General features: G+C 70.5%; 58 protein-coding genes, 4 tRNA genes and 1 pseudogene (1 of these 63 only partly in view). 14 read left to right on the top strand and 49 right to left on the bottom strand.

Annotation, left to right across the window (positions count from 1 at the left end; all coding sequences use genetic code 11):
- Together Air01nite_RS01935 and Air01nite_RS01930 are read right to left on the bottom strand one after the other, a co-directional pair.
- On the bottom strand, positions 1 to 321 hold the 5' portion of the coding sequence (locus tag Air01nite_RS01935; protein ID WP_239090425.1) for a hypothetical protein. It extends 132 nt beyond the left edge of the window; the window shows 321 of its 453 coding nt (coding positions 1–321); its start codon is at positions 319 to 321; the stop codon falls past the left edge of the window.
- Between the two features lie 96 nt (positions 322 to 417).
- Positions 418 to 762, bottom strand: a complete 345-nt coding sequence (locus Air01nite_RS01930) for a hypothetical protein (protein ID WP_203700021.1) — start codon at positions 760 to 762, stop codon at positions 418 to 420.
- Between the two features lie 31 nt (positions 763 to 793).
- On the opposite strand from Air01nite_RS01930, the gene Air01nite_RS01925 reads away from it, so the two are divergent.
- Positions 794 to 1,474: an APH(3') family aminoglycoside O-phosphotransferase gene (locus Air01nite_RS01925; protein WP_203700020.1), complete on the top strand. Its 681-nt coding sequence runs from the start codon at positions 794 to 796 to the stop codon at positions 1,472 to 1,474.
- Here the strand turns inward: Air01nite_RS01925 and Air01nite_RS01920 are convergent.
- Positions 1,447 to 2,034 carry a P-loop nucleotide/nucleoside kinase family protein gene (locus Air01nite_RS01920; RefSeq protein ID WP_203700019.1) on the bottom strand — a complete coding sequence of 196 codons (588 nt, stop codon included), beginning with the start codon at positions 2,032 to 2,034 and terminating at the stop codon, positions 1,447 to 1,449. The genes Air01nite_RS01925 and Air01nite_RS01920 overlap by 28 nt on opposite strands.
- Before the next feature lie 11 nt (positions 2,035 to 2,045).
- On the opposite strand from Air01nite_RS01920, the gene Air01nite_RS01915 reads away from it, so the two are divergent.
- A complete protein-coding gene (locus Air01nite_RS01915; protein WP_203700018.1) occupies positions 2,046 to 2,597 on the top strand; it encodes a dihydrofolate reductase family protein in 552 nt (183 codons plus the stop codon).
- A gap of 103 nt (positions 2,598 to 2,700) precedes the next feature.
- Here the strand turns inward: Air01nite_RS01915 and Air01nite_RS01910 are convergent, their stop codons facing one another.
- The 6 genes from Air01nite_RS01910 to Air01nite_RS01885 form a co-directional block, all read right to left on the bottom strand.
- On the bottom strand, positions 2,701 to 6,591 hold the full coding sequence (locus Air01nite_RS01910) for a DNA-directed RNA polymerase subunit beta' (RefSeq protein WP_203700017.1): 3,891 nt from the start codon (positions 6,589 to 6,591) through the stop codon (positions 2,701 to 2,703).
- 82 nt (positions 6,592 to 6,673) lie between these two features.
- Positions 6,674 to 10,105 carry a DNA-directed RNA polymerase subunit beta gene (rpoB, locus tag Air01nite_RS01905; protein ID WP_203700016.1) on the bottom strand — a complete coding sequence of 1,144 codons (3,432 nt, stop codon included), beginning with the start codon at positions 10,103 to 10,105 and terminating at the stop codon, positions 6,674 to 6,676.
- 453 nt (positions 10,106 to 10,558) lie between these two features.
- Positions 10,559 to 10,945, bottom strand: coding sequence for a 50S ribosomal protein L7/L12 (gene rplL / locus Air01nite_RS01900; RefSeq protein ID WP_203700015.1), 387 nt, complete (start codon positions 10,943 to 10,945; stop codon positions 10,559 to 10,561).
- Between the two features lie 42 nt (positions 10,946 to 10,987).
- Entirely contained in the window at positions 10,988 to 11,542 is a 555-nt protein-coding gene (gene rplJ, locus Air01nite_RS01895; protein ID WP_203700014.1) for a 50S ribosomal protein L10, read from the bottom strand.
- Positions 11,543 to 11,833: 291 nt separating this feature from the next.
- Positions 11,834 to 12,496, bottom strand: a complete 663-nt coding sequence (locus Air01nite_RS01890) for a hypothetical protein (RefSeq protein WP_203700013.1) — start codon at positions 12,494 to 12,496, stop codon at positions 11,834 to 11,836.
- A 1-nt stretch (position 12,497) separates the two neighbouring features.
- The gene (locus tag Air01nite_RS01885) at positions 12,498 to 13,226 is read right to left on the bottom strand and encodes an ABC transporter ATP-binding protein (protein ID WP_203700012.1); all 729 of its coding nucleotides are present in this window, start codon (positions 13,224 to 13,226) and stop codon (positions 12,498 to 12,500) included.
- 107 nt (positions 13,227 to 13,333) lie between these two features.
- Between Air01nite_RS01885 and Air01nite_RS01880 the strand changes: the two genes are divergently transcribed.
- From Air01nite_RS01880 to Air01nite_RS01865, 4 genes are all read left to right on the top strand, one after another.
- A complete protein-coding gene (locus tag Air01nite_RS01880; protein ID WP_203700011.1) occupies positions 13,334 to 14,116 on the top strand; it encodes a hypothetical protein in 783 nt (260 codons plus the stop codon).
- A complete protein-coding gene (locus Air01nite_RS01875) occupies positions 14,113 to 14,532 on the top strand; it encodes a GntR family transcriptional regulator (protein ID WP_203700010.1) in 420 nt (139 codons plus the stop codon). Before Air01nite_RS01880 ends, Air01nite_RS01875 begins: the two co-directional genes overlap by 4 nt.
- 77 nt (positions 14,533 to 14,609) lie before the next feature.
- Entirely contained in the window at positions 14,610 to 15,029 is a 420-nt protein-coding gene (locus Air01nite_RS01870) for a hypothetical protein (RefSeq protein WP_203700009.1), read from the top strand.
- The gene (locus Air01nite_RS01865; protein WP_203700008.1) at positions 15,013 to 15,714 is read left to right on the top strand and encodes a class F sortase; all 702 of its coding nucleotides are present in this window, start codon (positions 15,013 to 15,015) and stop codon (positions 15,712 to 15,714) included. Before Air01nite_RS01870 ends, Air01nite_RS01865 begins: the two co-directional genes overlap by 17 nt.
- Positions 15,715 to 15,768: 54 nt before the next feature.
- Here the strand turns inward: Air01nite_RS01865 and rplA are convergent, their stop codons facing one another.
- The 14 genes from rplA to Air01nite_RS01795 all read right to left on the bottom strand — a co-directional run bounded on the left by rplA (position 15,769) and on the right by Air01nite_RS01795 (position 23,951).
- Positions 15,769 to 16,479 carry a 50S ribosomal protein L1 gene (gene rplA / locus Air01nite_RS01860; protein WP_203700007.1) on the bottom strand — a complete coding sequence of 237 codons (711 nt, stop codon included), beginning with the start codon at positions 16,477 to 16,479 and terminating at the stop codon, positions 15,769 to 15,771.
- A gap of 61 nt (positions 16,480 to 16,540) precedes the next feature.
- On the bottom strand, positions 16,541 to 16,972 hold the full coding sequence (gene rplK, locus Air01nite_RS01855) for a 50S ribosomal protein L11 (RefSeq protein WP_203700006.1): 432 nt from the start codon (positions 16,970 to 16,972) through the stop codon (positions 16,541 to 16,543).
- 105 nt (positions 16,973 to 17,077) lie between these two features.
- Positions 17,078 to 17,815: a transcription termination/antitermination protein NusG gene (gene nusG, locus Air01nite_RS01850; protein WP_203700230.1), complete on the bottom strand. Its 738-nt coding sequence runs from the start codon at positions 17,813 to 17,815 to the stop codon at positions 17,078 to 17,080.
- A gap of 56 nt (positions 17,816 to 17,871) precedes the next feature.
- Positions 17,872 to 18,249 carry a preprotein translocase subunit SecE gene (secE, locus tag Air01nite_RS01845; RefSeq protein WP_203700005.1) on the bottom strand — a complete coding sequence of 126 codons (378 nt, stop codon included), beginning with the start codon at positions 18,247 to 18,249 and terminating at the stop codon, positions 17,872 to 17,874.
- 124 nt (positions 18,250 to 18,373) lie between these two features.
- A tRNA-Trp gene (locus Air01nite_RS01840) sits at positions 18,374 to 18,446 on the bottom strand.
- Positions 18,447 to 18,527: 81 nt separating this feature from the next.
- Complete coding sequence (locus Air01nite_RS01835) at positions 18,528 to 18,929, bottom strand: MaoC family dehydratase (RefSeq protein WP_203700004.1); 402 nt, start codon at positions 18,927 to 18,929, stop codon at positions 18,528 to 18,530.
- A gap of 3 nt (positions 18,930 to 18,932) precedes the next feature.
- Positions 18,933 to 19,379, bottom strand: coding sequence for a MaoC family dehydratase N-terminal domain-containing protein (locus tag Air01nite_RS01830; protein WP_203700003.1), 447 nt, complete (start codon positions 19,377 to 19,379; stop codon positions 18,933 to 18,935).
- Positions 19,380 to 19,496: 117 nt separating this feature from the next.
- Positions 19,497 to 19,664 carry a 50S ribosomal protein L33 gene (gene rpmG / locus Air01nite_RS01825; RefSeq protein ID WP_030436491.1) on the bottom strand — a complete coding sequence of 56 codons (168 nt, stop codon included), beginning with the start codon at positions 19,662 to 19,664 and terminating at the stop codon, positions 19,497 to 19,499.
- A gap of 110 nt (positions 19,665 to 19,774) precedes the next feature.
- Positions 19,775 to 19,847: transfer RNA gene (locus Air01nite_RS01820), tRNA-Met, on the bottom strand.
- 13 nt (positions 19,848 to 19,860) lie between these two features.
- Positions 19,861 to 19,933 (bottom strand) — tRNA-Thr (locus Air01nite_RS01815).
- Positions 19,934 to 20,015: 82 nt separating this feature from the next.
- Positions 20,016 to 22,556, bottom strand: coding sequence for a putative bifunctional diguanylate cyclase/phosphodiesterase (locus tag Air01nite_RS01810; RefSeq protein ID WP_203700002.1), 2,541 nt, complete (start codon positions 22,554 to 22,556; stop codon positions 20,016 to 20,018).
- A gap of 43 nt (positions 22,557 to 22,599) precedes the next feature.
- On the bottom strand, positions 22,600 to 22,797 hold the full coding sequence (locus Air01nite_RS01805; protein ID WP_203700001.1) for a hypothetical protein: 198 nt from the start codon (positions 22,795 to 22,797) through the stop codon (positions 22,600 to 22,602).
- A 521-nt stretch (positions 22,798 to 23,318) separates the two neighbouring features.
- Positions 23,319 to 23,744 (bottom strand): VOC family protein, encoded by a 426-nt coding sequence (locus tag Air01nite_RS01800; RefSeq protein ID WP_203700000.1) that lies wholly within the window; start codon positions 23,742 to 23,744, stop codon positions 23,319 to 23,321.
- 126 nt (positions 23,745 to 23,870) lie between these two features.
- Positions 23,871 to 23,951 (bottom strand) — tRNA-Tyr (locus Air01nite_RS01795).
- Positions 23,952 to 24,099: 148 nt separating this feature from the next.
- On the opposite strand from Air01nite_RS01795, the gene Air01nite_RS01790 reads away from it, so the two are divergent.
- Positions 24,100 to 24,597, top strand: a complete 498-nt coding sequence (locus tag Air01nite_RS01790) for a YajQ family cyclic di-GMP-binding protein (RefSeq protein WP_203699999.1) — start codon at positions 24,100 to 24,102, stop codon at positions 24,595 to 24,597.
- A gap of 150 nt (positions 24,598 to 24,747) precedes the next feature.
- On the opposite strand, the gene Air01nite_RS01785 is transcribed toward Air01nite_RS01790, so the two are convergent.
- The 15 genes from Air01nite_RS01785 to Air01nite_RS01715 form a co-directional block, all read right to left on the bottom strand.
- Positions 24,748 to 26,007, bottom strand: coding sequence for an MFS transporter (locus Air01nite_RS01785; protein ID WP_203699998.1), 1,260 nt, complete (start codon positions 26,005 to 26,007; stop codon positions 24,748 to 24,750).
- Between the two features lie 87 nt (positions 26,008 to 26,094).
- On the bottom strand, positions 26,095 to 26,982 hold the full coding sequence (gene htpX / locus Air01nite_RS01780; protein WP_203699997.1) for a zinc metalloprotease HtpX: 888 nt from the start codon (positions 26,980 to 26,982) through the stop codon (positions 26,095 to 26,097).
- A 274-nt stretch (positions 26,983 to 27,256) separates the two neighbouring features.
- A complete protein-coding gene (locus Air01nite_RS01775) occupies positions 27,257 to 28,744 on the bottom strand; it encodes an NADH-quinone oxidoreductase subunit N (protein WP_203699996.1) in 1,488 nt (495 codons plus the stop codon).
- A complete protein-coding gene (locus Air01nite_RS01770; protein ID WP_203699995.1) occupies positions 28,741 to 30,264 on the bottom strand; it encodes a complex I subunit 4 family protein in 1,524 nt (507 codons plus the stop codon). The genes Air01nite_RS01775 and Air01nite_RS01770 overlap by 4 nt, the downstream gene beginning before the upstream one ends.
- The gene (locus tag Air01nite_RS01765; RefSeq protein WP_203699994.1) at positions 30,261 to 32,114 is read right to left on the bottom strand and encodes an NADH-quinone oxidoreductase subunit 5 family protein; all 1,854 of its coding nucleotides are present in this window, start codon (positions 32,112 to 32,114) and stop codon (positions 30,261 to 30,263) included. The genes Air01nite_RS01770 and Air01nite_RS01765 overlap by 4 nt, the downstream gene beginning before the upstream one ends.
- Positions 32,111 to 32,455 (bottom strand): NADH-quinone oxidoreductase subunit NuoK, encoded by a 345-nt coding sequence (gene nuoK / locus Air01nite_RS01760; protein WP_203699993.1) that lies wholly within the window; start codon positions 32,453 to 32,455, stop codon positions 32,111 to 32,113. The genes Air01nite_RS01765 and nuoK overlap by 4 nt, the downstream gene beginning before the upstream one ends.
- Positions 32,452 to 32,955 carry an NADH-quinone oxidoreductase subunit J family protein gene (locus Air01nite_RS01755; protein ID WP_203699992.1) on the bottom strand — a complete coding sequence of 168 codons (504 nt, stop codon included), beginning with the start codon at positions 32,953 to 32,955 and terminating at the stop codon, positions 32,452 to 32,454. The genes nuoK and Air01nite_RS01755 overlap by 4 nt, the downstream gene beginning before the upstream one ends.
- Entirely contained in the window at positions 32,952 to 33,503 is a 552-nt protein-coding gene (locus Air01nite_RS01750) for a NuoI/complex I 23 kDa subunit family protein (RefSeq protein WP_203699991.1), read from the bottom strand. Before Air01nite_RS01750 ends, Air01nite_RS01755 begins: the two co-directional genes overlap by 4 nt.
- A gap of 110 nt (positions 33,504 to 33,613) precedes the next feature.
- Entirely contained in the window at positions 33,614 to 34,375 is a 762-nt protein-coding gene (locus tag Air01nite_RS01745) for a hypothetical protein (RefSeq protein ID WP_203699990.1), read from the bottom strand.
- A gap of 96 nt (positions 34,376 to 34,471) precedes the next feature.
- Positions 34,472 to 35,194 carry a response regulator gene (locus tag Air01nite_RS01740; RefSeq protein WP_203699989.1) on the bottom strand — a complete coding sequence of 241 codons (723 nt, stop codon included), beginning with the start codon at positions 35,192 to 35,194 and terminating at the stop codon, positions 34,472 to 34,474.
- Positions 35,164 to 36,294: a hypothetical protein gene (locus Air01nite_RS01735; RefSeq protein WP_203699988.1), complete on the bottom strand. Its 1,131-nt coding sequence runs from the start codon at positions 36,292 to 36,294 to the stop codon at positions 35,164 to 35,166. The genes Air01nite_RS01740 and Air01nite_RS01735 overlap by 31 nt, the downstream gene beginning before the upstream one ends.
- Positions 36,284 to 37,534: a sensor histidine kinase gene (locus Air01nite_RS01730; protein WP_239090424.1), complete on the bottom strand. Its 1,251-nt coding sequence runs from the start codon at positions 37,532 to 37,534 to the stop codon at positions 36,284 to 36,286. Before Air01nite_RS01730 ends, Air01nite_RS01735 begins: the two co-directional genes overlap by 11 nt.
- A 68-nt stretch (positions 37,535 to 37,602) precedes the next feature.
- Positions 37,603 to 38,013: an ester cyclase gene (locus tag Air01nite_RS01725; protein ID WP_203699987.1), complete on the bottom strand. Its 411-nt coding sequence runs from the start codon at positions 38,011 to 38,013 to the stop codon at positions 37,603 to 37,605.
- On the bottom strand, positions 38,010 to 38,969 hold the full coding sequence (locus Air01nite_RS01720) for a complex I subunit 1/NuoH family protein (RefSeq protein ID WP_203699986.1): 960 nt from the start codon (positions 38,967 to 38,969) through the stop codon (positions 38,010 to 38,012). Before Air01nite_RS01720 ends, Air01nite_RS01725 begins: the two co-directional genes overlap by 4 nt.
- Positions 38,969 to 39,538: an NADH-quinone oxidoreductase subunit C gene (locus Air01nite_RS01715; protein ID WP_203699985.1), complete on the bottom strand. Its 570-nt coding sequence runs from the start codon at positions 39,536 to 39,538 to the stop codon at positions 38,969 to 38,971. Before Air01nite_RS01715 ends, Air01nite_RS01720 begins: the two co-directional genes overlap by 1 nt.
- A gap of 22 nt (positions 39,539 to 39,560) precedes the next feature.
- Here Air01nite_RS01715 and Air01nite_RS01710 point away from each other — a divergent pair, with 22 nt between their 5' ends.
- The gene (locus tag Air01nite_RS01710; RefSeq protein ID WP_203699984.1) at positions 39,561 to 40,538 is read left to right on the top strand and encodes an isopenicillin N synthase family dioxygenase; all 978 of its coding nucleotides are present in this window, start codon (positions 39,561 to 39,563) and stop codon (positions 40,536 to 40,538) included.
- On the opposite strand, the gene Air01nite_RS01705 is transcribed toward Air01nite_RS01710, so the two are convergent.
- A complete protein-coding gene (locus Air01nite_RS01705) occupies positions 40,535 to 40,711 on the bottom strand; it encodes a hypothetical protein (protein ID WP_203699983.1) in 177 nt (58 codons plus the stop codon). The two genes, Air01nite_RS01710 and Air01nite_RS01705, sit on opposite strands and share 4 nt — an antisense overlap.
- A gap of 108 nt (positions 40,712 to 40,819) precedes the next feature.
- Here Air01nite_RS01705 and Air01nite_RS01700 point away from each other — a divergent pair, with 108 nt between their 5' ends.
- The 3 genes from Air01nite_RS01700 to Air01nite_RS01690 are packed head-to-tail and all read left to right on the top strand — an operon-like array spanning position 40,820 to position 43,144.
- Positions 40,820 to 41,317, top strand: a complete 498-nt coding sequence (locus Air01nite_RS01700) for a SigE family RNA polymerase sigma factor (protein WP_203699982.1) — start codon at positions 40,820 to 40,822, stop codon at positions 41,315 to 41,317.
- Positions 41,310 to 42,044: a hypothetical protein gene (locus Air01nite_RS01695; RefSeq protein WP_203699981.1), complete on the top strand. Its 735-nt coding sequence runs from the start codon at positions 41,310 to 41,312 to the stop codon at positions 42,042 to 42,044. Before Air01nite_RS01700 ends, Air01nite_RS01695 begins: the two co-directional genes overlap by 8 nt.
- 47 nt (positions 42,045 to 42,091) lie before the next feature.
- A complete protein-coding gene (locus Air01nite_RS01690; RefSeq protein WP_203699980.1) occupies positions 42,092 to 43,144 on the top strand; it encodes a glucose 1-dehydrogenase in 1,053 nt (350 codons plus the stop codon).
- On the opposite strand, the gene Air01nite_RS01685 is transcribed toward Air01nite_RS01690, so the two are convergent.
- A complete protein-coding gene (locus Air01nite_RS01685; RefSeq protein ID WP_203699979.1) occupies positions 43,141 to 44,385 on the bottom strand; it encodes a glutamate-5-semialdehyde dehydrogenase in 1,245 nt (414 codons plus the stop codon). The genes Air01nite_RS01690 and Air01nite_RS01685 overlap by 4 nt on opposite strands.
- 71 nt (positions 44,386 to 44,456) lie before the next feature.
- The gene (gene proB / locus Air01nite_RS01680; RefSeq protein ID WP_203699978.1) at positions 44,457 to 45,566 is read right to left on the bottom strand and encodes a glutamate 5-kinase; all 1,110 of its coding nucleotides are present in this window, start codon (positions 45,564 to 45,566) and stop codon (positions 44,457 to 44,459) included.
- A 61-nt stretch (positions 45,567 to 45,627) separates the two neighbouring features.
- On the opposite strand from proB, the gene Air01nite_RS01675 reads away from it, so the two are divergent.
- A complete protein-coding gene (locus Air01nite_RS01675; protein WP_203699977.1) occupies positions 45,628 to 45,939 on the top strand; it encodes an MGMT family protein in 312 nt (103 codons plus the stop codon).
- A 134-nt stretch (positions 45,940 to 46,073) separates the two neighbouring features.
- Here the strand turns inward: Air01nite_RS01675 and Air01nite_RS01670 are convergent, their stop codons facing one another.
- Genes Air01nite_RS01670 through Air01nite_RS01640 form a run of 7 tightly spaced genes read right to left on the bottom strand, consistent with a single transcriptional unit; the run spans position 46,074 to position 53,109 of the window.
- Positions 46,074 to 47,249 carry a PIN-like domain-containing protein gene (locus Air01nite_RS01670; RefSeq protein WP_203699976.1) on the bottom strand — a complete coding sequence of 392 codons (1,176 nt, stop codon included), beginning with the start codon at positions 47,247 to 47,249 and terminating at the stop codon, positions 46,074 to 46,076.
- A 50-nt stretch (positions 47,250 to 47,299) separates the two neighbouring features.
- Positions 47,300 to 48,613, bottom strand: a complete 1,314-nt coding sequence (locus Air01nite_RS01665; RefSeq protein WP_203699975.1) for a DUF2252 domain-containing protein — start codon at positions 48,611 to 48,613, stop codon at positions 47,300 to 47,302.
- A 38-nt stretch (positions 48,614 to 48,651) separates the two neighbouring features.
- Positions 48,652 to 49,440, bottom strand: coding sequence for an SDR family NAD(P)-dependent oxidoreductase (locus Air01nite_RS01660; protein ID WP_203699974.1), 789 nt, complete (start codon positions 49,438 to 49,440; stop codon positions 48,652 to 48,654).
- Positions 49,440 to 49,973: an NADH-quinone oxidoreductase subunit B gene (locus Air01nite_RS01655; RefSeq protein ID WP_203699973.1), complete on the bottom strand. Its 534-nt coding sequence runs from the start codon at positions 49,971 to 49,973 to the stop codon at positions 49,440 to 49,442. The genes Air01nite_RS01660 and Air01nite_RS01655 overlap by 1 nt, the downstream gene beginning before the upstream one ends.
- A gap of 10 nt (positions 49,974 to 49,983) precedes the next feature.
- Positions 49,984 to 51,438 (bottom strand): pyridoxal phosphate-dependent decarboxylase family protein, encoded by a 1,455-nt coding sequence (locus tag Air01nite_RS01650; protein WP_203699972.1) that lies wholly within the window; start codon positions 51,436 to 51,438, stop codon positions 49,984 to 49,986.
- An 11-nt stretch (positions 51,439 to 51,449) separates the two neighbouring features.
- Positions 51,450 to 52,832 (bottom strand): MFS transporter, encoded by a 1,383-nt coding sequence (locus Air01nite_RS01645; RefSeq protein WP_203699971.1) that lies wholly within the window; start codon positions 52,830 to 52,832, stop codon positions 51,450 to 51,452.
- A 37-nt stretch (positions 52,833 to 52,869) separates the two neighbouring features.
- A complete protein-coding gene (locus Air01nite_RS01640) occupies positions 52,870 to 53,109 on the bottom strand; it encodes a GntR family transcriptional regulator (RefSeq protein WP_203699970.1) in 240 nt (79 codons plus the stop codon).
- A 162-nt stretch (positions 53,110 to 53,271) separates the two neighbouring features.
- Between Air01nite_RS01640 and Air01nite_RS01635 the strand changes: the two genes are divergently transcribed.
- Both Air01nite_RS01635 and Air01nite_RS01630 read left to right on the top strand, forming a co-directional pair.
- Positions 53,272 to 53,586 carry a hypothetical protein gene (locus Air01nite_RS01635; RefSeq protein WP_203699969.1) on the top strand — a complete coding sequence of 105 codons (315 nt, stop codon included), beginning with the start codon at positions 53,272 to 53,274 and terminating at the stop codon, positions 53,584 to 53,586.
- On the top strand, positions 53,583 to 53,873 hold the full coding sequence (locus tag Air01nite_RS01630; RefSeq protein WP_203699968.1) for a hypothetical protein: 291 nt from the start codon (positions 53,583 to 53,585) through the stop codon (positions 53,871 to 53,873). The genes Air01nite_RS01635 and Air01nite_RS01630 overlap by 4 nt, the downstream gene beginning before the upstream one ends.
- Positions 53,874 to 53,968: 95 nt before the next feature.
- Here Air01nite_RS01630 and Air01nite_RS01625 read toward each other — a convergent pair.
- Positions 53,969 to 55,089, bottom strand: a pseudogene (locus Air01nite_RS01625) (hypothetical protein); the annotation flags it as partial.

Below are 55,089 nucleotides of genomic sequence, written 5' to 3'. Positions count from 1 at the left end.
CTGCCGGATCTGCCGCCGCGCGAGCACACCGAGGGCCACTCCCGCCACACCCGCGGCCAGCGCCAACACGGCGAACGCCCCGGCCGCCCAGGCACCCCAGCCGCTCTCCGCGCCGACCAGCCCGAAGCAGAGCACGACCAGGGAGACGACGATCGAGGCGATGCCGGAGATCAGCCCGCCGATGGCCAGACCGGAGGTCGCCGGCGGCACCTCGAGATGCACGATGCCGAACGCCGTGCCGGCGACCGGATCGACCCGCCGGGCCCGTTGCTGACCGTCCGACGGAGGCGGCGGCACGGAAAGGGGTCTCGGTTGATTCACCGGGTACGAGGGTCCGCCCTGCTGCGCCACGCACACGAGCATGCCATGCCCAGTCACCCACCCCGGCACAGAGTTCGCCGAGGTTTCACACGGCGGTCAGTCGACCCCGGGCCCGAAGTCCTGCACACCGCCCGGATTGGTCGAGCCGAGGATGCCGATGACCGTGAGGATCACGATGGTGGCGATCGCGAGCATGATCCCGATCCAGGCCATCCGCTCGCCGCGGTGCAACCAGACGCTGCCGGTCAGATAACCCCGCGAGGCGTACGCCTCCCGCCGCGCCTGCCGGGCGAGCAGCAAGGCGACGGTGGCGGGCACGATCCCACCGACGAACACTCCGGTAACGGCGGCAAGGAGCCCGAGCCCGAAGACGGCGCCGGCCTTGGTGGCCCGCACCGGATCAGGATCAAGCGGATGCCGCAGCGCCTCCGTGGGTTGCACGCTCCCGACCCTATCCGCCCATCATGACCGTGTGACCGAATGGCTCCCGGTACGCACGGGCAAATCCGGCGCCCAGGTCTGGCGCAGCACCGACGCCTACCGCAAACACGGCGACCCGACCGAGATCGCCGCCGAAGCGGCCCGCCTGACCTGGCTCGCCGCCCAGGGCTTCCCCTGCCCGGAAGTCCTGGACCACGAACCGGGCCGCCTGACCACCCGCGCCCTGCCCGGCCACCCGGCCCCGGCGGGCTCCCCCGCCGTGGCCGCGGCCATCGGCGAGCTGCTCCGCACCCTCCATGACCTCCCGCCGGCGACCTGTCCGTTCGACCACCGCCTAGCGATCACGGTCGCGCACGCGGAGGCGAACGCCCGGGCCGAGCGGATCGAGCTCACCGACCTCGACGCCGGCCGGACGGGCTGGTCGGCGGCTCAACTGCTCGCCGAACTCCACGCCACCCGCCCACAGGCACCGGAGGACCTGGTCGTCGGCCACGGCGACCCATGCCTACCGAACATCCTCTTCGACGACCAACTCAGACCAACAGGCGTCGTCGACGTCTCCCGCCTGGGGATAGCGGACCGCCACAACGACCTGGCCATCGCCACAAGAAGCAAGACCACCGACGCCGAACCCCTCCTGAGGGCCTACGGCCTCCCCCACCCGGACCCAGCGAAGATCGCCTTCTACCGCCTACTGGACGAGTTCTTCTGACCAACAAACCGCACGATCTCGTCCAGCCCGGGGTCATAGCCATCGCTGGTATCCACGCGGATCTCCGGAACACCCAACACAACCCGCTCGAACGCCCGCACCACCCACTGCGCGTCGGCATGCGCCGGGCGCGTACGCCCGCCGACCCGCTGCTCGATCACCTCGTCAGCGGCGTAACACTGCACGACCTTCACGTCGGCCAGCGGCAACAGCGGCCGAAGCCCCTGCCGCCAAAGCCGATCCTGAAAAGCAGCCTCGGCAACCGTGGTGACACCCGCTGCCAGCAAGAGCCGCAGAGCGCCGAAGAACGTCTCGTAGGCACGCCAAGCGACGTCGTCAGACAACTCAGGCACATAGTGGGCGTCCCCGTGGACCATGCCTTCCTTGATCTCATCGCGACAGATCGCGGGACACCCGACCGCCGAAGCCAGCGCATGCGCCAACGTGGTCTTCCCGCTCCCAGGCGGCCCACTGACCACGACGAGCAAAGGCAATCTGGACACCACCCGGCTATAGCGTCCGATCAGGACCGACTCCAACGGAGGCCAACGTGCCAGCATCAGTGCTCTTCATGTCCGTCTCGGTGGACGGCTACATAGCGGACCCGAACGACACCCTCGGCGGCGAGGACGGCAACCGCCTCCACCACTGGGGCCTGCACCCGGACGGCGAAACCTTCCGCACGGACGGCACAGCGGGCCAACTACTGGCCGAATACAACGAGACCGGCGCCGTGGTAGCCGGACGACGCACGGTCGAAATCGTCGACCACTGGGGCGGCACCCACCACGGCATGCCCATCTTCGTCCCCACCCACCGCCCACCAGGCAAAACTGCCGCCAACTACCCCCAGGTCACCTACGTCCAAGACGGCATAGAAAGCGCCATGACCCAAGCCAAGGCGGCGGCCGGCGACAGAAACGTGCTGGTGCACGGCGCCTACACAGCCCAACGAGCGCTGGAGGCCGGAGTACTGGACGAGATCCAGTTACACCTGATCCCGGTACTGCTAGGCCAGGGCCGCCGCCTCTTCGACGTACTCCCAAGGGAGATCGAGTTGGAAATCGCCCGTGTAACCAACACCCCGGAAGCAACCCACATCCGCTACCGCGTGAAGCGATAGCAACCCACAGCGGCGCCCAGCCAATGGACTGTGACCCACGGCCAAACAAGGAAGGGCGCCCTCCCAAACAGGGAGAGCGCCCGATCCTTGGCAAGGACGACGACTACCGGTAGGACCCGAAGTCGAAGTCGTCGAGCGGAACGGCCTGGCCGCCGGCCGGGCCGAACCCGTAGTCGGTCTCGGGGTACCCGGTCATCGAGTACACCTTGGCCTTCGCCTCCTCGGTCGGCTCGACCCGGACGTTGCGGTACTTGCTGATGCCCGTACCCGCCGGGATGAGCTTGCCGATGATCACGTTCTCCTTCAGGCCGATCAGCGAGTCGCTGCGGGCGTGGATCGCCGCGTCCGTCAGCACCCGGGTGGTCTCCTGGAAGGAGGCCGCCGACAGCCACGAGTCCGTGGCCAGCGAGGCCTTGGTGATGCCCATCAGCACCGGACGACCCGCCGCGGGCTCGCCGCCCTCGGACACGAGCCGGCGGTTCTCCGACTCGAACAGTGCCCGGTCGACCAGCACACCCGGCAGGAACTCGGTCGAGCCGGAGTCGATCACGGTCACCCGCTTGAGCATCTGGCGGATGATGATCTCGATGTGCTTGTCGTGGATGAGCACGCCCTGCGAGCGGTAGACCTCCTGGACCTCGTGGGTCAGGTGGACCTGGACCGCGCGCGGACCGAGGATGCGCAGCAGCTCGTGCGGGTCGATGGTGCCCTCGGTGAGCTTCTCGCCCACCTCGACGTGGGCACCGTCGGCCGCCCGGAGCTTGACGCGGCGGGACACCTTGTCGTGGACGATCTCGTCGCTGCCGTCGTCCGGCACGATGATGATCTTCCGCGAGCGCTCGCCGTCCTCGATCCGGATGCGGCCCGGAGACTCCGCGATCGGCGCCTTGCCCTTGGGGACACGGGCCTCGAAGATCTCCTGGACACGCGGCAGACCCTGGGTGATGTCCTCACCCGCGACGCCACCGGTGTGGAAGGTACGCATCGTCAGCTGCGTGCCAGGCTCACCGATCGACTGGGCGGCGATGATGCCGACCGCCTCGCCGACGTCCACGGTCTTGCCGGTCGGCAGCGAACGGCCGTAGCAGGCCGCGCAGACGCCCAGCTTGGACTCGCAGGTCAGCACGCTGCGCACCCGCACGGTGTCGACACCGGCGGCCACGAGCTTGTCGACCAGGATCGAGTTGAGGTCGGCGCCCCGCTCGACCACGAGCGAGCCGTCGGCACCCTTGATGTCGTCGGCCAGCGTCCGGGCGTGCACACCGGTCTCGGCGTGCTCGTGGACGATCAGCTTGCCGTCGGGGGTCGTGGTGCCGACCTGCATGGTGATCGCCCGGTCGGTGCCGCAGTCCTCCTCACGGATGATCACGTCCTGCGAGACGTCGACCAGACGACGGGTCAGGTAACCCGAGTCGGCGGTACGCAGCGCGGTGTCGGCCAGACCCTTGCGGGCACCGTGCGTGGAGATGAAGTACTCCAGCACGGACAGACCCTCCCGGTACGAGGCCTTGATCGGCCGCGGGATGATCTCGCCCTTCGGGTTGGCCACCAGACCACGGATCGCGGCGATCTGGCGGAGCTGGAGGAGGTTACCGCGAGCACCCGAGTTGATCATCTTCCACAGCGGGTTCTCCTGCGGGAGGGCCGTCTCCATCTCCTTGGCGACCTCGTTGGTCGCCTTGGTCCAGATCTCGATCAGCTCGCCACGCCGCTCCTCCGCGGTCATCAGACCACGCTGGTACTGCTTGTCGATCTGCTCGGCCTCGCGCTCGTAACGCTCCAGGATCTCCCACTTGCGCGGGGGCTGGATGACGTCCTCCATGCCGATCGTCACGCCGGACCAGGTGGCCCAGTGGAAACCGGCCTCCTTGAGCCCGTCGAGGGTCGCGGCCAGCGCCACCTTCGGGAACCGCTCGGCGAGGTCGTTGACGATCGCCGAGAGCTGGCCCCGCCGGATCTCGTAGTTCACGAACCGGTAGCCCGGAGGCAGGGTCTCGTTGAACAGGATCCGGCCCAGGGTGGTGTCGACGGTCAGCTGGTCGCCGGCCGTCCACTCCTCCGGGACCTCCCACTTGGGCTGGCCCGCGCCGTTGTCGACCTCGACAACGTTCTGGAGCCGGACCTTGATGGGCGCCTGCAGGTGCAGCTCGCCGTTGTCGAACGCCATCCGCGCCTCGGCGTCCGAGCTGAACGCCCGGCCCGCGCCCTTCTCCTCCGGGGAGAAGTGGGTGAGGTGGTAGAGGCCGATGACCATGTCCTGGGTGGGCATGGTGACGGGCTTGCCGTCGGCCGGCTTGAGGATGTTGTTCGACGACAGCATCAGGATCCGCGCCTCGGCCTGCGCCTCGGCGGACAGCGGCACGTGCACCGCCATCTGGTCACCGTCGAAGTCGGCGTTGAAGGCGGTGCAGACCAGCGGGTGGATCTGGATCGCCTTGCCCTCGACCAGCTGCGGCTCGAAGGCCTGGATGCCGAGGCGGTGCAGCGTCGGCGCGCGGTTGAGCAGCACCGGGTGCTCGCCGATGACCTCTTCGAGCACGTCCCACACGACCGGGCGCTGACGCTCGACCATCCGCTTGGCGGACTTGATGTTCTGTGCGTGGTTGAGGTCGACGAGCCGCTTCATCACGAACGGCTTGAACAGCTCGAGCGCCATCTGCTTGGGCAGGCCGCACTGGTGGAGCTTGAGCTGCGGGCCGACGACGATGACCGAACGGCCGGAGTAGTCGACGCGCTTGCCGAGCAGGTTCTGCCGGAACCGGCCCTGCTTGCCCTTGAGCATGTCGGACAGCGACTTCAGCGGGCGGTTGCCAGGGCCGGTGACCGGCCGGCCGCGGCGGCCGTTGTCGAACAGCGCGTCGACGGCCTCCTGCAGCATCCGCTTCTCGTTGTTGACGATGATCTCGGGCGCGCCCAGGTCGATCAGGCGCTTGAGCCGGTTGTTCCGGTTGATCACCCGGCGGTACAGGTCGTTCAGGTCGCTGGTGGCGAACCGGCCACCGTCGAGCTGGACCATCGGCCGCAGGTCCGGCGGGATCACCGGAACGCAGTCGAGCACCATGCCGAGCGGCGAGTTGCGGGTGTTGAGGAACGCCGCGACGACCTTGAGCCGCTTGAGCGCACGGATCTTCCGCTGGCCCTTGCCGGTGCGGATGATCTCGCGCAGCAGGTCGGCCTCGGCGTCGAGGTCCATGTTCTCCAGCAGGGCCTTGATCGCCTCGGCACCCATGCCGCCGGTGAAGTACTCACCGAACCGGTCGCGCAGCTCGCGGTAGAGCAGCTCGTCGGTGACCAGCTGCTTCGAGTCCAGCTTGCGGAAGGTGTCGAGCACCTCGTCGAGGCGGTCGATCTCGCGCTGCGCCCGGTCGCGGATCTGGCGCATCTCGCGCTCTCCGCCCTCCTTGACCTTGCGGCGCACGTCGGCCTTGGCACCCTCGGCCTCGAGCTCGGCCAGGTCGGCCTCGAGCTTGGCGGCGCGACCCTCGACCGCGGAGTCACGGCTGTTCTCGGACTGCCGCTTCTCGGCGAGGATCTCGTTCTCGATGGTGGACAGGTCGCGGTGACGGGCCTCGGTGTCCACGCTGGTGACAACGTAGGACGCGAAGTAGATGATCTTCTCGAGGTCCTTGGGCGCGAGGTCGAGCAGGTAGCCGAGGCGGCTCGGCACGCCCTTGAAGTACCAGATGTGCGTCACGGACGCGGCCAGCTCGATGTGACCCATCCGCTCACGCCGGACCTTGGACCGGGTCACCTCGACGCCGCAGCGCTCACAGATGATGCCCTTGAACCGGACGCGCTTGTACTTACCGCAGTAGCACTCCCAGTCCCGCTGGGGACCAAAGATCTTCTCGCAGAAGAGCCCGTCCTTTTCCGGCTTCAGGGTGCGGTAGTTGATCGTCTCGGGCTTCTTGACCTCGCCGTGCGACCACTGACGGATGTCGTCAGCCGTGGCAAGGCCAATGCGCAGCTCGTCGAAGAAGTTGACGTCGAGCAATTTATGTCCCTCGAGTCTGTCGTTGCTCTTTACCTACCGGGCGGGGCAGCCGGGGCTCCTGGTCGGGAGCCCCGGCCACTACTCACACTTCCTCGACGCTGCTCGGCTCACGCCGGGACAGGTCGATGCCGAGTTCCTCCGCGGCGCGGAACACCTCGTCGTCGGTCTCGCGCATCTCGAGAGCGACGCCGTCGCTGGAGAGCACCTCGACGTTGAGGCACAGCGACTGCAGCTCCTTGAGCAGCACCTTGAACGACTCCGGGATGCCCGGCTCCGGAATGTTCTCGCCCTTGACGATCGCCTCGTAGACCTTCACCCGGCCCAGGACGTCGTCGGACTTGATCGTGAGCAGCTCCTGCAACGCGTACGCCGCGCCGTAGGCCTGCATCGCCCAGCACTCCATCTCGCCGAACCGCTGGCCACCGAACTGCGCCTTACCACCCAGCGGCTGCTGCGTGATCATCGAGTACGGGCCGGTCGACCGAGCGTGGATCTTGTCGTCGACCAGGTGGTTCAGCTTCAGGATGTAGATGTAACCGACCGCGATCGGGTCGGGCAGCGGCTCGCCGGAACGACCGTCGAACAGCTGCGCCTTGCCGGATCCGCCGACCAACTGCACCCCGTCACGGTTCGGCAGGGTGCTGCTGAGCAGGCCGGTGATCTCCTCTTCCTTGGCACCGTCGAAGACCGGCGTGGCCACGTTGGTGTCCGGCACGGACTCGCCGGCACCGATGGACTTCAGCGCGGTCTTCCACTTGGCGTCGTCGCCATCGATCTTCCAACCGGTCTTGGCGACCCAACCGAGGTGGGTCTCCAGGACCTGGCCGATGTTCATCCGGCTCGGCACACCGAGCGGGTTGAGCACGATGTCGACCGGGGTGCCGTCCTCGAGGAACGGCATGTCCTCGACCGGCAGGATCTTGGAGATGACGCCCTTGTTGCCGTGGCGGCCGGCGAGCTTGTCGCCGTCCTGGATCTTGCGCTTCTGTGCCACGTAGACGCGGACCAGCTCGTTGACGCCCGGGGGCAGCTCGTCGCCGTCCTCGCGGGAGAAGGTCCGGACGCCGATGACCGTGCCGGTCTCGCCGTGCGGCACCTTCAGCGAGGTGTCCCGGACCTCGCGCGCCTTCTCACCGAAGATCGCGCGGAGCAGCCGCTCCTCCGGGGTCAGCTCGGTCTCGCCCTTGGGCGTGACCTTGCCGACCAGGATGTCGCCGGTGACGACCTCGGCGCCGATCCGGATGATCCCCCGCTCGTCGAGGTCGGCGAGCATCTCCTCGCTGACGTTCGGGATGTCGCGGGTGATCTCCTCCGGGCCCAGCTTGGTGTCGCGGGCGTCCACCTCGTGCTCCTCGATGTGGATCGAGGTGAGGGTGTCCTGCTGCACCAGCTTCTGGGACAGGATGATCGCGTCTTCGTAGTTGTGACCCTCCCAGGGCATGAACGCCACGAGCAGGTTGCGCCCGAGCGCCATCTCGCCCTCGTCGGTGCACGGACCGTCGGCGATGACCTGGCCAGCCTCGACCCGGTCGCCCTCGAAGACCACCGGCTTCTGGTTGACGCAGGAGCCGGAGTTGGACCGACGGAACTTGTGCAGCAGGTAGGTCCGGCGGTGGCCGTCGTCCTGGTGCACGGTCACGTAGTCGGCGCACAGGTCCTCGACCACGCCACCGACCTCGGCCACGACCACGTCGCCGGCGTCGACCGCGGCACGGTATTCCATGCCGGTGCCGACGAACGGGGACTCGGCCTTGACCAGCGGCACCGCCTGGCGCTGCATGTTGGCGCCCATCAGTGCCCGGTTGGCGTCGTCGTGCTCGAGGAACGGGATCATCGCGGTCGCGACCGAGACCATCTGCCGAGGCGAGACGTCCATGTAGTCGACCGCGGCGCCGGCCACGAAGTCGACCTCACCGCCCTTCCGGCGAACGAGGACGCGGTCCTCGGCGAAGGTCCCGTCGGCCTTGAGCACGGCGTTGGCCTGCGCCTTGACGAAGCGGTCCTCCTCGTCGGCGGTCAGGTAGTCGATCTGGTCGGTGACCCGGCCGTCCTCGACCTTGCGGTACGGCGTCTCGATGAAGCCGAACGGGTTGACCCGCCCGAACGTCGAGAGCGCACCGATCAGGCCGATGTTCGGGCCTTCCGGCGTCTCGATCGGGCACATCCGGCCGTAGTGGGACGGGTGCACGTCGCGGACCTCGAAGCCCGCCCGCTCACGGGAGAGACCACCCGGGCCGAGCGCGCTCAGCCGGCGCCGGTGGGTGAGACCCGCCAGCGGGTTGGTCTGGTCCATGAACTGCGAGAGCTGCGAGGTGCCGAAGAACTCCTTGATCGCCGCCACGACGGGGCGGATGTTGATCAGGGTCTGCGGCGTGATCGCCTCGACGTCCTGGGTGGTCATCCGCTCGCGGACGACGCGCTCCATGCGGGACAGGCCGACCCGAACCTGGTTCTGGATCAGCTCGCCAACCGTCCGCAGGCGCCGGTTGCCGAAGTGGTCGATGTCGTCGGCCTCGTAGCCCTCCTCACCGGCGTGCAGCCGGCAGAGGTATTCCACGGTGGCGACGATGTCGTCCTCGGTCAGCGTGCCCTTGTTGATCGGGACGTCGAGCTCGAGCTTCTTGTTGAACTTGTATCGACCGACCTTGGCGACGTCGTACCGCTTCGGGTTGAAGAAGAGGTTGTCGAGCAGGGTCTGCGCGTTCTCCCGCGTCGGCGGCTCACCCGGCCGCAGCTTGCGGTAGATGTCGAGGAGCGCCTCGTCCACACCGGCGATGTGGTCCTTCTCGAGCGTGGTCATCATGAGCTCGGACCAGCCGAACCGCTCACGGATCTGCTCGTTGCTCCAGCCGACCGCCTTGAGCAGGACGGTGACCGCCTGCCGACGCTTGCGGTCGATCCGGACGCCGACGGTGTCGCGCTTGTCGATGTCGAACTCGAGCCAGGCACCCCGGCTCGGGATGACCTTGACGCTGGACAGGTCGCGGTCGGAGGTCTTGTCCGGCTGCTTGTCGAAGTAGACGCCCGGCGACCGGACGAGCTGGCTCACCACGACCCGCTCGGTGCCGTTGATGATGAACGTGCCCTTGGGCGTCATCATCGGGAAGTCACCCATGAACACGGTCTGGCTCTTGATCTCGCCAGTCGTGTTGTTGGTGAACTCCGCGGTCACGAAGAGCGGCGCGCAGTAGGTGAGGTCCTTCTCCTTGCACTCCTCGATCGAGGCCTTGACCTCGTCGAAGCGGGGCGCGGAGAAGGAAAGGGACATGGTGCCAGAGAAGTCTTCAATCGGACTGATCTCATCGAGAATCTCTGCGAGACCCGAGCGGGCGTGCGGATCATCAGCCGACCGGCCCTGCCATGCCTCGTTGCCCACCAGCCAGTCAAAGGACTCGGTCTGGATGGCGAGGAGGTTGGGGACCTCGAGGTGTTCGGTGATCCGGCCGAAGGAAATTCGGCGGGGAGCGAAAGCGCTCGACGTACGACTGGTCTTCGCAGGGCGGGAAGCTGCCAAGATGCGTCCTTCCGAGGACCGGTGTTGCTGAACGGCCGTTGTTCGTGCAGTCCGACGGGCCCTACCCGCAAACGTCCAGTGGACATTACGGACAGGGTCATAGACGGAAGACACGGCAAACTAGCAGTGTAGCCGAACGGCTAACCGCTGTCCAGCCCACAGCGCAGGCGGTCGCGGAGCGTGTCTTCGGGGCGCCCAAACGGGCACCAACCGGGACGCTCAGAACGCGTCTTCTGCACCTCTGGCCGGATATGGGGCACATACCCAACCGGTGGCCGTTGCAAGCGCGGAAGGTCTTGCTGATGTCAGCGTGCCTGTCAGCACACTCCGCGTCAAGGGTTCTGACGCGGGTCGGACCAGGTCTTTGAACTTGATCCGCTATGAGCGTACGCCGACGGGCGGCGATCCGGGACCTTGGTCCGGGAAATCGCCGCCCGTCGACACGTGCGGGACTTACTTGAGGGTGACCTTGGCGCCCTCGGCCTCGAGCTTGGCCTTGGCCTTCTCCGCGGTCTCCTTGTTGACCTTCTCGACGACGGCCTTCGGCGCCGCCTCGACCAGGTCCTTGGCCTCCTTGAGGCCCAGGCCGGTCAGCTCGCGCACGACCTTGATGACCTGGATCTTCTTGCCACCGTCGGCGTCGAGGATGACGTCGAACTCGTCCTGCTCCACGACCTCCTCGGCGGGGGCGCCGCCGGCGGCCGGGCCCGCGGCGACCGCGACGGGCGCGGCGGCCTTGACGTCGAAGGTCTCCTCGAACTGCTTCACGAACTCGGAGAGCTCGATCAGCGTCATCTCCTTGAACGCGTCGAGCAGCTCGTCGGTGCTGAGCTTCGCCATGTTTCCTAACCTCTTTTGGTAGATCGTTGGTCTGTGGTGCGCTCAGGCCGCGTCGGCGGCCGGGGCGCCTTCCTGCTCGCGCTTGTCCTGCAGAGCGGCGACCGTGCGGACGGTCTTCGACAGCGGCGCCTGGAACAGGGCCGCGGCCTTGGCCAGGTTGGCCTTCATGCCGCCGGCCAGCTTGGCCAGCAGCACCTCGCGGGACTCGAGGTCGGCCAGGCGGTTGACCTCAGCGGCCGTGATCGCCTTGCCCTCGAAAACGCCGCCCTTGATGACGAGAAGCGGGTTGGCCTTCGCGAACTCGCGCAGGCTCTTCGCCGCTTCCACGACGTCGCCGGAGACGAAGGTGAGCGCGGTAGGACCGGTGAACAGCTGCTCGAGGCCGTCGATGCCCGCCTCCGACGCTGCCCGCTTGGCCAGCGTGTTCTTGGCGACCGAGTAGGTGACCTCCGTGCCGAGCGAGCGCCGCAGCTGGGTCATCTGCGAGACCGTCAGACCGCGGTACTCGGTCAGCACGGTGGCGCCTGAGCTGCGGAACTGCTCGGTGAGCTCGGCGACGGCGGTGGCCTTGTCGGCCCGAACCGGCTTGTCCGCCATGTCCCTCCTTCCAAATGCTCGAAGCTGGGTGGCCCCGGCAAAGCGAAACGCCCCGGCGCAGGGCGCACGGGGCGGGAGGGCGACATGGTCGCGGGCTCACGAACCGTCCAACCTGCGCGGGCCGCCCACGGTGCGGGGCCTTCGACCGCGCCTTGCGGCGCGATGACCAGCGGTCTCTGGTGGAACTTCGCAGCAAAGGGTACGCGACGCGGTGTCGCGGTGCCAAATCGGTTCTGGGACGCGGTGTCGCGGCGCCAAATCGGTTCTGGGACGCGCTGTCGCGTCGCCAAATCAGCTTCGGGTGCGCCGGAGGCGGACGTAGATCGCGACCACGACGGCGGTCCAGAGCACGGCCTGGAGGGTCAGCGTCGCGATGGAGGCGCTGCCGGGTTGGTCCGCCAGCCGCCGGGCGGTGGCCATCAGGGGTGGCGCCAGCCAGGGCGCGACCGAGCCGTTCAGGCCGAGGACGATCGCCAGCACGGAACCGGTCACGAGGACGGCTATGCCGTACAACGTCGATCTTGTCACCGGCCGGCTGGCCAGCGCGCCGAGGCCGACGGCGGCGACCAGGCCGGCGACGTGGGCCCAGAGGCCGGGCGCGATGCCGGCCGGGCCGGTGACCGAGCCGAACAGCCAGGGCAGGACCATCGCGAACGCGACGGTGGCCAGGCCGACGACCGCGGCGGCGAGCAGCCCGGCGGTGACCTCCCGGCGCGGTCCGACGACGGCGACCGCCAGCCGGCGCTGCACGTCGGGCTCCGTGTCCAGCAGCAGCTTGGCCTGCCAGGCGATGACGGGGAACAGGGCGACGGCGGAGAAGCCGTACGCCTCGGCCGCCTCGGACCGCCCGCCGCCGTAGATGATGCCGACGACGACCAGCGTGCCGAGCAGGCCGGGCAGGGCTCGGCCGCCGCGGGTGAACGCGGCCAGCCGCATCCGGACAAGAGCGCCCATCTCAGACACTCGCCTTCGCGCGGACGGCGACCACGTCGTGGCCGGCGGCGCGCAGGGCGGCCGCGGCGTCCTCCGCCTCGGCGGCCGGCACCGCGATCTCGATGATCGCGGTCTCCCCCGGCGTCGCCTCGCCCGGCGTGACCGTGCCGCCGGCGACCGTCCAGGTGGTCGCGCCCGGCAGCCGCCCGGTCTCGCCCCGGTGGTCGCTGACCAGCACGATGCCGCCGGCCGCGGTCACCTCGCCGACGATCGCGGGCACGAGGTCGCGGGCTGCGGCGTCGAGGCCCTCCCACGGCTCGTCGAGGACGAGCAGCCGCGGGCCGGGGATCAGCGCCTGCGCCAGCCCGACCTTCTGGGCGGTGCCCTTGGACAGTTCACCCAATCGGGTGGCGCGGTAGGGGGTCAGGCCGAGGCGGTCGATCCAGACGCCGACGGCGGCCGGGTCGGCGACCCGCTGCACGCGGGCCATCGCGGCGAGGTAGCCGTCCACGGTGAACGGCTGGTCGGCCGGGAAACGCTCGGGCACCCACCCGACGGGCCCGGGCCGTTCACGGACGGCGCCCGCGCTGGGCCGGAGCACGCCGGCGGCCAACTGGAGCAGGGTCGACTTGCCGACGCCGTTGCGGCCGAGGACGACGGCGGTGCCGCCGGCCGGGAGATCGAGCGAGACGTCGCGCAGCACCCATGCGCCGCGCCGCCCGTAGCGGTAGGAGACCCCGTCCAGACGCACGCGGGTGACTCTCCCACGTCCGCCGGGGAAACGGAACCTTTGCATCAAGTCCTTGATACAAAGGAGGTCAGCTTGTTCTAATCGTCCGATACAAACGAGGAGGGTGAATGGCGCACAGTCGATTCCTGCGGCTGGCCGGTCTGGCGGCCGGCCTGTTCGCGGCCTGGTTGCTGACGGCCGGCGACGAGGCCGGCCTGAGACCGGCGTTCGCGGTGCCCGTCCTCGCGGCACTGCTCGCCGCGGGCCTGCTGACGGCGGACCGGACGGTGGCCAGGCCGGTCGGCACCGGTGTGCGCAGTGCGCGCCTGGTGCGGCGGCGCACGTTGGACCTCGTGCCAGCAGTGCCGGCGACGGGCGTAGCGCTGTTGACAGTGGCGCTCGGCGGCCTGCTCGGCGTGACGGGTCCGGCGTCGACGCCGCACACCCGCTCGATGTCCATCCCGAACAACCCGCTGGATGGCCGGCACATCGGTTGCGTCTCCGGCGGGATCGCCCAGTCGGGACCATGGCCGGGCTGGTTCTACGCGATCCCGATCGGCGCCACCCTGGTGCTGGCCGCGATCGCCGCGGTGGTCGCTCTGCGCCGGGTCGTCACCCGCCCGGTCGACGGGCCGGCCGGCGACGCCTACCGGCGGGACACCGCCGTCAGCATCGTGGCTGCGCTGGGCGTGCTGGTCGGCACGTCGGTGGCGGGTGCGGCCCATTTCACGCACTCGGTGCTCGGACAGCCACTGGTCTGCGCCGATCCGGTGGCGCAGGAGGCCCGCCCATGGCTGGTCGCGCTCATGGTGGTCGGGGTGGTCGCGACGGCGTACTACGCCGTACGGCTGGTGTTCCCGTCAGCGGCCGCCACCGCGGGCCCGGTCCGCTCGGTCGTGCCGGCCCGATGAGCGGCGACCCGATCATCACGGTGGATCCGAGCCAGCCGGTTCCGCCGTACGTGCAGATCCGCGACCAGATCGCGGACCTGGTCAGCACCGGCGGCCTGGCAGCCGGCACCCGCCTGCCAACGGTCCGTCAGCTCGCGGCCGACCTCGGCCTCGCCAACGGGACGGTCGCGCGGGCGTACCAGGAACTGGAGGCCGCCGGCCAGCTCGAGACCCGTCGCGGCGGCGGCACGCGGGTCGCGCCACAGGCCGGGGGGCGCCGTGCGGCGGTGGTGCGCGAACACGCCCATGAGTTCGCCACCACCATGCGCCGGCTCGGCGTGACCGCCGCCGAGGCCCTGGCCGCGGTCGATCAGGCGTTCGAACTCGGGGACTCGGACAGAAAGGACCTGACGGTTATTAGCGTTCAATCCGAGTAAAACGCGCAACAGGGCTAGTCTCGGTCATGGCTCGGCTGTTCGTCGAGTCACACGGGGGTTAGAAGGGGACTGCACTCATGTCAAAGAAACTCGTCGGCAAGGTTCTCGCCAGCCTCGCGCTGGGCGGAGTGACTCTGCTCATCGCGCCCGGCGTCGCGATGGCGGCAGACCCGTCCGACGCGGCGCAGTGGGCCGGCAAGGACGACAAGGCCGCGCACTGCGAGAAGCCTGAGTGGGACGGCAAGAAGGACTCCGAGTGGAGCGGCAAGAAGGAAGAGGCCGCTCCGATGGACAGTGCCAAGAAGGACGAGGGTGGCAAGAAGGACGACGAGAAGAAGGACGACTGCAAGCCGCCGAAGGGCTGGGTCGACGGTGGTGTCGCGGGCGTGAGCACCGACGGCACGATGGCCGCCACGGGTGGCGTCCTCGTCGGCGCGGCCGCGCTGGGCGGCCTCGTCCTCCTGCGCCGCCGGCGGACCGATGGTTCCGTGGCCTGAGGCCTCGACGGCACGAGCCGGCGGCCGCCGCGGTTGGACACCGTGGCGCGCCGCCGGCGCTGTGCTGGTCGCCGTCACCGCGCTCGCCGGCGTCGGGTTGCTCGGTGCGTCCATACAGCAGACGCCCGTGCCACCGAAACCCCTCGCCGCCGCCGCACCGGAGTTCGAGCCGACCACGCCGGCCGCGACTCCTGGTGCCACACCGACCGCGACACCGACCACGCCCGCTGTGTTGGACCGGTCCGATCCGGTCACCATCTCGATCAAGCGGATCGGCGTCGACGCCCAGATCATGAACCTGGTGCTCAAGAAGGACGGCACGCTCGCGGTGCCGCCGCTGAACAAGGCCCAGTTGGCGGGCTGGTACTCGCTCGGGCCCTCGCCCGGCGAGATCGGCAACGCGGTCATCGTCGGCCACGTCACCACGGCCACCGACCGCGCGGTGTTCTTCGCGCTGGGGAACCTGCGGCCGAAGGACACGATCTCGGTCAGCCGCAAGGACGGCACGACCGCGACCTTCGCCGTCGACGGCGTGAAGTCGTACCCGAAGAAGAGTTTTCCGACCGCGCTGGTCTATGGGCCCAACGAGAAGGCGGGCCTGCGGCTCGTCACGTGCGGCGGCGACTTCGACTCGAAGGCGAAGAACTATTTGGACAACGTCATCGTGTTCGCGACCGCCGTCTGAAACGACGAATCGCCCGCCACCCTCGAGGGTGGCGGGCGATCGGCGTCGTGGAACTCAGGCCTCGGTCTCGCGGAGGTTCTTGACCACCTTCGGGTCGACCGGGACGCCCGGGCCCATCGTGGTGGTGAAGGTGACCTTCTTGAGGTAGGTGCCCTTGGCGGCGGACGGCTTGGCCCGCAGGACCTCGTCGAGCACCGCCGCGTAGTTGTCGACCAGCTGATCCTCGGAGAACGAAGCCTTGCCGATGATCAGGTGCAGGTTCGAGTGCTTGTCGACGCGGAAGGTGATCTTGCCGCCCTTGATGTCCGAGACGGCCTTGGTCACGTCCATGGTGACGGTGCCGGTCTTCGGGTTCGGCATCAGGCCGCGCGGGCCCAGGATCCGCGCGATCCGGCCGATCTTGGCCATCTGGTCGGGCGTGGCGATCGCCGCGTCGAAGTCGAGCCAGCCCTCTTGGATGCGGGCGACCAACTCGTCGGTGCCGACCTCGTCGGCGCCCGCCGCGGCGGCTTCCTCGGCCTTGGCGCCGGCCGCGAACACGATGACGCGCGCGGTCTTGCCGGTGCCGTGCGGCAGGTTGACCGTGCCGCGGACCATCTGGTCAGCCTTGCGAGGGTCGACCCCGAGGCGCATCGCGACCTCGACCGTAGGGTCGAACTTGACCGTGGTGGAACCCTTGGTGAGCTTGACGGCTTCGGCCGGGGTGTAGAGCTTGTCCCGGTCGATCTGCTCCGCCGCCTTGCGGTAGCTCTTGCTGCGCTGCATGTCTGTCTATCTCCTGTGGTAGTTGGCGGACCGCGTCAACGGCGGCCCTCCCACGAACGGGTCAGTCGCGGACCGTGATGCCCATCGACCGAGCGGTGCCGGCGACGATCCGCTCGGCGTGCTCGACGTCGTTGGCGTTGAGGTCGGACATCTTGCGCTCGGCGATCTCGCGGAGCTGGGCGCGGCTCACGGAGCCGACCTTGGCCGAGTGCGGCGTGCCGGAACCCTTGGGCACACCGGCGGCCTTGATCAGCAGGCGCGCGGCGGGCGGGGTCTTCAGCACGAAGGTGAAGGTGCGGTCCTCGTAGACGGAGATCTCAGCCGGGACGATGTCGCCCCGCTGCTGCTCGGTCTCCTTGTTGTACTGCTTGCAGAACTCCATGATGTTCACGCCGTGCTGGCCGAGCGCCGGGCCGACCGGCGGCGCGGGGGTCGCCTGACCCGCCGGCAGCTGCAGCGTGAAGGTCTTCACGAGCTTCTTCTTCGGAGGCATGTCACTTCCTGGGCTTGGGTGGATTCGACCGGCCAATCAAGCCGGAGGGCGCGCACGGTCGAGCGCGGCCCCGGCGGGCCGACGTACAAGCGTAACTCAGCGGTTTTAGATCTTCGCGACCTGGTTGAAGTTGAGCTCGACCGGCGTCTCCCGACCGAAGATCGAGACGAGCACCTTGAGCTTCTGCTGGTCGGCGTTGATCTCGCTGATCGTCGCGGGCAACGACGCGAACGCGCCGTCGGTGACCGTGACCGAGTCGCCGACCTCGAAGTCGAGCACCTTGACCTCGACCTTGGTCTTCTTGGTCTGCTCGGTCTCGACCGCGGGCGCCAGCCACTTGAGCACCTCGTCGAGCGAGAGCGGCGCGGGACGGTCGGCCCGGTCGGTGGCGCCGACGAAGCCGGTGACCCCAGGCGTGTTGCGCACGCAGGAGTAGGACTCCGGGGTCAGCTCCATCCGGACCAGGATGTAGCCCGGGAAGACCTTGTTCTGCACCTGGAGGCGCTTGCCGTTCTTGACCTCGACCTCTTCGCGGGTCGGCACCTCGACCTGGAAGATGAACTCCTCCATGTCGAGGCTCGTGATCCGGGTCTCGAGGTTGGTCTTGACCTTGTTCTCGTAGCCGGCGTACGAGTGCACGACATACCAGTCGCCGGGCGCGTAGCGCAGCTTCTGCCGAAGCTCGGCAACCGGGTCGTAGTCGTCGTCGGGCTCGACCAGCGTGGTGGTCTCCTCGCTGGCGTCGGTGTCGCCCGTGGCGGCCTCGGTCGAACCGTCGGTCTCCGCCGTGGCCACCGACGACTGCTCGTCGATGATCTCGCCGGTCTCGTCGTACTCAGGCACGCTCATTCACTTCCGTCTGTGTGTAGGCCGGCGCCGGCGGCCATGCCGCTGACGCCTCAGTTGCCGAAGACCGCCAGGACGCCCTTGGCGAACCCGAGGTCCAGGAAGCCCACGACCGTCAGCATGAAGGCGACGAACACGACCACCACGGCCGTGTAGGTCAGCAGCTCCTTGCGGGTCGGCCAGATGACCTTACGCAGCTCGGCGACGACCTCGCGGAAGAACCGGGCGATCCGCCCGAAGAACCCCACGCGACCGGTTTCGGTGCGCTTGGACGTGCTCTCTCCGGCCTTGGCGACACGCGAACGCGTGGCGGTGCCGCCGCGGGAGACAGGCTCGTCTTCGTCGGCGTCATCGTCGACAGCGTCGTCGAACGCCTCGTCGTCAACGCGGTCGTCGGCGAACTCGTCGTCGCGCCGATTCTTCTCGGCCACTTCGCCCTCCGTCGCGGTCGTGGTGGTGTCACGCCGACCTTAGCGGCTCGCGGGGCTGGCCTGTCGCCGTCAGGGGCTCTGCTCGGCGATGCCATTCCACGTCAAGCCGGTCAGGCCATAGGCGCAGGGGTGACAGGACTTGAACCTGCAGCCTGCGGTTTTGGAGACCGCTGCTCTGCCAATTGAGCTACACCCCTGTGCGGGTTGCAACCCCACGAGCGCAAGCAGCGTCGTAGGAGTCACGGACCCCACGGCGGACCAGTGTACGGGTACCCGCCCTACTTTCCCAACCGGGAGGTTCGCACCGTCGCCTTCGCCTGCGACAGCACCTTTTCCCCGCCGCACACGGCGGTGATGGCGAGCACGGTGTGACCCTCGTCCGTGGTGCCTTTCACCTGCGCGGACACCTCGACCTCGGTGCCGGATTCGTCGTCGGGCACCGGCACCGGACGGCTGAACCGGACGGAGAAGTCGACAACGGCGTCGGGCGCGCCGGCCCAGTCGGTGACCGCGCGGCCGACCAGGGCCATGGTCAGCATGCCGTGGGCGATCACGCCGGGCAGGCCGACCTTGGTGGCGAACCGGTCGTTCCAGTGGATCGGGTTGAAGTCGCCGGAGGCGCCGGCATAGCGCACCAGATCGGCCCGGGTGACCGGGTATTTCTTCGTCGGCAGGTCCATCCGTCAGCCCTCCCCGCGGATCACGAGCTTCGACCAGGAGGTCGCCACGGGCGCGCCGCCGGCGTCGGTGATGTCGGTGCGCGTGGTGATGAAGTCGTGGCCGCCGCGCGAGATGATCTCCGCGATCGTCTGCCGGCCGACGAGCTCGTCACCGGCGACGATCGGGCGGGTGTACGAGAACCGCTGGTCGCCGTGCACCACGCGCGAGTAGTCGATCGCAAGGTCGGGATCGTCGACGACGGCGTTGTTGGACGCGAACGAGACCACGGTCGGGAACGTCGGCGGCGCGATCACGTCGGTGTAGCCGAGGGCCCGGGCCGCCTCGGGGTCGTGGTAGGCGGCGTCGGTGGCACCGATCGCGTTCGCGAACTCCCGGATCTTCTCGCGGCCGACCAGGTAGGGCTTGGTCGGCGGATAGCTGCGGCCGACGTACGACGGGTCCAAGGGCATGCGCTGATGGTATCGCCAGGTGCGCGTGTTGCCTGCGTGGCGCGTTGGCAGCAGAACGGCCGGCCCCACCAAGTGGCGGGTGCCGGCCGGCTCTGAAGCTTGTGCGGAGGCGCTAGGTCAGCGCGTCTCGCGGTGCACGGTGTGGCGGCCGTCGCGCGGGCAGAACTTCTTCAGCTCGATGCGGTCCGGGTCGTTGCGCCGGTTCTTCCGCGTGATGTAGTTGCGCTCCTTGCACTCCGTGCACGCCAAAGTGATCTTGGGACGGACGTCGGTCGCCTTGGCCACGGCGGGGTGCCTTCCTCGTAACGGATGTGTCGCTAACCTACCGGCCGACCAGACTACCTGGTGGCGCGGTCATCCAGCAAAACGGGCGCCGGCGGCGCCCGAATCAACAGTAGCGGTGGCCGGACTTGAACCGGCGACACAGCGATTATGAGCCGCTTGCTCTGCCATCTGAGCTACACCGCCGCGGGTGGAACAGAGCCCCCTTACGGAATCGAACCGTAGACCTTCTCCTTACCATGGAGACGCTCTGCCGACTGAGCTAAGGGGGCGCGCGCGATCTAGCTCGCTGACGCGCAGGGGTAAGAGTACACGTCTGTTGTCAGGCCACGAAATCGGGATACCGCGGCTGTGTCAGGGCACCGCGCGCAGGCGGCGCACCTCGCCCGCGGCGGTCGAGTCGGCCTCGGTCTGCGCCGAGAACCAGGCCTCCAGGCGCTCGTAAGGCAGTGGACGGCTGAACAGGAAGCCCTGCCCGATCTCGCAGCCGATGTCCTGCAGGAGCTCGAGCGTCAGCTCGCTCTCGACGCCCTCGGCCACCACGGTCAGGCCGAACTGCTGCGAAAGGGTGACGACCGCGTTGACGATGGCCAGGTCGGCCGGGTCGGTCGCCATGCCCTGCACGAAGACGCTGTCGACCTTCACCTCGTGCACCGGCAGCCGGCGCAGGTAGGACAGCGACGAGTAGCCCGTGCCGAAGTCGTCGACCGACAGCCGGACGCCGATGTCGCGCAGGCGGCGCAGGGTGGGCATCGGACGGTCGGTGCCGTCCAGGACGCCCTCCTCCTTGATCTCGAAGGTCAGCCGGTGCGGCGCCACCCCGTATTCGCCCAGGAGCTCCTGCACCCGCGTCGGGAAGTCCGGGTCGATCAGCGTACGCGCGGAGAGGTTGACCGCGATCGAGAGTGGATGGTCGGTGGCCGACCAGTCCCGGCACCGCTTGAGCCCCTCCTTGAGCACCGCCTCGGTCAACCGGGCGAGCTGCCCCGTGTGCTCGGCGACCGCGACGAAGTCTTCCGGCGGCACGGCGCCGTGCACGGGGTGCTCCCAGCGGGCCAGGCACTCGACGCCGATCAGCCGGCGGTCGGCCAGCGTCACCTTGGGCTGGAAGTAGACCTCGATCTCGTCGTTGTCGAGCGCGGTGCGCAGGTCGCCGGCGAGCGCGAGGCGGCGCACCGAGCGCGACTCCAGGCCCGCGTTGAAGAGCTGGATGCTGCCGGGCACGGTCTTGGCCGCCGTGGCCGCCAGGTCGGCCCGCTGCAGCAGCGTCGCGGCATCACCGCCGTGGTCCGGGTAGACGGCGACGCCGACAGCGGTCTCGATGTCGAGGGTCAGGGAACCGAAGACCATCTCGTCGCGGATCTCGGTGCGCAACCTGACCGCGAGCGCCTCGGCGCCGGCTGCGTTGTCGACCCGCAGGGTGACCGCGAACTCGTCACTGCCGAGCCGGCCGACGAGCGCGCCCGACGGCGCGTGTGTCCGGAGCCGACGCCCAACCTCGGCGAGCACCTGGTCGCCCGCGCCGTGGCCGAGCGTCTCGTTGACCTGGCGCAGGCCGTCGACGTCGAACAGCAGCACCGCGACCTGTTCGCCGGGCGCGCGCACCCCGACCGACTCTTCGAGCGCGGCGGTGATCCTCCGGCGGTTGGCCAGCCCGGTGAGGCCGTCGTGGTAGGCGTCGTGCCGCAGCCTCTCGACGAGTCGTGAGTTCTCGACCGCGACCGCGGCGTGCGCGGCGATGGTCTCCAGCAACCGCACGTCGCTCAGCCCGAACGTGGCAAGGTCCCCCAGGCGGTTGGTGACCTCGATGCAGCCGATCACCGCTGAGCCGGCGCGCAGTGCCACCACGATCGCGTCCTTGGCCCCGGTGCCCCGCAATGCGCCACGCATCTTCTCGCCGCCGAGTTTCGAGCCGATGGCGATCGTCTCGCCCGTGGCGAGCACCTTGCGCCGGACCGACTCGTCGATGCCGACGAGGTCGGTCAAACCGGAGTCGTCGACCCGGGCGGACAGCAGCACCTCTGGATAGCGGCCGAGCGGCGGCAGCCAGAGCGTCGCGTACTCCGCCTGCAGGAGCCGGCGCACCCGGTGCAGCAAGACGTCGGTCAGCGTGCCGTCGTGCGGCGTGTCCGCGATCGCTCGAGTGAGGTCGTAGATCTCGCTGAGCGTGCGGTGCTGCCGCAGGAACTGGGCGTAGGACCGATACGCGATCACGAAGAACGCGGCGAGGGCTGCCAGCAACACGACCGCCCACGGGCCGTTCTGCAGCAGCGCGAGCGTGACCAGGCCAATAGTGATGTTGATGCCGGCGACGATCAGGCCCGGCGTCGCGATGCGCACGAGATCTTGGCTGGAGATCCGGCCTTGGACGAGGGTGATGACGCCTACCGTCACAGCGAGCGTCAACAGGACTGCAGCCATCACCGCGGAGCCGAGCGAGACCCACTCGTAGGGACCGGCCTCGCCCTCCCCCCGCAGATGCGCTGGGTTGAAGGCAAACACGATCAGGCCGGCGAGCGACACGGCGGCCGCATGGCTCGCGACGTTGAACCACAGCTTGATCGGCGGGACCCGCCGGCTCGCCTGCGCGATGACGGACGCCAGAACGCGAATGAGCACGACGTTCATCGGCGGCAGCCAGAACAGAGCGAGGAGAACCGGGATCTCGACGAGAGTGACGGTGAACGCCTGGCGCCGCACCTCGAACATCAGCACGACACGGTCGGCCGCGATGAACAGGCCGAGGAAGAGGAGCCCGGAGAGCCAGGAGACGGAGGGCCTCGGCTCGTTGATGCCGAGAAACAGGGTGGCCAGGACAGCGGCCAAGCCGACCGGTGCGGTCAGTAACCAGGCAAGCTCCTGATTACGACGGAATCCGCCTCGGAGTGTGACCACCGGCCCGCGCCTTCACCCTCCGTCATCGGGGAGCTGGAACTGACTAGTTCCAGTCGAAACCGAACGCCTGTAGCGCGCCCTCTTGGAAGGAGGAGGTGACGGTCGGGCCGACCGACTCGACCTGCTGGTTGTCGATATAGGCCGACGCTGACGCGACTCCACCGGCTACCAGGGCACCGAACCCGAGGACGGCGAAAACGGCAGCCCGACCGACCCAACGGCCGAACAAGCGTGCGCGCATCTGAGTGCTCCTGTCACAAAGGTGGGGCGTGTTGAGTAAGAAGATGGTGCCACATCATGCATGGCGACGCACAGAGCATCAGGCTGGGCCCGAACCATCGGCACGTGAAAACCCAACCAATCGTATGAGCCCGACCTTAACCGTTGCTTTGGTCGGTCGCATTTGTCCAGTCGGAACTGCCCGTTCCGGCTGACCGCGTAACAATCCGGAGGATGACCGGACGACCCCGGACGGTGGCCGTGTCGCTGGCGCTGACCAGGGCTGCGAGCGGCCGGGGCGGGCGACTGTGTGCGCTGCCGACGACCATGACGTGCCGCTGATCGCGGGCGACATCGTGAGCACTCGATCTCGAGGTGGCGGTCCCTAAAGGGGGTCCGGTCGACGCCAATGGCCGCTTTGACCTTGGCCGAAGGTTGATCACCGTTTTTGATGTGGATAGTGGAGACATGCTTGTTCTTACGGATGGCGCATGCCAACGTCCCGAGCAGGCGATTCGTTGAATCCTCCACTACCACCGTTGGTTACGCGTTGGGTGCGGGCTGAGGCGGCCAATGGCGGTGCGCGTCGTCCGCCGGGCTCATCAGACCGATCTGGTGCCCGTCCGGGTCGGCCACGATCGCGTAGCGCGAACCCCAGAACGCGTCGAAGGGTGCCTGGCGGCTCTCGTACCCGGCCTCGGTGATCTTCTGCCAGAGCGCGTCGACCTCCGCGCGGCTCCCCACCCGCGTGCCGACCACCCCACTGCCCGGCTGCTGCGGCGGCGATCCGCTGTTCCAGCGCCCGACGGACTCGACCTCGTCGAGCTCGACGGTGAACCCACCCGGGAACGCGAACTCGACGTGCGGCCCGGTCGGCTCTGCGGTCCAACCGAGCAGCTGGTAGAAGGCCAAGCTCGTGGCAATGTCGCGGACGACGAGATTGACCTGAGTCGGAACGGGACCAGTCACCCGTTCAGGATGGCACCAATACACAGCGCGCGATTCCTGAATGCGCATGGGTAATAGCTGGTACCGCCTGGTACGCAAACAGCCCCTGACCGCGTTGCCGCTGGTCAAGGGCTGTTTTCGCACCTGTGGCGGGTGAAGGATTCGAACCTTCGTAGCTTTCGCGACGGATTTACAGTCCGCTCCCATTGGCCGCTCGGGCAACCCGCCAGGGCGTGCCGCCACACCGGATGCGGCAGCGGAAGCAAGGATAGCGGTAGCACCGGCCCGGAACGCAACCGGGTACGGTCGGCATGTTCGCGCCGCCGGGCCGGCCCGTGGACAACGCCAGAAGCCGCACCGACGCAGGAGCATGATCATGGCAGCGAACCCGTCCTTCGACGTCGTCAGCAAGGTCGACCAGCAGGAGGTCGACAACGCCGTACGGCAGACGGAGAAAGAGCTCGGGACCCGTTTCGACTTCCGCGGCACCGGGGCGGAGATCAGCTGGGCCGGCGGCGAGAGCGCCGTCAACCTGAGCGCCGAGACCGAGGAGCGGGTGAAGGCGGCGCTCGACGTCTTCAAGGAGAAGCTGATCAAGCGCAACATCTCGCTCAAGTCGCTGGACGCCGGCGAGCCGCGCGCCTCGGGCAAGACCTACAAGATCGACGCCAAGATCGTGCAGGGCATCGACTCCGAGAAGGCCAAGGCGATCAGCAAGACGATCCGCGAGGAAGGCCCGAAGGGCGTCCAGGCGCAGATCCAGGGCGACCAACTGCGCGTCACGGGCAAGAAGAAGGACGACCTGCAGGCCGTCATCGCCCTCCTCAAGAACGGCGACTTCGGCGTCGCCCTGCAGTTTACGAACTACCGGTAACCCGGCCGCCGCACGCGGGCCGCGCGACCGAACGGTCGCCCGGTCCGCGCTCGCCGCCGGTGGGATGGCAGATCACTCGCTGCGCGACGGGTGCGACCGTCGGCCGCAGGACCGCGCCGACCCAAGGTCGGATCCGGCACCGGCCAGAGGTCAGACCGCTTCCGGCTGCAGCGCGCGCTCCAGGCGCACCGCGGCGAGCGTTTCCGCTCGGCGGATCGGGCCCGACGGTGGTGCCGCGACCAGCGCCGCCACACCCACCGCGGCGCCCGCGAAGATGAACGCCCACGGGACGCCGACCTCGTCGACCAGCCAGCCCGCGACCGCGCCGCCGACCGCCGACGCGGCCACCGACACCGTGACCATCCAGGTGTAGGCCTCGTTCAGCATCGACGCCGGCGCGAGTCGGCCGACCATCGTGTTCTCCACCGTCAGGCCCGGCGCGATCACCACTCCGCCGAAGACCAGGGCGATGCCGAGCGCCCACGGTGACGGCATCACCGCGTAGATCGCGAACGTGCTGGCCAGCAGCGTCAGCAACACCGCGAACTGGCGGGTCATGTTGTCGGCCGACGGGCGCGTGCCGAACCAGAAGCCGCCGACGGCGCTGCCGACCGCCCAGATCGCGAGCAGCACGCCGGCCAGGCTGTCCGGGTCGGCGACACCCTCGGCCGTGGCGAACGCCGGCACGATCACGCCGGTCGCGCCGAACGCCGTGCCGAGGCCGAAGACGCAGACCAGCAGGGCCGGGAAGCCGCCCACCCGGAGGGGGCCGAGGCCCTTGGCGTGCGTCGACGCCGGGTGGGGCTGCCAGCCGCGCATCACCTTGCCGAGCGCCACCACCAGCGTGCCGACCAGGGTCACCACGCCGGCGCCGACGAGGGCTGCGGTGGCGTCGGCGAACAGCAGGAAGCCGGAGACCAGCAGCGGTCCGAGGACGAAGACCAACTCGAACATGGCGGTCTCGGCGGCGAGGGCGAGGTTGCGCAGCGCGTACCGGCCGGTCGAGGGCCCGGTCACGTCGTTCCACGCACCGCGGACCGCGGCGGTCAGGGGCGGATAGGTCGCACCGGCCACCGCGGTCGCCACGTAGATGGCGGCGAGGCCATGGGTGTGCACGAGCACGAGCGCGAGCAGGGCGAGCGGGTGGGCCACGCCGGTGACCAGCAGGACCGGGGTCGGTCCGATCCGGTCCGCGACCCGGCCCGCGAGCGGGCTGACCACGGCGCCGGACACCGCGTAGATGCCGCCCGCGATGCCGGCCGCCGCGAACCGGCCGGTCACGCCCTGAACGACGAGGATCAGCGCCAGCGGGGTCATGCCGATCCCGAGCCGGCCGATGATGCCGAAGACGAACAGCAGCGGCGCGCCCGGGATCCGCCAGACCACCAGGTACTGCCGAAGCGCAGCCACGACTACCACCCCTGTAACGACCGGAAGACCAGCCGAACCTAACGGTCGACTGGTCTTCCGGCCTAACTGTTTACGGGGTGACGCGGGTTACTGGAACTGCACCGGCCCGACCTCGCGCGGGTTGCGGGCCATCTCCTCGAGCCGCCGGACCCGCTCGGCCATCGGCGGGTGGGTCGAGAACAGCTTCGCGATGCCCGCACCGCTGAGCGGGTTGGCGATCATCAGGTGCGCCGTCCGGGTGAACTGGTTGTCCGCGGGCAGCGGGAGCTGCCGCGCCCCGGCGTCGATCTTCCGCAGCGCGCTGGCCAGGGCCAGCGGGTCGCGGCTGAGCGCGGCGCCCGACGCGTCCGCCTGGAACTCCCGGTTGCGGCTGATCGCGAGCTGGATGATCGACGCCGCGAACGGGCCGAGGATCAGCATCGCCAGGAACACGGCCGGGTTCACGCCGTCCTCGTCGTCACTGCCGCCCAGCGGCACGAACCAGGCCAGGTAGGCGAGGAACGTGATCATGCCGCTGATCGCCGCCGCCACGCTCGAGATCAGGATGTCGCGGTTGTAGACGTGTGACAGCTCGTGGCCGATCACCGCACGCAGCTCGCGGTAGTCCAGGATCTGGGTGATCCCGGTGGTCACGGCCACCGCCGCGTGCTTCGGGCTGCGACCCGTGGCGAACGCGTTGGGCTGCATGGTCGGGCTCACGTAGAGCCGTGGCATGGGCTGCCGGGCGTCGGCGGCCAGCTCCCGCACCATCTGGTAGAGCGCCGGGAACTCGGCCTCGCTGACCGGCTGGGCCCGCATCGACCGCAGCGCGATCTTGTCGGACCAGAAGTAGCTGGCACCGTTCATCAGCAGCGAGATGATCAGCGCGATGATCAGGCCGGACGTGCCGGCGACCGCGAAGCCGATGCCGAGAATGAGCGCTGTGAGCAGGCCAAGTAGAGCGGCCGTCTTGAGGCCGTTGTAATGCCTGTGCAACGCGTCCCTCCTTCAGAACGCGGGTGGGGTGACCCGCTGTCCGGTTCAACGCCCCCTTACCCATCGACCATGCCCGCATCTGCTGTGAATTCCCTGAACGTCATGCGCAGAAAAGGACGAACAACCTCATATTTCCCGGATTCGCGCTGGTCCGGGCCGTTGCTCCCGCCGGACACCGCTCCGCTTCGCTCCGCTGCCAGGTCCGCGGTGGTCAAGCGTTAGGAACGGACCGTTCTTATACGGAAAGCGTTAACAACGGACCGTTGCTTGCGATCTAGCCGGCGGCCCAGTCGAGCACCAGCTGTGGTGCGAAGCCGATCGCCAGCGCGAACGCGGTCGCCAGGAGCAGGACCCCGGCCACCGGCCAGGGCACCGCGCGGGCCGGGCGGTCGAGCGGGTCGGGTGCGTAGAGCAGCGCCGCCACCCGGACGTAGTAGGCGAGCCCGACGACAGCGTTGAGGGCGACCACCACCGCGAGCCAGCCCGACGAGCCGGTCAGCAGCGAGCGCACCACCGCGACCTTGGCGAACAACCCCGCCAGCCCCGGCGGGAGCCCCGCCAGGCCGATCAGCGCCAGGGCCAGCGCGGCGCCGATCCAGCGGTGGCGCCGCGCTGCGCCCCGGTAGGAGTCGATCCGGCCGCCGTCGGCGGTCGGCTCGCGCAGCGCGACCACCGCGGCGAACGCGCCGAGTTCGAGGACCACGAAGAACACCGTGTAGGCCACGGCCGCGGTCACCGCAGTGGAGAACGCGTCGCCGGTGCGGCCGTCCGCGAGCGCCAGCGCGCCCAGCGGCGCCAGGATGTAGCCCGCCTGCGCCACCGACGACCAGGCCAGCAGCCGGGTCATCCGGATCTGGCGCAGCGCCACCAGGTTGCCGACCGTCATCGTCAGCACGGCGAGCGCGGCCAGGATCGGGCCGGTCACCGCGGGCGGCAGCGCCACCGTGACCACCGCCAGGATGGCGACCACGCCGCCCAGCTTCGACGCGGTGGAGAGGTAGGCGGCGACCGGCAGCGGCGCGCCGTCGTAGGTGGGCGGTGCCCAGGCGTGGAACGGCACCGCGGCGACCTTGAACGCCAACCCGAGCACGAGCAGGGCGATGCCGACGGAGGTCAGCGGCAGGTCGAGCGCCCGGACGGGTGCGCCGCCGGCCAGCGACACGTCACCGGTCAGCGCCGGCCCCAGGGTGCTCAGGTGCAGCCGGCCGGTCACCGCGTAGAGCAGGGCGGCGCCGAGCAGCGACACCGCGGTCGCCACCACGCTCACGACGAAGAACGTCACGGCCGCCGCGGCGCTCTCCACGGTCTGCCGGCGCATGCCGACCAGCACGTACAGCGGCAGGGTCAGCGTCTCCAGCGCGATGATCAGGGTGACCACGTCGCCCGCGGCGCCCAGCACGACGCCGCCGGTCATCGAGCAGGCCAGCAGGAAGCAGTATTCCCCCGCCGGCGCGACCCCGGCCCGCAGCAGCGGCGCCGAGAGCCCGAGCACGCCGAGCGTCAGAAACCCGAAGAGGGCCGCGACCAGCGCGGACCGGTCGTTGGCGAGATAGGAGCAGGCGTCACCGACGCAGAAGGTCGAGCGGTCGGAACCGGCCCCGACGACGATCGCCGCCACCGCGGTCGCCACGGCACCGCCGGCCGCGACCGCGAGCGTGACCACCCGCCGCGCCACGAACAGGTCGGCCAGGAGCACCAGCACCGCCGTGCCCGCGGCCAGATAACCCGGCAGCAACGCGACGTGGTCCACGGCCTGCGTCACCGGGTCACCGCCTCGATCAGGGACTGCACCGGTGCCTCGGACAGCCCGAGGACCAGCGCGGGCACCAGGCCGACCAGCAGGGCCAGCACCACCAGCGGCGACCAGGCGACCAGCTCCGGGCCGCTGATCCGGATCGCCGGCAGCGGCGGGGCCTCGACCGCGGGCGACGCCGCGCCGTGGGTCACCTTGCCGAGGAGGCGCATGAAGTACGCGGCCGTCAGCGCGCCGCCGATCGCGGCCAGCACGCCCAGCGTCACCCAGCCGGCACCGCCGCGCTCGAACGCCGCCACGACCGCGAAGGCCTCGCCCCAGAAACCGGCCAGGCCCGGCAGGCCGAGCGAGGCGATCGCGGCGAACGCCAGCAGCCCGGACAGCCACGGCGACCGCTCCCGCAGGCCGCCGAGCACCGCGAGGTCACCGGTGTGGAACCGGTCCTTGACCGCGCCGGCCAGGAAGAACAGCAGGCCGGTGATGATGCCGTGCGCCACGTTGCCGATCAGCGCGGCCTGGATGCCGGTCGCGGTCAGCGTCGCGACGCCGAGGAGCACGAAGCCCATGTGCCCGACGCTGGAGTAGGCGATCAGCCGCTTGAGCTCGGTCTGCGCCAGGCAGACCAGGCAGCCGACCAGGATCGCCGCCACCGCCAGCGTGCCCAGCAGCGGCGACGCCCAGCGGGCGCCCTCGGGCGCGACGCCCACCGCGACCCGGATCAGGCCGTAGGTGCCCATCTTCAGCAGCACGCCGGCCAGCAGCACGCTGCCCACCGTCGGCGCCTGGGTGTGCGCGTCGGGCAGCCAGGTGTGCAGCGGCCAGAGCGGGCTCTTCACCGCGAAGGCGATCGCCAGCAGCGTGAACGCGGCGAGCTGCGTGGTCCGGGTCAGGGTGACCGCGCCCGAGGTGAGCGTCACCAGGTCGGCGGTGCCGGCCGCCGCGACGACGGTGAACACGCCGACCAGGAGCAGCACCGAGCCGAACAGCGTGTAGAGGGCGAACTTGCGGGCCGCGTGCCGGCGCTGGTCGCCGCCCCAGCCGGCGATGATCGCGTACATCGGCAGGAGCACGACCTCGAAGAACACGAAGAACAGCACGAGGTCGAGGGCGAGGAACGTGCCGAGCATGCCGATCTCGACGACCAGCAGCAACGCGACCAGCGTGTTCCCCCGCCCACCGGCCGGCACGTGCCAGAGGGTGTAGAGGCAGCAGAGCAGGGTCAACAGCGTGGTCAGCACGACCAGCGGGTACGAGACGCCGTCGACACCGAAATGCAGCCGCAGGTCGAGGGCCGGCACCCAGGACACGTCGACCGAGGTCCACGGCACGATCGGTGGCGCGCCCTGGCCGGACGGCGCGTAGGAGAACCAGCCGGCGGGATGGGCCGTCCCCAGCAGCAGGCTGGCGACGAACGCCAACGCGGCGAAGACCGTGCCACACCAGCGGCCGGCCCGGTCGGGGCACAGTGCCGCGCCGGCCGCGCCGAGGGCGGGCAGGGCGAGCACGGCGACCAGGAACGCCTCGTTCATGTCGCACTCCCGTAGAGCGCGGCCGCGAGCCCGAGCAACAGCACGCCGGCCAGCAGCGCGGTCGCCGCCCGCGGCAGCCCGGCGCGGTGCCAGGCGGCCAGGATGTTGCCGGCGTCGGTTGTGCTCTGGCCCGTGCCCTCGACCGCGCCGTCGACCACCCGCTGGTCGGCCACGGCCGCGCCACGGGCCAGCGCCACCACGGGGCGCACCACGAGCCGGTCCTGCACGGTGTCGAGCCAGAAGGCGTTGTCGAACGTCGACCGCGCCGGGCCGAGGAACCGGGCCGGGTCACCCGCGGTGTCCCGCCGCCACAGCGCCCAGACCAGCACCAGGCCGACCACGAGCGCCGATAGCGGCGCGGCGGTCTCGGCGCCGACGTGGGCCAGGTCGACCTCCGCCAGGTCGAACGGGTTCAGCCGCGCACCGAAGCCGTCGACGAAGGCCAGCAGGCCGAGCAGCGCGCTGGGCACCGCCAGCACGAGCACCGGCAGCGCCATCGGCCAGGGCGGCTCGTGCGCGGTCTCCGCGGCCGGCGACCGGGGCGCGCCGAAGAAGGTGCGCAGCCACAGGCGGCCCGCGTACCAGGCGGTGACCAGCACGCCGGCCAGGCCGACCCCGTAGACCAGGCCCGGCAGCCAACCCGCCCCCGCCGACGAGGCCGCGTGCAGCACCGCGTCCTTGCTCCAGAAGCCGGCCAGCGGCGGCAGGCCGATCAGCGCGCCGAGCCCGATGGTCATGGACCAGAACGTGCCCGGCATCCGCTTGCGCAGCCCGCCCATCGCGGACATCGAGTTGCTGCCCACCGCGTGGATCACCGAGCCGGCGCCGAGGAACAGCAGCGCCTTGAACGCGGCGTGGGTGAGCAGGTGGAACAGCGCGACCGCGGGCGCGCCGACGGCGAGCGCGGCCGCCATGTAGCCGATCTGGGACACGGTCGACCAGGCGAGCACCCGCTTGATGTCGTCCTGGGCGGTCGCCGCGAACGCGCCGATCAGCACGGTGATGACGGCCATGACGCCGAGCACCGGCAGGGCCGGGTCGCCGAGCACGAAGACCGGGTAGAGCCGGGTCACCACGTAGATGCCGGCCGCGACCATGGTGGCCGCGTGGATCAACGCGGAGATCGGCGTCGGGCCGGCCATCGCGTCCGGCAACCAGGTGTGCAGCGGGAACTGCGCGCTCTTGCCGGCGACCCCGGCCAGCAGCAGCAGCGCGGCGGCGGTCACGGTGGCGGCCGGCAGGCCCGGCAGCGAGGCAAGCACCTGCGTGATCCAGAAGCTGCCCGCGTTGACGCCCAGCAGCACGATGCCGAGCAGGAAGCCGACGTCGCCGACCCGCGTGACCAGGAAGGCCTTGACCGCCGCCCGCGGCGCCTCGGACAGCCGCCGGTCGTGGCCGATGAGGAGGTAGGAGCAGATGCCCATGACCTCCCAGCCGACCAGCAGCAGTATCAGGTCGCCGGCGACCACGACCAGCAGCATCGCGGCGGTGAACAGGCTGACCTGGGCGGCGTACGGCGGATAGCGGTCGTCATCGTGCAGGTAGGTGGTCGAGTAGACCTGCACGGCCAGCGCGACCACACCGACCGCGACCGCGACGTAGGTGGCCGCCGAGTCGATCCGCACGCCCCCGGTGACGGTCAGGTCGCCGATGCGTACCCAGTCGACGACGGTCTCGAACGGCTCCTCGACCTTGGCGGCGAGGAGAATCGCGACCACCAGGGCGCCGGCCGCCCCTGCGATGCCGAGAGCAGCCGCCGCGGTTCGCGACCGCAGCGGCAGGACAAACCCCGAAAGAGCCGCCACCAGGGGTACGACGGGCAGCAGCGGCCCGAGCACGTCCACACTCATGTGATCACCCGGGGTTCGTCCAGCTCGCTGGCCGGCGCCGCGTCGAGGCGCACGGTGTCGACGGCGACGCTGGCCCGCAGCCGGTAGAGCTGCAGCACGATGGCCAGGCCCACGCCGACCTCGGCCGCGGCGAGCACGATGACGAACAGGGCGAACACCTGCCCGCCGTGCGGCAGGGTGGCGCGCACGGTGGTGTCGGCGGTGACCAGGATCAGGTTGACCGCGTTGAGCATCAGCTCGACCGCCATCAGCACCAGGACCGCGTTGCGCCGGCGCAGCACACCGTAGACACCGGCGCCGAAGAGCAGCGCACCGATGACGTACGGGATGACCGGTCTCATGACCGGCTCCCGATGTCCGGCCGGGACACGATGATCGCGCCGACCAGTGCGGCCAGCAGCAGCACCGAAAGCACCTCGAACGGCAGCACCCAGGCGCGGAACAGCTCGGTGCCGATGCGCTCCGCGTTGCCGGGTGCGGGCAGCTCGACCGCCGACCACCGGAACGCGTCGGCGAACAGGGCGGCCAGGCCGAGCCCGGCACCACCGCCGATCAGCACGGCCGGCAGGCCGGGGCGGTCGAGGTCCGGGGAGCGGCCGATCGGCGCCCGGGTCAGCATCACCGCGAACAGCAGCAACACGACGACGGCACCCACGTAGATCAGCACCTGCACCCAGGCGACCAGCTCGGCGGTGAGCACGAGGTAGAGGCCGGCGACGGCGCCGAGGCAGACCACGAGGTAGAGGCCGGCCCGGACGAGCTGGTCCGTGGTCACGACGAGGACGCCCGAACCCACCGCCACCGCCCCGAGGGCCAGCAGCAGCACGTCGGCGCCCGTCACCTGGGTGCCCTGGGCGGGCGGGCCGGCGGCGCACCGGGTGCGTCACCGCCGGCGCGCTTGGCCGCGGTCGCCTCCTCCTTGGCCGGCTCGCCGTGCGGGTCGTGCGCGGGCGGGGCCGGCACCGTGGCCATCCACTCGCCGAGCTGCTCCTTGTCGTGCAGCAGGTTCTTGATGTCGTATTCGGCGTACTCGAACTCGGGCGACCAGTAGAGCGCGTCGAACGGGCACGCCTCGATGCAGATGCCGCAATACATGCAGAGCGAGAAGTCGATGTCGAACCGGTCGAGCACGTTGCGCTGGCGCGGGCGGGCCGCGCCCGGCACGACGACCTCTTCCTTGTGCGAGTCGATGTAGATGCACCAGTCGGGGCACTCGCGGGCGCACAGCATGCACACCGTGCAGTTCTCGGTCAGCAGCGCGATCACGCCCCGCGACCGCGGTGGCAGGTCGGGGGCCACGTCGGGGTATTGGTGAGTGTGCGAGCGGCGGGTCATCGTCTTCAACGTGACGGCCAGCCCCTTCGCCAACCCAGCGCCGGGTACACCCATGGTTCACATACTGCCGTGATTGGTGGTCTTGATTCAATCCGTGCGGCCGAACGCAAACAGGGCGCCCGGGGTGGGCGCCCTGTTTGCCGGGGAGGGATGGGACCGACGGACTAGGCGGGTCCGCCGCCTGTGAGGCCCCATTGTTCTTGGACCGGGGCCGGGTGGTAGTAGTCGTCGCGGTTGACGAACTCGACCGGCAGGCCGCCCGGCAGGGCGACGCCGCGCTGCGGGTCGGTCAGCTCGTCGAGCAGCAGGGCCGAGCCGGCCCGCAGCCGCAGCTCGTCGCGGTCGCGCGGCGACAGCTCGACGATGTCGGGGTTGGTCAGCCGGAAACCGGCGATCGAGCGGCGGACGTGCAGCGCCAGCTCGCGGCCGTCGCCGGCGACGCCGCCGGAGAGCATCAGCGCCGGGCGCCGGTTGGAGCGCATCGAGTCGCAGACGATCAGCACGCCCTGTGGGCCGGGTGCGGGCAGCAGGTGCAGCCGCCAGGGCCACTGCCAGAGGATCTGGCCGGTGGCCACTCGGGTGCCGCCGCCGAGGGCGGGCCGGCGGCGCGGCCGGGGCGGCCCGAACGACGCCACCGCGCGGTGCCGAGGCGCGCCGACCCGGGCGAGGTCCCAGTCGTCGCAGACGTACGCCAGCCGGCGGTCGGTGATCGTGACGTCGGCGGGCCGGGGCAGGGTCCAGCGCCGCTCGACCTGCCCGCCGGGCGGGCCGATCAGGTAACCGGCGACGTTGACCTGGCCGCGCCAGCGCACCTCTTCGCCGGGATCGAGCACGATCGCGCGCTGGCGGTCGAGCACCGGGCTGGTGTCGTCGGGGTTGGGGTCATCGAACCGGTACGGCTGGATGAAGAAAGGGGTGGCGGTCATCTGGACGGGGCCTCCAGGGTGAGGAACCTGTCACCATGTTGGCTTCGCGCGCACGCAGTGTCATGACAGTCAACCGGGGGTCGGTCGATCGGCGGGTTAATCCGATGGCCGATCGGGTGACGCGTATGACCGGTACGTCCCGATCTCTTCGGGCCGGATCAGCCCGTCCTCGATCGCCCGCGCGAGCAGCGCCGATTTGGTCGCCGCCGGCCGCCCGGCCCGGGCGTACTTGATCCGCGCCCGGTCCACGTATTGCTTGACGGTGTGCTCGCTGATCTGCATCCGCTTGGCCACCGACGCCTTGGACATCGACTGGAACCAGAGCAGCAGCGCCTCACGCTCCTTGTCGGACAGCGACGGCCGGGTGCTGCGCCGGTCGCCGACCATCGCGCCGGCCAGCGAGGGCGGCACGTAGGGCCGGTCGGCGGCCGCGGCCAGCACCGTGTCGACGCAGTGGTCGCGCCCCTCGTGCTTGGCGAGGAACGCCACCGCGCCCGCGTCGAGCACGGCGAGGATGGTGGACGGCTCGTGGTGCTCGGAGTAGACCACCACCCGCTGCCCGGAGGCGGACAGCTCGCTCACCTTGTCGACCACCATCCGGCCGTGCAGCCGCAGGTCGAGCAGGATCACGTCGGCCGGGCCGGCGGTCAGCACCGCGTCGACGTCGTCGCCGGTCGCCACGACCTCCAGCCGCGGGTCGGCGGACAGCCACGAACGCACGCCCTCGAGGACCACGGGGTGGTCGTCGACGATCGCGACCGCCACCCGTGCGTCCCCCGACCCGTACGTCATGCCGCCCGCCATCGTGTCTGCGCCCATAGGAGTTCCTCGTCCCGCTCGTACCAGTAGTCCACTACGCCGTTCATCGGCCAGGAGTGCGCCTCCTTGGCCGGCCCCGCCGTCGCCGGGGTGGTCAGGCTGACCACCACCTCGTCCGGTTGTGCCACCACCGTCACCCGGGCCCAGTCCCGCGCGGTCGCCAGCGTCGCGGCCAACGGCTCCGCGAGCCGGCGCCGGATCGCGACGTCGAGCTCGGGCAGCTCGCCGACCGCGATCAGGTCGACCGGCACGCCCTGGCGCTCGGCCACGTCGACGCAGGCGCGCAGCTCGTGCAGGAGTGGGTCGGGGACGTCATCGGACTCGGCGATGAGGCGGCGGAGCCGGGCCGCGGCGAGCGCGCAGGACCGCTGCACGTCGAGGTCGGCCGGGTCAGCGCGCCCGGTGGCGAGGTCGTGCAGCAGGGCGCCGGCGGCCTCGGAGACGATGCCGAGCCGCTCCTGGCGTTCCTGCTGGGCGTGTGCGGCGCCGAGGCGCTCGGACTCCAGTGCGGCGCGGGCCGCCTCGCTGACCGCTGCGTTGCTCGCGGTCTCGCGCAAAGCGCTCATCGCCGCGTGGAGGGCGATGGGCAGGACGCCGGTGCCGTAGATGTACATGACGAAGCGGCTCAGGTCGACCGCGCCGTGCCCGTCGGGGCTGGCCGCGATGACGCCGACCAGGCCGAAGACGGCGTTGGCGACGAGCACGCCGACCAGCGTGCCGATGCCTCGGTCGTAGAGCAGGAGCAGCGCGAACCACCCGATCGTGCCCCAGGCCCAGTTGAGGCTGGTGAAGATCTTCAGGTCGGGTGTGACGGCGATGACCAGCACGTCGACGATCAGCAGCACGGCCAGCAGCGGGAGGACCGGCACCGCGAATCCGTAGAACAGCCGCGCGGTGGCGAGCACGCCGACAACGACGAACAGCACCCAGCCGGCAGCCGCGGCCCAGGGCACGCGGTAGTCGGTCCAGCCGCCGGCGATGCCGGGCACGTTGACCGCGAAATGCCAGCCGAACGCGATGACGACGGCGGCGACCCGGCCGCCCCGGTCGGCCGTGGCCACCACGGCGGCGCCGGCGCTGCGCAGCCGCTCAGCCGACATCGACCCACTCCAGGTGAATGCGCGTCCCGTTGCCGGGCGCGGTGTCGATCCGCGCGGCACCGCCGACCGCCGCCATCCGCGCCATGATCGACTCGCGGATGCCGTATCGATACGGTGGGATCGCGGCGATGTCGAAGCCGGGGCCGACGTCGATCACCTCGACGGTCGCCGACTCCCGGGTCTGGTGCAGCCGCAGCCAGGCGACCGATCCCTCGGCATGCCGCACCACGTTGGACAGCGCGGCGTCGGCGCTCTCCGCGATCGCGTCGGCGACGGACGACGGCACCAGACACGGCTCGAGCGCCGCGGTCAGTGGGTAGCCCTCGTAGCGCTCGACGATCAGCCGCAGCCGCTCGTCGAGCGAGACCTTGGCCGCCGGGTCGGCGACCGGGCGGCGGGCCGGGTCGAACAGGGTGCGCAGGTCTGCCGAGGCCCGGGCGCGCAGCATCGGCGACTGCCCGGCGACGCCGCCGAGGCCGACCATGGTCAGCGTCGAGAGCACGGTGTCGTGCAGGTCGCGGTTCTGCTTGCGCTCGGCCTCTCGGGCCGCCCGCGCGATCACCGACTCGCGGTGTGCGCGCTGGTACTCGGTGAAGATCCCGTCGGCGGCACGGGCGCTGCGCCGGGTGACGTAGACCAGGCCGGCCGCGAGGAACGTCTGCACGACCAGCAGGATCGTGTGGCTGATCGCCTCGGCCTTGTGGCCGGAGATCAAGGCTCCGACGCAGTAAGAGGCGGCCAGGACGAACCCGAACAGCACGCCGTGCACCACGCGCAGCGCGAACTGGGCCGTGATGATCGAGGTGCTGGCGAGCACCGCGATCCAGCTCACGCCGCCGGGCATCACGTCGGGCGCGACCAGCACCCGCATGCACAGGCAGGCGATCGCGGTGAGCGCGCCGTCGACCAGGACGACCCGGGCCCGGATGCCGTTGTCGACGGTCTGGCGATAGAAGACGTAGGACCAGATCGTCAGCACGACGACGGCCAGCGCCAGCGGCACCGACTGCACCGGAGGCTCCTGGACCGCCAGCGCGACGACCGCGACCGCGATGCCGCAACTCAACCGGATGGCCGCCGGGAACAACGCGTAGACCCTGGCCAGCGCGACGCCGGCCGGGTTGGCGGTCGGCTCCGGCGCCGGCGGCTCGGCCACGGGGGCCAGCGAGATCGGCTCGGGCCGGAACCACGGCCGGTCCGGCGGGCCGGAGGTCGGCCGCCGGGGGCTATGGGTGGGCACCGACGCACCCAGACGCGTGTCGATGCCGGCATTTAACCACGCAACGCGCGCGTGCGGTCACCACGCTGCTAAGCGGGTGGCAACATTTCGACACCGAGTTGCTGAAGAAGTTGGAACAGCTCGTTGACGCTCCACACGTCGGCGATCAACCCGTCGGCGTCGAAGCGCAGGAACGTGGCGCCCGAGTAGCTGACCACCGCGCCGGTGGGCGGCACCGGGCCGAACTGCCCGAGCTGTGTGCCGGCGGCGCGCCAGTGCACGGCCGCCCGGTCGCCGCTGACGACCAGGTCGACGACCTTGTAGCGCAGGTCCGGAAAGGACGCCCGGCGTTCCTGGTGCCAGGCGAGCACGCCGGCCGGGCCGCTCGCGCCCAGGCCGGGGCAGTCGGGCGCGACCAGCTCGTATGCCGTCGTCTCGTTGGTGCCGTTCCAGACGTCGGCGATCAACCGGCGCACGGCCGCTTCGCGGTCAGCGGTCACAGCGCCACCCGCACCGCGGCGGTCAGCACGAGCTGGCCGAGCGACACCGGCACCAGCACCAACCAGCACAGCCGCTGGAGCTGGTCCTCGCGCAGCCGCGGGTAGGCGACCCGGAACCAGATCACCACGAACGCCACCGCGAAGATCTTGACCAGCGTCCACAGCCAGCCGAGCTGGTCGTCGAACGGGCCCTTCCAGCCGCCGAGGAACAGCACCGTGGTCAGCGCCGCGATCACCACGATGCCGACGTATTCGGCGAGCAGGAAGAAGGCGAAGCGCAAGCCGGTGTATTCGGTCAGGTAGCCGAACACCAGCTCGGAGTCGGCGATCGGCATGTCGAACGGCGGCCGGCGGATCTCGGCCAGCCCGGCGACGAAGAACACCACGAGCGCCGGCAGCTGCCAGAGCAACCACCACGGCCGCCAGGCCTCGACGATGCCGGTCAGGCTCAACGTGCCGGCGGCCATCGCGACGCTGGCCGCGGCGAGCACCATCGGCAGCTCGTAGCCGAGCAGCTGTGCCGCGCCGCGCAGGCCGCCGAGGAGGCTGTATTTGTTGGCCGAGGCCCAGGCCGACATGAGCACCGCGACCACGCCGACACCGAGCACCGCGAGCACGAAGAACAGCCCGACGTCGAGGTTCTGCCCGACCAGGTCGCCCGGGCCGAGCGGGATGACCAGCAGCACCAGCAGGTAGGGCACCAGCGCGACGATCGGAGCCAGGCGGAACACCGTGCGGTCCGCCGCGGCCGGCGTCACGTCCTCCTTCTGCACGAACTTGATGCCGTCGGCGATGAGCTGGGCCCAGCCGTGGTAGGCGCCGGCGTACATCGGGCCGAGCCGGCCCTGCATGTGTGCCATCACCTTGTGCTCGGTCTGGCCGACCACCAGCGGGAGGACCAGGAACGCGGCGACGACGCCGACCACACGGACGAGGACCTCGAGCCAGAGTGGCATCAGGCCGGCCCCCATTCACCCGGGGCGGGGACGCCCGGCGGGCGCATCGGCGCGCGCTTGGTGGTGCCGGCCTCGCTCTCGCCGGGCTCCTTGGCGCCCGGCCAGGCCTTGGCGACCCGGGAGGCCAGCACGAACTCCTTGCGCAGCGGGTGGCCCTCGAACTCCGGCGGCAGGAGCAGGGGCTTGAGGTCGGGGTGACCGGCGAAGTCGATGCCGAACATCTCGTGCGTCTCGCGCTCGTGCCAGCTCGCGCCCGGGTAGATCGGCACGACCGTGTCGACCACCGGCTCGGCGCGCGACACCCGGGTGCGCAGCAGTAGGCCGTGGTTGCGCGTGGTCGACCAGAGGTGGGCGACCACGGCGAAGCCCTCGTCGAGCTCGTCGACGGCGGAGAGCCAGTCGAAGAAGTCGCAGGCCAGCTCGGCGTCGTCGCGGGCGACCAGGGCCGCCTGCGCCCACCGGTCGGGCGGGACGTCGACGGTCGCCCGGGCGTGCGCGTTGCCGCCGGAGACGGAAGGGTCACCGGCGACGAGCTCGACGAGCCGTGCTCCGATCTCCTCCGGGGTCATGCGGAGATCCTAGGCTTTCGGCATGACTCAGACGAGGCTCCCGGTGATCGATGTGGGTCCGCTGCGTGCCGGTGGCGATGTCGATCAGGTGGCGCGAGAGATCGAGTCCGCCTGCCGGGACACCGGGTTCTTCTACGTCACCGGGCACGGGGTGCCGGCGGCCATGGTCGCCCGACTGGACGCCGCGGCCAGGGAGTTCTTCGCGCTGCCCGAGACCGAGAAGATGGCGATCGCGATGCGGCACGCCGGCCCGGCCTGGCGCGGCTACTTCCCGCTCGGGGGCGAGCTGACCGCGGGTCGGCCCGACCGCAAGGAGGGCATCTACTTCGGCGAGGAGCTGCCGGCCGGCGACCCGCGCGCCGGGCTGCCGCTGCACGGCCGCAACCTGTTCCCCACCGCCGTGCCGGCGCTGCGCGACGCGGTGCTCGACTACCAGGCCGCGCTGACCGCGTTGGCCCAGGACGTGCTGCGCGGCGTCGCCCGCAGCCTCGACCTGCCGGCCGACTACTTCGCCGCCGGCTACACCCGGGTGCCGACCGTGCTGTTCCGGATCTTCCACTACCCGCCGCAGCCGCCGGAGACCGACGCGTGGGGCGTCGGGGAGCACACCGACTACGGCCTGCTCACGCTGCTGGCGCAGGACGAGAACGGGGGACTTTCGGTGCGTACGCCGAGCGGCTGGGTCGACGCTCCCCCGCTGCCCGGCACGTTCGTCTGCAACATCGGCGACATGCTGGAGCGGCTCACCGGCGGGTGGTACCGGTCGACCCTGCACCGGGTGCGCAACCGCAGCGGCAACGAGCGGCTGTCGTACCCCTTCTTCTTCGACCCGGACTTCGGCGCCGAGGTGCCGCCGCTGCCCGGTCGTGCCCGCACGACAGCGGCGGGTGAGCCGCGTTGGGACGGCGCGGACCCGGTCGCGTTCACCGGTACCTACGGCGACTACCTGACCGCCAAGGTGGCCAAGGTCTTCCCGGAGCTGTTCGCGGACAGCCTCTAGTCGGTCTCCGGGCGCTCGTCGAGGCGGTGCGTGCGGTCCGGCAGGCGGCCGGCACGGCGTGCCGCCTCCGCCTGTGCGGAGTTGCCGTAGCAGCTCGGGCAGCCTTCGTCGTCGCACGGGTCCTGGACCAGTCGACGGGATTGCGAGCCGTTGATTTGCCGCGATCGCGTCATGGCTCTCAGTTTCACCCCAACAACGCCCCGGCGTCGGCCGAATTACGACAATCTCTTGGCGCGGCATCGACGGGCTAATGTGATAGGGCCCTCGACCCCGGGAGAGCTGTGCCGCCCGACAAGCTCGACTTCGCGGAGTTCTACGCCGCGTCGTTCCGCCCCCTGACGCATCAGCTGTTCGCCCACACGGGCGACCTGGCTGAGGCGCAGGACGTGGTGCAGGAGGCGTTCTGCAAGGCGTGGCCGCGCTGGTCCACTTTGGATGATCCAGGCGCCTGGGTCCGGCGGGTCGCCTGGAACCTCGCCACGAGCCGCTGGCGTCGGGCCCGGCGGTTGCTGCACCTGACCCGCGGCGCCCGCGAGGAGCACGCGCCCGGCCCGGGGCCTGACGGCGTCGCCCTGCGCGCCGCGCTGGCCACCCTGCCGGAGCGGCAGCGGCAGGCGGTGGTGCTGTTCTACCTGGCCGACGCGTCGATCACCGAGATCGCGGAGCTCACCGGCGCGGCCGAGGGCACGGTCAAGTCCTGGTTGCACCGCGGTCGGGCGGCGCTCGCGCTGCGCCTGGCCGACGACGTGCCGGCCGGCTCGGAGGTACGCAGTGCTTGAGACCGACCGCGTCCGGGACGCCTTCACCGACCTCACCGACTCGATCGACCCCTTCCTGCGCCCGCCCGGCGTCGAGTCGGTGCACACCACCGTGCGGCGCCGCCGGCAACGCCGGTTGGGCGTCACGGCGGCCGCCGCGGTGGCCGTGGCCGCCGTGGCCGGTCTCGCGCAACTGCCGGCGATGGAGCAGCCCGCACCCGTCGTGGCGGACCAGCCGGCGCCGGCGGACACCCTGGCGCCCACGGCCGGCGCACCGTCGCCGGCGCCGCCCAGCATGGGGACTGCCTCCGCGGGCGGCCCGAGCGCGGCCGTGACCAGGACCCCGGGCCGGGGCCAGGACGCCGGCGGCCCGCGCACCGGCCGGCCGACCGAGCCGGCCATGCCGCCGCCCGCCTGCGCATCGACCGTGAGCGCGACCGCGAACGGCAGCAACCTGGTCATCGCCGCGGACGTGATCTGCCCGGGTGAGACGATCGCGGTGTCGTGGGTGACCTACGAGGCGCGGCGGGACGGGTCCCAGCAGTTGTTCGCCAACGAGCGGCTGACGCTCACCGAGGCGCAGGATCGGGTGACCGCCACGCTGCGCGAGTCGCCGACCTGCGTCGGACCCTGGTACGTGCTGCGGGACGACCCGGCCATTCCCGCCACGATCGCCGCCGAGGAGTCGAAGCCGTTCCCCGCCGGCACGGTCGTGGCCAGCGAGGACGGGGAGATCTGCCTCAGCTGAGCGGCGTTTCCGCGCGCGGGCACCGCGCGCCGCGCAAGATGGTTCCTATGCGGGCCCTGACCGTCACACCCGGGACCAGAGACTCACTGCGCCTCGACCCGGACTTTCCCGAACCGGACGAGCGGGAGGGCGGTCTGCTGGTCGAGGCGGTCGCCGTCGGGGTCTGCGGCACCGACCGCGAGATCATCGCGGCCGACTACGGCGAGGCCCCGCCCGGCGACGACAGGCTGGTCCTCGGGCACGAGTCGCTCGGCCGGGTGGTCGAGGACCCGACCGGCCAGTTCAAGTGGGGCGACCTCGTCGCCGGGATCGTCCGGCACCCCGACCCCGTGCCGTGCGCCAACTGCGCGGCCGGCCAGTGGGACATGTGCCGCAACGGGCAGTACACCGAACACGGCATCAAGGGCCTCGACGGCTTCGCCCGCGACCGGTGGCGGATCGAGCCCGGGCACGCGGTCAAGCTCGACCAGACGCTGGGCCTGCTCGGGGTGCTGCTGGAGCCCACCAGCGTGGTCGCCAAGGCCTGGGAGCTGATCGACCGGTTCGTCGAGCGCGACCCCTGGGAGCCCGAGAACGTGCTGGTCACCGGGGCCGGGCCGATCGGGCTGCTGGCCGCCCTGCTGGGCAAGCAGCGCGGCCTCGACGTGCACGTGCTCGACCTGGCCACCGACGGGCCCAAGCCGCAGCTGACCCATGACCTCGGTGCGACGTACCACAGCAAGCCTGTGCACGAGCTCGGTTTCGCGCCCGACCTGGTGCTGGAGTGCACCGGCGCGGCGCCGGTCGTGTTCGGCGTGATGGACCACGTCGGGCCGTGCGGCATCGTCTGCCTGACCGGCGTGTCCACCGGCGGGCACCAGATCCCGGTGGACGCGGGCGCGCTCAACCGGGCCCTGGTGCTGGAGAACAACGTGGTCTTCGGCTCGGTGAACGCCAACGCCCGGCACTGGAAGGCAGGCGCCGACGCGCTGTCCTCCGCCGACCGCAAGTGGCTGACCCGGTTGATCACCCGCCGGGTGCCGGTGGAGCACTACGCCGAGGCGTACGCGCCGCCGCGCGCCGACGACATCAAGGTGGTCGTGGAGTTCGCGGAGCGCTAGGACCGCAGTTGGCCGTCCCCGGTCACCACGTATTTGGTGGAGGTCAGCTCCGGCAGGCCCATCGGGCCCCGGGCGTGCAGCTTCTGTGTCGAGATGCCGATCTCGGCGCCGAAGCCGAACTCGCCACCGTCGGTGAACCGGGTCGACGCGTTGACCATCACCGCGGCCGCGTCGACGGCCGCCACGAACTCGCGGGACGCGCCCAGCGACTCGGTGACGATCGCCTCGGTGTGCTGCGTGCCGTAGCGGCGGATGTGCTCGACGGCCGCCGCGAGCGAGGGCACGACCGTGGCGGAGATGTCGGCCGAGAGGTATTCGGTGGCGAAGTCCTCGTCGGTCGCCGGCACCACCGCGGCGGAGTGGGCGGCCACCTCGGGCGAGCCGTGCACGGTCACCCCGGCCTCGGCGAACGCGGCCAGCACCCGGGGCAGGAACGCGTCGGCGACGTCCGCGTGCACCAGCAGTGACTCGGCGGTGTTGCAGGTGGACAGCCGCTGGGTCTTGGAGTTGAGCACGATCGCCAGCGCCTTGTCGAGGTCGGCGGCGGCGTCGACGTAGACGTGGCAGTTGCCGACACCCGTCTCGATCACCGGCACCGTCGACTCCTCGACGACCGCGCGGATCAGCGAGGCGCCGCCGCGCGGGATCAGCACGTCGACCAGGCCGCGGGCGCGCATCAGCTCCTTGACCGAGTCGCGGGTGGACGAGTCGAGCAGCTGCACCGCGTCGGCCGGCAGCCCGGCCACCTCGAGGGCGTAGCGGAGGATCTCGACCAGCATCGCGTTGGAGTCGGCGGCCGAGGACGAGCCGCGCAGCAGCGCCGCGTTGCCGGACTTGAGGCAGATGCCGGCGGCGTCGACCGTGACGTTGGGCCGGCCCTCGTAGATCATGCCGACGACGCCGAACGGCACCCGGATCTGCCGCAGCTCGAGCCCGTTGGGCAGGGTCGAGCCGCGGACGACCTCGCCGACCGGGTCGGGCAGCGCGGCCATGTCGCGCAGGGCGCCGGCGATGGCGCCGACCCGCGGCTGGGTCAACGCGAGCCGGTCGAGGATCGCGTCGGAAAGGCCGGCGGCGCGGCCGGCAGCCACGTCGGCGGTGTTCGCCTCGAGGATCTCCGGCGTGCGCGCGACCAGCGCGTCCGCCATCACGAGCAGGGCATGGTCCTTGGCCGCCCGTGGCGTCGCCGCGAGGGTGACCGCCGCCACCCGAGCCCGCTCGGCCTGCTCCCGCACGCTCATCTCTGCCCCTCTCGAAAGGAACGGTCCGTTGTTAACGCTTTCCGCATAGGAACGGTCCGTTCCAAACCCTCTTACAGCAATACCAGGTCGTCGCGGTGGACGACCTCACGCTCATAGCCCGGGCCCAGCTCGGCGGCCAGGTCGCCGGTCGAGCGGCCGAGCAGCGCGGGCAGCTCCACCGCGTCGTAGTTGACCAGGCCCCGGGCGACCGGCTCGCCATCGCTGTCGACGAGGTCGACCGGGTCGCCGGCGGTGAACACACCGTCGACCGCGGTGATGCCGGCGGGGAGCAGGGACTTGCGGCGGGCCACCACCGCCTGCACGGCGCCGGGGTCGAGGTGCAGCCGACCGCGCGGCGAGGTGGCGTGGGCCAGCCAGAACAGCCGGGCGGCGGGCCGCTGGCCCATCCGGTGGAACAGGGTGCCGACCGGCTCGCCGGCCAGCGCGGCCCGCGCGTGGGGTGCCGCGGTCAGCACGACCGGAATGCCGAAGCCGGTGGCGATCCGGGCGGCCTCCACCTTGGTCACCATGCCGCCGGTGCCGACGCCGGCCTTGCCCGCGCCACCGATCGTCACGCCGGCCAGGTCGTCCTCGCCGCGCACCTCGTCGATCTTCTGGGTGCCGGGCTTGCGCGGGTCGCCGGTGTAGAGGGCGTCGACGTCGGAGAGCAGCACCAGCAGCTCAGCGTCGACCAGCGCCGCGACCAGCGCGGCGAGGCGGTCGTTGTCGCCGAACCGGATCTCGTCGGTGGCCACCGTGTCGTTCTCGTTGACGATCGGCACGGCGCCGAGGTCGAGCAGCTTGCGCAGCGTCCGGTAGGCGTTGCGGTAGTGCGCGCGCCGGGTCACGTCGTCGGCGGTCAGCAGCACCTGGCCCACGGTCAGGCCGTGGCGGGCGAACGCGGCCGCGTACCGCCCGATCAGGAGCCCTTGGCCGACGGACGCGGCGGCCTGCTGCGTGGCCAGGTCGCGCGGGCGCCGCGGGATGCGCAGGGGGGCGAGGCCAGCGGCGATCGCGCCGGACGAGACCAGCACCACCTCGCGGCCGTCCTGGCAGGCCGCGGCCAGCACGTCGGCCAGGGCGTCGACCCGGCCGGCGTCGAGCCCACCGTCGGCCGTGGTCAGCGACGACGACCCGATCTTGACGACGATCCGGCGAGCCGTCGTGACTGCTTCGCGCACGGGGTCCATTCTGCGCGGTCGGTCACCCAAGATCACTTTGAGATCCCATAGTGTGGCCGGCGTGGAGCCGGAGGAGTACGTGGAGGAAGTGCTCGCGGTGGTCGAACGCATCCCACCGGGACGGGCGATGTCCTACGGTGCGATCGCCGACTACCTGTCGGAGCGCTCGGGCCGCTCGTCCGCCCGCCTGGTCGGCTCGATCATGGCCAAGCACGGCGGCGGCGTCCCCTGGCACCGCGTGGTGGCCGCCAACGGCCGAGTGGTGCCGGGCCACGAGCAGGAGGCCCTGGCCCGCCACGTCGGCGAGGCGACGCCGCTCAGGAACGGCCGCGTCGACCTCGCCCGTGCCGCGTGGTGGCCAGATGAAACGTAGAAACGACTGGCCGGCGGCGACCGGTGTGGGTGTACCTGACCCAACGCTGGCTTGAGGCGTTCAACGTGCACACGACCCTGGCCTGATCCGCGCATTCAGGTGAAATCAGGCACCCCACTCGTCCCAGAGGCGCTTCAAGCCTTGGGGTCGTCTTCCGGCTGCGGCGGCTGCCGAAGGTTACGCGCACGTAGTCTCTGCCTGAGATCAAGCAACAGCCGGTTGAGTTCTTCGACGTCCGCCACTTGCTGGGCAGGTTCCCAGAGTTCGCGCAGCTGAATTGCGGTTATCGGCGACGTGTCCACAAAGTAGCGTCCTGCTTCTATGAGGCGCGCCCATTCTTCGTCGGGAGTCGGCAACGTGGCCCGCAAAGTCTGTTGGATAGGCTTCCGCGTCTGCCTGGCATCCTCGCTCGGCGGCGGCAGTTCCGCAGCCTGTTGGATGGTGTCTTCACTGACGTCGGCCTTGAGCGAGGTTCTGGCGTGATGAAGGAACGACTGCGTTGTCAAAAGCACAAAGTCGACGCCGGCCTCCCGCTTCGCCTCTGCGACCAAGTCAGGCAGGGCCCCAAGCGTGCGGCCGGACGGTCGCCACACCCAGTCGTCTTTCGTCGTGTCACGGGTCACGAACAACAGCGGTAGCTGCCTGTCCCTCGCTTCGTTCAGTGTCTGGCGCCAGAGAAGGTAGTCGCCGGCCGGGTCAGATTTACCAACATCGCCGAACCCCGGTGGAACTTTCTCCTTCACGCGACGGGCAGCTTCGGTCCGAGCCGCCTTCTCGTCAGCGTCAGCCAGCGGCGCGCCAACCTTCCCGTCGAGGAGCTTCTCGAGTTGCTCGTAGATCGGGTCGCGGCGCATCGCGTCGGCGCCGATGCCGTGACGGTCCCGAAGCTGCTCTAGCTGCGCGATTGCCGCGCCGAGCCCATCGAGGACCTTGCCAAGTATCGATTCGCCCGCCCTCTCCGGCAGGGCGACGCGCTTGACGAAGTTGGCGACCTTAGGTTTGAGCTCCTTCTCGACGTCCGCCTTAAAACGCGATATCGCTTCGATCGCCTCCTTGTAGGATCCGCCATGGCTTGCGATGACATCCGCCCGGTTCTTGTGGAACTCCAGCGCCACCTGGTGCGGTATCCACAACCGCTCGCCGACCGCGCGGATCGCATTCAGCAGGTCGGCGCGCGAGTCGGGCGTGAACCGGTAGGCGTCCAGGAGCACGTTCGCGTCGAGGACAACCATGCCGCTTGTTATGGCCACCCGGGTCGCCTCTTCGTCAGACGGCAACCAGTGGCTGAAGTTGTCGCGAAGACCAGGCACAGCGCCAGGTTAGCGATGGGACGAACGACCCGTAATCCGACTTCCAGGCATCAATCGAGGCCCTGCATCCGCCCGTTGCGGAACAGGTCGACGAAGATCTGGTGGTCCGCCCGGGCCCGCACGCCGTAGGCGTGTGCGAACTCGACCAGGTGGGTGACGAACCCGCGCTCGTCCTTGTCGACCGCCGCCACGATCGACTCCTCGGTGGAGAAGTCGACCAGGTCGTGGCTGGACTCGTCGTCGGCGACGGAGTGCATCCGGGCCACCGCGCGGCCCAGGTCGCCGACCACGCCGGCCAGCTCGTCGGGCTCGTTGACGTCGGACCAGTCCAGATCGGCGGCGTACGGCGAGACCTCGGCGACGAGTTGCCCGATGCCGTCCAGCTCGGTGAAGCCCACCCACGGGTCGGCGTGCGCCTGCAGCGCCCGCTGCGACTCGGCCGTCCGGTGCCCCTGGTGCTGGAAGTAGTCACGGACGTGACCGTCCGTGATGTGCCGGGCCACCGCCGGCACCTGCGCCTGCTTCATGTAGATGACGACGTCGTTCTCCAGCGCCTGCGTGTGCCCTTCCAGCAGCAGGTTGTAGGAGGGCAGCCCGGCCGAGCCGATCCCGACGCCCTTGCGCAGCACCACGTCCTTGATCCGGGTGGCCACCGGCCGGTGCGCCGCGAGCTGCGCCGGCAGCGTCTCCAGGTACTTGTCGAACGCCGCGACCACCGCGGAACGGCGGGCGTCGTCGATCTCGTAGACACCGTCGCCGATCGCGAACCGCCGCTCGAAGTTGTCGATCGTGGTCTGGGCGTCGAGCATCGACACCCGCGTGCTCAGCCGGGCCTGCTGGAGCACGGTGCGCAGCACGCCGTCGGCGTTGGCCAGCGTGATCGAGCCGATCGCGTCGTCGCCGCCGGCCGCGATCGCGCGCAGCTCGGTCAGGTAGGCGTCGGCGAACCGGCCGACCAGGTCGCTGATCACGTCGTCGGAGAGCGCCTTGGCGTAGCCGATCAGCGCCACGCTCGCCGCGAACCGCTTGAGGTCCCAGGAGAACGGCCCGACGTACGCCTCGTCGAAGTCGTTGACGTTGAAGACCAGCTCGCCGGAGCCGTTCATGTAGGTGCCGAAGTTCTCGGCGTGCAGGTCGCCGTGGATCCACACCCGGCTCGTCCGCTCGTCGAGGAACCGGTCGTCGGCGAAGTGGCCGGTGAGGTCGGCGTAGAAGACCGCGGCACTGCCCCGGTAGAACGCGAACGGCGACGCCGCCATCTTGCGGAACTTGCGCCGGAAGGCGGCGGGGTCGAGCGCCATCAGCTGGCCGAACTCGGTGGTGAGCACGTCCAGCAGGTGGGTGGAACGCCGTTCGTCGGTCATGAGCGGAACGCTAGACCCAGCGCGCCACCCGGGTCATGTCAGGATTCCGTCAACTCCGCCGCGCGGGCGGCCAGCGCGGCCCGGAACGCGGGGTCGTAGGCCTGCGCCCGGACCCGCTCCTCGCGCTCGCCGTCGAAGTAGACACCCGTCACCTCGTCGAGCGCCGGGTCGACGACGAGCCGCAGCGTGGCGCGCAGGCCCTGCTCCAGGGTCGACACCGGTGCGAACTGCGCGACCCGCACCAGCGTGGTCGGCATCAGCGTCGCCGGATGCAGGCAGTTGGCGGTGATGCCGGTGCCGTGCAGCTGGGCCGCGAGGTCGAACGTGTCGCAGATCATGGCCAGCTTGGCCCGGCGGTAGGCGCGGATTCCGTCGTACTCCTGCGCCATCATGAGGTCGTCAAGGTCGATGTCGGCTTGGCCGATCGACGCGACGTTGACGATCCGCGCACGCGCCGACTTGCGCAGCAAGGGCAACAGCAGACGCGACAGGAGGTACGGCGCCAGATAGTTGACAGCCAACCGCAGTTCGATGCCCTCGCCGGTCAGCTCGCGCGGCGCGCCGGGCGCTCCGAAGCCGACGGCGGCGTTGTTGACCAGCACGTCGAGCGCGTCGCAGCGGTCCGCGACCTCCGCGGCCAGCGCGCGCACGGCGGCGGGCGACGCCAGGTCGGCCCGCAGTGCCACGGCGCCGGTCGCGCGCGCCACCTCGGCCAGCCGGTCCGCGTGCCGCCCGTGCAGCACCAGCTCGTGCCCCTGCGAGGCCAGGGCCAGCGCGAGCGCCCGGCCGAGCCCGTCGGACGCGCCCGTGATGAGGATTCGCGCCATCAGCGGCGGTCGCCGTTGGGCGGCGGCACCAGCGGCGCGGTCAACGCCAGCGGGTCGGGGCGGGACACGCCGCCCGGGCCGGCCTGCTCACCGGCGATCTTGTCCTGCAGGCGGAGGATGCCGTGCATGAGCGCCTCGGGCCGGGGCGGGCAACCGGGCACGTACACGTCCACCGGGATGATCTGGTCGACGCCCTTGGTCACCGAGTAGGAGTCCCAGTAGGGCCCGCCGCAGTTGGAGCAGGCGCCGAACGAGATCACGTACTTCGGCTCGGGCATCTGGTCGTAGAGCCGCTTGATCGCCGGCGCCATCTTGTCGGTCACGGTGCCCGACACGACCATCAGGTCGGCCTGCCGCGGCCCGTGTGCGAACGGGATGACGCCGAGCCGCATGAAGTCGTGCCGGCCCATGCTGCTGGCGATGAACTCGATCGCGCAGCAGGCCAGGCCGAAGTTGAAGACCCACAGCGAGTAGCGCCGGCCCCAGTTGAGCACGAACCGGATGGGTTCTCCGAGTACGGCGGGCAGTTCCACGACTTCCAGGCTAGTCGAAGGTCGGGCGTTGCAGCAGGCCCAGGAACTCGACCAGGAGGCGCTCGCGGACCGGGACGGGTGCGGCGTCGAGCAGGGTGTTGATCGCGGCCGTCCGGGCCGGCAGCGGTCCGCCCGGTCCGCCGAGGCCCAACCCGGCGGCCAGCCCGGCCACCACCTCGCTGGTCAGCGTCGCCGGGTCCAGCGCCGCCACCGTGTCCAGGAGCCCCGGCGGCAGCGCGGCCGGGACCCGGGCGCGGGCGGCCGCCTCGGCCAGCGCCACACCGAACTCGGCCACGTGCGGCGCCACCGAGGCCGTCACGGTCAGGTGGATGCTGGCCGGCAGGTCCCCGTACGACAGCTGCGCCTGGGTGTGGAAGCCCCGCTCGGTCAGCTCGTCGGCCAGCACGAACAGGTCGGGCCCGCCGGGGGTGCTGGTGAAGCAGACGACCGTCGTGTCGGCCGGCGCCATCAGCCGCAGCCCGTCCACCGCCTCGACCGCCGCCGCCAGCCCGGAAACCGCGTCCCGGGTGATCTCGGCCAGCCGCAGGTAGCCGTCGTCGCCGATCCGGCGCAGGGTGGCGTACGCCGCCGCGATCGGACCGCCCGAGCGGGTCGACGAGACGCCCGGGTTGATCATCGTGTAGCCGGGCCAGTCGCCGAAGGCGAAGTACTGCGGTGCTCGCAGCGACGGGTCGCGGTGCAGCAGCACGGACGTGCCCTTCGGCGCGTACGCGTACTTGTGCAGGTCCACCGAGATCGACGTGACGCCGGGCACCGCGAAGTCGAACGCGGGCAGATCGGCGCCGAGCCGGCGCAGGTAGGGCAGCGTCCAACCGCCGAAGCAGGCGTCGACGTGGCAGCGCACCCCGGCCGCTGCCGCCACCGCTGCGATCTCGGCGACCGGGTCGACCACCCCGTGCGCATAAGACGGCGCCGAGCAGGCGACCAGCACGGTGTCAGCGGTGATCGCGGCGGCGACGTCGGAAACCGGCGGACGCAGCGTGTCGACGGAGACCGGCACGGCGTCGAGCCGCACGCCCAGGTAGTGCGCCGCCTTCGCGAACGCGGCGTGCCCGGTCACCGGCACCACGATCCGTGGCTCGGCGAGGTCCGGCCGGGCGTCCCGGGCGGCCTTCACCGCCAGGATCAGCGACTCGGTGCCGCCGCTGGTCACGTTGCCGACCACGTCCGGCGCGCTCGTGCCCGGCCCGCCGCCGAGCAGCCCCGCCGCCGCACCGACGAGTGCGTTTTCGAGAGCCAGCAGCGACGGGAACGCGGTCGGGTCGAGGCCGTTGACCGACGCGGAGATCGCGTGCGCCGCGTGAGCCAACTCGTCGAGCCCGGGCACGCCGGGGTCGTAGACGTAGGCGAACAGCCGTCCGCCGTGCGTCGGCTGGTCGGCCGCGCGCAGCCCGCGCAGCTCGTCGAGGATCTGGTCGGCCGGCACACCCTGTGGCGACAACATGGCTGGAAACGCTAGTTGACCACCGCGGGCGCCGGCACGTCGACCGCCGCCCGCAGCTTCGCCTCGGTCAGGTCGTAGCCGCGCATCAGCAGCACCGCCAGCCCCACGATCAGCCCCGGCAACACGGTGAAGCCCAGCAGCACCCCCAACCGCGCGGTGCTGTCCTGGGCCGCGGCCACGCCGGACGACGACGAGACGTACCCGAAGATCTGCAGGACCAGCAGGTAGATGCCGGGGCCGAGGGCGAGGCCGAACGTCTCGCCGGCGGTCCACAGGCCGGTGAACACGCCGGCCTGCCGCTTGCCGGTGCGGGCGGTGTCGTACGCGATGCAGTCCGGCAGCATGGCCATCCCGAACACCTGCTGTCCGGCGTACGCGACGCCCATCAGCCCGACGATCACGTAGACGACCGCGGCCGGCAGCACCGGTGCGAGCACGAGCAGCACGGCGGCGGAGGCGAACAGCAGCGACGCCAGCACGAACGCCCGCGCCTTGCCGACCCGCGCGCCCACCCGGGTCCACAGTGGCATGACCAGCAGGGCCGGCGCGACGAAGCAGGCGAACAACACCGTCGGGCCGGTGTCGGGGGAGTCGAGGACGTGGTCGGCGAAGTACTGCACGCCGGCCAGGATCATCGCGATCCCCACGGCCTGGATCACGAAGCAGATCAGCAGCAGCTTGAACGGCCGGTTGCGGGACGCCACCGCGAGTTGGGCGCGCAGCGACGGCTCGCTCTCCTTGACCGTTCCGGTCGGCGCGCCGGCGGTGCCCGCGAACACCGCGATCGTGCCGATCACGATCAGCCCGGCGACGAACACGCCCATCCAGCGGTGGCCCGGGATCCCCTCGCCGCCGGCGTTGACCACCAGGGGTGCGATCGCGCCGGAGACCAGGATCGCGATCGCGAGCACCGCGACCCGCCAGGTCAGCAGCCGGGTCCGCTCGCTGTAGTCGTCGGTCAGCTCGGCGGGCATCGCCACGTAGGGCACCTGGAAGAAGGCGTACGCGGTCGCCGCCAGCAGGAACGCGAGGGCGACGTAGGCGCCCTGCCCGGAGCCGAACGGCGCCGCGAAGATCGCCGCGAACAGCACGGCGAGGACCAGACCACCCACCAGCAGGTACGGACGGCGGGCGCCCCACCGGCCGCGGGTGCGGTCGGAGATCCGCCCGGCCACGGGGTTGACCAGCACGTCCCAGGCCTTGGGTGCCCAGACCAGCACGCCGGCGAGCCAGGCGGCCACCCCGAGGGTGTCGGTGAGGTACGGCGCCAGCAGCAGACCGGGCACCGTGCCGAAAGCGCCGGTGACCAGCGAACCGAGGGCATATCCCGCGTGCACCCGACGGGGTAGCTGGGTACCCGATCGGGTGGTCGGTCGATCGTTCACTACGGTCATTCCTCCGCGAGGGGTCGGAAGGCTTGACGCTGACGTGTCAACGCCGCGTGACGTAGGCTCCCCGACCCTGCACGATCTCCACAAGACCTTCGTCCACCAGGACCCGCAGAGCCTTGAGCGCCGTGCCGCGCGCCACGCCGTAGGTCTGCACGAGCTGGACCACCGAGGGAATCGGCCGGCCGGGTTGGAACTCCCCCGACTCGATCGCCGCGCGGATCGAGTCCACGAGTTGGCGGTAGACCGGCACCGGTCCCTCGTGGTCGATCTCCAGCTCCATGGCCCGAACGTAGCCGTGGGCGATAGGCCACGTTCTGTTATGGCAGACCATGGACCACCACGGACCACCCCTGTAGCGTCGAGTGGGTCAGGAACAAAGGACGGGCCGGGCGGTGCGTGAACACCGTGGCTCCCGGCCCTTGACCACCCCAGGAGGTGGCCCGTGAACATCCTGCCCGAACCCGCCCCGTCCGCACAGCAGACGCGACAGCGGCTCGCGCACCCATCGTGGTGCATCCGGACCGACTGTGCCGAAAACGGCGAGCACGTCAGCCGCTGGCACAGCGTGAACCCTGACCGGCCTCAGCTTGTCGAGATCGACCTACGGCTGTCGCGGGGGATCGTGCGCCCCGCCCCGACATGGATCGAGCTTGCGGCACGGGTCGGGAGCGACCGCCACGTGTACGAGTTGAGCCGCGCGCAGACCGCCGCGCTCAAGCACGTGTTGGGCGCCCTGCTGGCCGAGATCCGCGCATGATCCGCGCGGTGGTGGTGCGCCCGACCCCCGGCTACTCGGAACGCGCGCAGGCTGGCGTTGACACCTGCATTTGGTGGATCCAGTCGCAAGGCTGGCGACTTGTGGGGGTGGCGGATGCGGCCGGCGCCATGAAGATGCACGCCGACGGTGGCGCCGACGTCGTCGTGGCCAGCCACGCTCACCACGTCCCGCCCCCGGACCACGTGAAGATCGTCGCGGACGAGATCACGTCGGGGCCGCGGCGCCCGCGGTGGATCCCGACTCAGGAGCGCCGCCGCGCCGGCTGAGCGCCAACGCAGAGACACGAAGCGGCCCGCTACCCCCGGACGGTTAAGGGTAGCGGGCCGCTTCGTGCGTCACGTCCTGAGCGAGTGCGCCCAACTCAGGGCGTGACGACGTCCACCATGACCGCGAAGCCGGTCGTGACTGTGATGCCGTAGCCGCCGAGCGCCGACGTGGCGATCGTCTCCACGTTGGTCTTGACGTTGACGTCGGTCAGCGTCCGGGCGCCGTGCACCTCGAAATAGCGGGTACCCACCTTCAGGTTGGCCACCGTGATGAACCCGGTGTTGACCGCGTTACTCGGGTAGACCAGACCGCCGCTGAACCGCTGGAACTTCTCCGCGATCGTCGCACCGCCGGTCGGGGTGACGTCCTGTAGCAGGGCCGCGTTGTCCGGGTGCACGAGGATGGTCAGGTCAGCCGGGTCTTCGGCCGCGGTCGCGGCCATCACCTTGGCCATGGCCGACCGGATCGCCGCGGGAACGTCGGCGGTGAACGCGACCGCGGCGCCGGCCGCCGTCTCCACGCCGTCGATGAGCACCTTGTCCATGTCGAGCGCGATGCCGAGTTGGTGCATTCCGATGATCGCGCCCGCGTCGGCGCCGACCTGCGACTCTTCGCTCAGGTCCGTCCAGCGGCCGAACCGACCCATGGTCAGGCTGCCCGCGGCGGACGTGGCGTACTCCGTCACCGTCACGCCCTCGCCGACCGAGGCCTGAGCGGTCGGCAGGGTCAACTGCGGGAACTGCGCGAAGATCGCGTCCGCGGGCTGGCGGGGGATGTTCGCGACCACGTGCAGCAGCCGCGGACCGGCGAGCACGTTGGAGCCCCACACGCGCCCGGCGCCGAGGGTGCCGGTCACCAGCGTGGCGAAGGTCGCGTCCGGGTTGTCCGCGACGAACCGACCCGGCGACCGGGCATCGAGCGCGGCCTGTAGCCGGTCAAGCACCTCCGGCCGGTAGGCCAGCGGGTGCACCGCCGGAGCGGCGGGCCGCTCGCGGGTGAACGTCTGACCGGGCAGCGGACGCGCCGTCGGGTTGACCGCGGTCGGGCCGGGGTCGGGCGCCGGGGTCGGCGCGGCCGGCGCGGCGGAGCGCAGCGCGCTGACGAGTTGCTCCAGGGTGAACGTCACGGGCGCCGCCGACGTCGGCGCGGCGGTCGCCACGGGCGCCGAGGTCGGCGCGGGCGCGGTCGTGGTCGGCTCTTCGGGCTGCATGCCCA

This window comes from Asanoa iriomotensis, assembly GCF_016862515.1.
Lineage (GTDB): Bacteria > Actinomycetota > Actinomycetes > Mycobacteriales > Micromonosporaceae > Asanoa > Asanoa iriomotensis.
This window is presented reverse-complemented; position numbering and strand designations above follow the sequence as displayed.

What these genes read in the sequence shown, in the direction of transcription:
- rplL (WP_203700015.1), bottom strand. Translation starts at nt 10,945, where the DNA reads ATGGCGAAGCTCAGCACCGACGAGCTGCTCGACGCGTTCAAGGAGATG.
- Air01nite_RS01665 (WP_203699975.1), bottom strand. Translation starts at nt 48,613, where the DNA reads ATGACCGACGAACGGCGTTCCACCCACCTGCTGGACGTGCTCACCACC.
- Air01nite_RS01750 (WP_203699991.1), bottom strand. Translation starts at nt 33,503, where the DNA reads ATGGGTGTACCCGGCGCTGGGTTGGCGAAGGGGCTGGCCGTCACGTTG.
- Air01nite_RS01835 (WP_203700004.1), bottom strand. Translation starts at nt 18,929, where the DNA reads ATGGACCTGCCGACGAAGAAATACCCGGTCACCCGGGCCGATCTGGTG.
- Air01nite_RS01880 (WP_203700011.1), top strand. Translation starts at nt 13,334, where the DNA reads ATGGCGCACAGTCGATTCCTGCGGCTGGCCGGTCTGGCGGCCGGCCTG.
- Air01nite_RS01740 (WP_203699989.1), bottom strand. Translation starts at nt 35,194, where the DNA reads ATGGGCGCAGACACGATGGCGGGCGGCATGACGTACGGGTCGGGGGAC.
- Air01nite_RS01765 (WP_203699994.1), bottom strand. Translation starts at nt 32,114, where the DNA reads ATGAGTGTGGACGTGCTCGGGCCGCTGCTGCCCGTCGTACCCCTGGTG.
- Air01nite_RS01685 (WP_203699979.1), bottom strand. Translation starts at nt 44,385, where the DNA reads ATGAGCGTGCGGGAGCAGGCCGAGCGGGCTCGGGTGGCGGCGGTCACC.
- Air01nite_RS01830 (WP_203700003.1), bottom strand. Translation starts at nt 19,379, where the DNA reads ATGCCCTTGGACCCGTCGTACGTCGGCCGCAGCTATCCGCCGACCAAG.
- Air01nite_RS01710 (WP_203699984.1), top strand. Translation starts at nt 39,561, where the DNA reads ATGACTCAGACGAGGCTCCCGGTGATCGATGTGGGTCCGCTGCGTGCC.
- Air01nite_RS01735 (WP_203699988.1), bottom strand. Translation starts at nt 36,294, where the DNA reads ATGTCGGCTGAGCGGCTGCGCAGCGCCGGCGCCGCCGTGGTGGCCACG.
- Air01nite_RS01745 (WP_203699990.1), bottom strand. Translation starts at nt 34,375, where the DNA reads ATGACCGCCACCCCTTTCTTCATCCAGCCGTACCGGTTCGATGACCCC.
- Air01nite_RS01790 (WP_203699999.1), top strand. Translation starts at nt 24,100, where the DNA reads ATGGCAGCGAACCCGTCCTTCGACGTCGTCAGCAAGGTCGACCAGCAG.
- Air01nite_RS01875 (WP_203700010.1), top strand. Translation starts at nt 14,113, where the DNA reads ATGAGCGGCGACCCGATCATCACGGTGGATCCGAGCCAGCCGGTTCCG.
- Air01nite_RS01630 (WP_203699968.1), top strand. Translation starts at nt 53,583, where the DNA reads ATGATCCGCGCGGTGGTGGTGCGCCCGACCCCCGGCTACTCGGAACGC.
- Air01nite_RS01920 (WP_203700019.1), bottom strand. Translation starts at nt 2,034, where the DNA reads ATGCTGGCACGTTGGCCTCCGTTGGAGTCGGTCCTGATCGGACGCTAT.
- rplJ (WP_203700014.1), bottom strand. Translation starts at nt 11,542, where the DNA reads ATGGCGGACAAGCCGGTTCGGGCCGACAAGGCCACCGCCGTCGCCGAG.
- Air01nite_RS01640 (WP_203699970.1), bottom strand. Translation starts at nt 53,109, where the DNA reads ATGGAGCTGGAGATCGACCACGAGGGACCGGTGCCGGTCTACCGCCAA.
- Air01nite_RS01770 (WP_203699995.1), bottom strand. Translation starts at nt 30,264, where the DNA reads ATGAACGAGGCGTTCCTGGTCGCCGTGCTCGCCCTGCCCGCCCTCGGC.
- Air01nite_RS01705 (WP_203699983.1), bottom strand. Translation starts at nt 40,711, where the DNA reads ATGACGCGATCGCGGCAAATCAACGGCTCGCAATCCCGTCGACTGGTC.
- rplA (WP_203700007.1), bottom strand. Translation starts at nt 16,479, where the DNA reads ATGCAGCGCAGCAAGAGCTACCGCAAGGCGGCGGAGCAGATCGACCGG.
- rplK (WP_203700006.1), bottom strand. Translation starts at nt 16,972, where the DNA reads ATGCCTCCGAAGAAGAAGCTCGTGAAGACCTTCACGCTGCAGCTGCCG.
- Air01nite_RS01715 (WP_203699985.1), bottom strand. Translation starts at nt 39,538, where the DNA reads ATGACCCCGGAGGAGATCGGAGCACGGCTCGTCGAGCTCGTCGCCGGT.
- Air01nite_RS01650 (WP_203699972.1), bottom strand. Translation starts at nt 51,438, where the DNA reads ATGTTGTCGCCACAGGGTGTGCCGGCCGACCAGATCCTCGACGAGCTG.
- Air01nite_RS01720 (WP_203699986.1), bottom strand. Translation starts at nt 38,969, where the DNA reads ATGCCACTCTGGCTCGAGGTCCTCGTCCGTGTGGTCGGCGTCGTCGCC.
- Air01nite_RS01870 (WP_203700009.1), top strand. Translation starts at nt 14,610, where the DNA reads ATGTCAAAGAAACTCGTCGGCAAGGTTCTCGCCAGCCTCGCGCTGGGC.
- Air01nite_RS01690 (WP_203699980.1), top strand. Translation starts at nt 42,092, where the DNA reads ATGCGGGCCCTGACCGTCACACCCGGGACCAGAGACTCACTGCGCCTC.
- Air01nite_RS01890 (WP_203700013.1), bottom strand. Translation starts at nt 12,496, where the DNA reads ATGGGCGCTCTTGTCCGGATGCGGCTGGCCGCGTTCACCCGCGGCGGC.
- nuoK (WP_203699993.1), bottom strand. Translation starts at nt 32,455, where the DNA reads ATGAGACCGGTCATCCCGTACGTCATCGGTGCGCTGCTCTTCGGCGCC.
- Air01nite_RS01645 (WP_203699971.1), bottom strand. Translation starts at nt 52,832, where the DNA reads ATGACCGTAGTGAACGATCGACCGACCACCCGATCGGGTACCCAGCTA.
- Air01nite_RS01660 (WP_203699974.1), bottom strand. Translation starts at nt 49,440, where the DNA reads ATGGCGCGAATCCTCATCACGGGCGCGTCCGACGGGCTCGGCCGGGCG.
- Air01nite_RS01805 (WP_203700001.1), bottom strand. Translation starts at nt 22,797, where the DNA reads ATGCGCGCACGCTTGTTCGGCCGTTGGGTCGGTCGGGCTGCCGTTTTC.
- Air01nite_RS01915 (WP_203700018.1), top strand. Translation starts at nt 2,046, where the DNA reads ATGTCCGTCTCGGTGGACGGCTACATAGCGGACCCGAACGACACCCTC.
- Air01nite_RS01865 (WP_203700008.1), top strand. Translation starts at nt 15,013, where the DNA reads ATGGTTCCGTGGCCTGAGGCCTCGACGGCACGAGCCGGCGGCCGCCGC.